The sequence below is a fragment of the Burkholderia reimsis genome (assembly GCF_003294055.1).
GTDB lineage: Bacteria > Pseudomonadota > Gammaproteobacteria > Burkholderiales > Burkholderiaceae > Burkholderia > Burkholderia cepacia.
In genome coordinates, this window is the sequence record NZ_QMFZ01000025.1 from 1 (window position 1) to 57,442 (window position 57,442).

At 67.7% G+C, this 57,442-nt stretch carries 47 protein-coding genes (1 of these 47 cut by a window edge); 22 read left to right on the forward strand and 25 right to left on the reverse strand.

Annotation, left to right across the window (positions count from 1 at the left end):
- Nucleotides 1-43 precede the first annotated feature (43 nt).
- Both DPV79_RS25770 and DPV79_RS25775 read right to left on the reverse strand, forming a co-directional pair.
- On the reverse strand, nucleotides 44-964 hold the full coding sequence (locus DPV79_RS25770) for a bestrophin family protein (protein WP_059622714.1): 921 nt from the start codon (nucleotides 962-964) through the stop codon (nucleotides 44-46).
- A gap of 12 nt (nucleotides 965-976) precedes the next feature.
- Nucleotides 977-3,301 carry an FdhF/YdeP family oxidoreductase gene (locus DPV79_RS25775; protein ID WP_113046791.1) on the reverse strand — a complete coding sequence of 775 codons (2,325 nt, stop codon included), beginning with the start codon at nucleotides 3,299-3,301 and terminating at the stop codon, nucleotides 977-979.
- Between the two features lie 155 nt (nucleotides 3,302-3,456).
- On the opposite strand from DPV79_RS25775, the gene DPV79_RS25785 reads away from it, so the two are divergent.
- Nucleotides 3,457-4,878 carry an aminotransferase-like domain-containing protein gene (locus DPV79_RS25785; protein WP_113046792.1) on the forward strand — a complete coding sequence of 474 codons (1,422 nt, stop codon included), beginning with the start codon at nucleotides 3,457-3,459 and terminating at the stop codon, nucleotides 4,876-4,878.
- A 52-nt stretch (nucleotides 4,879-4,930) separates the two neighbouring features.
- Here DPV79_RS25785 and DPV79_RS25790 read toward each other — a convergent pair whose 3' ends face one another.
- Nucleotides 4,931-6,181, reverse strand: coding sequence for a mechanosensitive ion channel family protein (locus DPV79_RS25790; RefSeq protein ID WP_113046793.1), 1,251 nt, complete (start codon nucleotides 6,179-6,181; stop codon nucleotides 4,931-4,933).
- Nucleotides 6,182-6,674: 493 nt separating this feature from the next.
- Here DPV79_RS25790 and DPV79_RS25795 point away from each other — a divergent pair, with 493 nt between their 5' ends.
- Nucleotides 6,675-8,393: a SulP family inorganic anion transporter gene (locus tag DPV79_RS25795; protein ID WP_113046794.1), complete on the forward strand. Its 1,719-nt coding sequence runs from the start codon at nucleotides 6,675-6,677 to the stop codon at nucleotides 8,391-8,393.
- Nucleotides 8,394-8,405: 12 nt separating this feature from the next.
- Here DPV79_RS25795 and DPV79_RS25800 read toward each other — a convergent pair whose 3' ends face one another.
- A complete protein-coding gene (locus DPV79_RS25800; RefSeq protein ID WP_060341207.1) occupies nucleotides 8,406-9,281 on the reverse strand; it encodes a LysR substrate-binding domain-containing protein in 876 nt (291 codons plus the stop codon).
- A 95-nt stretch (nucleotides 9,282-9,376) separates the two neighbouring features.
- On the opposite strand from DPV79_RS25800, the gene DPV79_RS25805 reads away from it, so the two are divergent.
- Nucleotides 9,377-9,976: a LysE family translocator gene (locus tag DPV79_RS25805; RefSeq protein ID WP_113046795.1), complete on the forward strand. Its 600-nt coding sequence runs from the start codon at nucleotides 9,377-9,379 to the stop codon at nucleotides 9,974-9,976.
- Nucleotides 9,977-10,013: 37 nt separating this feature from the next.
- On the opposite strand, the gene DPV79_RS25810 is transcribed toward DPV79_RS25805, so the two are convergent.
- The 7 genes from DPV79_RS25810 to DPV79_RS43445 form a co-directional block, all read right to left on the reverse strand.
- On the reverse strand, nucleotides 10,014-11,468 hold the full coding sequence (locus tag DPV79_RS25810) for a DHA2 family efflux MFS transporter permease subunit (protein ID WP_113046796.1): 1,455 nt from the start codon (nucleotides 11,466-11,468) through the stop codon (nucleotides 10,014-10,016).
- Nucleotides 11,465-12,028 (reverse strand): isochorismatase family protein, encoded by a 564-nt coding sequence (locus tag DPV79_RS25815; RefSeq protein ID WP_048022483.1) that lies wholly within the window; start codon nucleotides 12,026-12,028, stop codon nucleotides 11,465-11,467. The genes DPV79_RS25810 and DPV79_RS25815 overlap by 4 nt, the downstream gene beginning before the upstream one ends.
- A gap of 68 nt (nucleotides 12,029-12,096) precedes the next feature.
- A complete protein-coding gene (locus DPV79_RS25820) occupies nucleotides 12,097-12,552 on the reverse strand; it encodes a MarR family winged helix-turn-helix transcriptional regulator (RefSeq protein ID WP_113046797.1) in 456 nt (151 codons plus the stop codon).
- Between the two features lie 73 nt (nucleotides 12,553-12,625).
- Nucleotides 12,626-12,859, reverse strand: coding sequence for a DUF7661 family protein (locus tag DPV79_RS25825; protein WP_021162054.1), 234 nt, complete (start codon nucleotides 12,857-12,859; stop codon nucleotides 12,626-12,628).
- A 41-nt stretch (nucleotides 12,860-12,900) separates the two neighbouring features.
- Complete coding sequence (locus DPV79_RS25830) at nucleotides 12,901-13,983, reverse strand: serine hydrolase (protein WP_113046798.1); 1,083 nt, start codon at nucleotides 13,981-13,983, stop codon at nucleotides 12,901-12,903.
- Nucleotides 13,984-14,216: 233 nt separating this feature from the next.
- Nucleotides 14,217-14,486: a hypothetical protein gene (locus tag DPV79_RS43440; protein WP_133295722.1), complete on the reverse strand. Its 270-nt coding sequence runs from the start codon at nucleotides 14,484-14,486 to the stop codon at nucleotides 14,217-14,219.
- Between the two features lie 50 nt (nucleotides 14,487-14,536).
- Complete coding sequence (locus DPV79_RS43445) at nucleotides 14,537-14,815, reverse strand: hypothetical protein (protein ID WP_059488082.1); 279 nt, start codon at nucleotides 14,813-14,815, stop codon at nucleotides 14,537-14,539.
- Nucleotides 14,816-14,866: 51 nt separating this feature from the next.
- On the opposite strand from DPV79_RS43445, the gene DPV79_RS25840 reads away from it, so the two are divergent.
- Entirely contained in the window at nucleotides 14,867-15,742 is an 876-nt protein-coding gene (locus DPV79_RS25840) for a LysR family transcriptional regulator (RefSeq protein WP_021162050.1), read from the forward strand.
- Nucleotides 15,743-15,816: 74 nt separating this feature from the next.
- On the forward strand, nucleotides 15,817-16,101 hold the full coding sequence (locus tag DPV79_RS25845; RefSeq protein ID WP_113046845.1) for a transcriptional regulator: 285 nt from the start codon (nucleotides 15,817-15,819) through the stop codon (nucleotides 16,099-16,101).
- Nucleotides 16,102-16,171: 70 nt separating this feature from the next.
- On the opposite strand, the gene DPV79_RS25850 is transcribed toward DPV79_RS25845, so the two are convergent.
- From DPV79_RS25850 to DPV79_RS25870, 3 genes are all read right to left on the reverse strand, one after another.
- Nucleotides 16,172-16,915 carry a transporter gene (locus DPV79_RS25850; RefSeq protein ID WP_060277567.1) on the reverse strand — a complete coding sequence of 248 codons (744 nt, stop codon included), beginning with the start codon at nucleotides 16,913-16,915 and terminating at the stop codon, nucleotides 16,172-16,174.
- A gap of 76 nt (nucleotides 16,916-16,991) precedes the next feature.
- Entirely contained in the window at nucleotides 16,992-19,757 is a 2,766-nt protein-coding gene (mgtA, locus tag DPV79_RS25855) for a magnesium-translocating P-type ATPase (protein WP_081052774.1), read from the reverse strand.
- A gap of 715 nt (nucleotides 19,758-20,472) precedes the next feature.
- On the reverse strand, nucleotides 20,473-22,128 hold the full coding sequence (locus tag DPV79_RS25870; protein ID WP_048028247.1) for a S8 family peptidase: 1,656 nt from the start codon (nucleotides 22,126-22,128) through the stop codon (nucleotides 20,473-20,475).
- Nucleotides 22,129-22,549: 421 nt separating this feature from the next.
- Here DPV79_RS25870 and DPV79_RS25875 point away from each other — a divergent pair, with 421 nt between their 5' ends.
- Nucleotides 22,550-23,446, forward strand: a complete 897-nt coding sequence (locus DPV79_RS25875) for a glutamate/aspartate ABC transporter substrate-binding protein (RefSeq protein ID WP_113046799.1) — start codon at nucleotides 22,550-22,552, stop codon at nucleotides 23,444-23,446.
- Nucleotides 23,447-23,546: 100 nt separating this feature from the next.
- On the opposite strand, the gene DPV79_RS25880 is transcribed toward DPV79_RS25875, so the two are convergent.
- Entirely contained in the window at nucleotides 23,547-24,092 is a 546-nt protein-coding gene (locus tag DPV79_RS25880) for a hypothetical protein (protein ID WP_113046800.1), read from the reverse strand.
- A 297-nt stretch (nucleotides 24,093-24,389) separates the two neighbouring features.
- On the opposite strand from DPV79_RS25880, the gene DPV79_RS25885 reads away from it, so the two are divergent.
- The gene (locus DPV79_RS25885) at nucleotides 24,390-25,643 is read left to right on the forward strand and encodes a multidrug effflux MFS transporter (protein WP_021162042.1); all 1,254 of its coding nucleotides are present in this window, start codon (nucleotides 24,390-24,392) and stop codon (nucleotides 25,641-25,643) included.
- A 21-nt stretch (nucleotides 25,644-25,664) separates the two neighbouring features.
- Complete coding sequence (locus tag DPV79_RS25890; RefSeq protein WP_113046801.1) at nucleotides 25,665-26,186, forward strand: GNAT family N-acetyltransferase; 522 nt, start codon at nucleotides 25,665-25,667, stop codon at nucleotides 26,184-26,186.
- A gap of 52 nt (nucleotides 26,187-26,238) precedes the next feature.
- Here the strand turns inward: DPV79_RS25890 and DPV79_RS25895 are convergent, their stop codons facing one another.
- A complete protein-coding gene (locus DPV79_RS25895) occupies nucleotides 26,239-26,931 on the reverse strand; it encodes a hypothetical protein (RefSeq protein WP_113046802.1) in 693 nt (230 codons plus the stop codon).
- Between the two features lie 290 nt (nucleotides 26,932-27,221).
- Between DPV79_RS25895 and DPV79_RS25900 the strand changes: the two genes are divergently transcribed.
- Entirely contained in the window at nucleotides 27,222-28,649 is a 1,428-nt protein-coding gene (locus tag DPV79_RS25900) for a TPM domain-containing protein (protein WP_133295723.1), read from the forward strand.
- Between the two features lie 81 nt (nucleotides 28,650-28,730).
- Nucleotides 28,731-29,357 carry a LemA family protein gene (locus tag DPV79_RS25905; protein WP_113046804.1) on the forward strand — a complete coding sequence of 209 codons (627 nt, stop codon included), beginning with the start codon at nucleotides 28,731-28,733 and terminating at the stop codon, nucleotides 29,355-29,357.
- 67 nt (nucleotides 29,358-29,424) lie between these two features.
- On the opposite strand, the gene pbpC is transcribed toward DPV79_RS25905, so the two are convergent.
- Nucleotides 29,425-31,674, reverse strand: coding sequence for a penicillin-binding protein 1C (gene pbpC / locus DPV79_RS25910; protein ID WP_113046805.1), 2,250 nt, complete (start codon nucleotides 31,672-31,674; stop codon nucleotides 29,425-29,427).
- A 10-nt stretch (nucleotides 31,675-31,684) separates the two neighbouring features.
- Complete coding sequence (locus tag DPV79_RS25915; RefSeq protein ID WP_113046806.1) at nucleotides 31,685-37,741, reverse strand: alpha-2-macroglobulin family protein; 6,057 nt, start codon at nucleotides 37,739-37,741, stop codon at nucleotides 31,685-31,687.
- Nucleotides 37,742-38,051: 310 nt separating this feature from the next.
- Between DPV79_RS25915 and DPV79_RS25925 the strand changes: the two genes are divergently transcribed.
- The 5 genes from DPV79_RS25925 (at nucleotide 38,052) to DPV79_RS25945 (ending at nucleotide 43,232) form a co-directional block, all read left to right on the forward strand.
- Nucleotides 38,052-38,558: a sugar dehydrogenase complex small subunit gene (locus DPV79_RS25925; protein WP_113046807.1), complete on the forward strand. Its 507-nt coding sequence runs from the start codon at nucleotides 38,052-38,054 to the stop codon at nucleotides 38,556-38,558.
- A complete protein-coding gene (locus tag DPV79_RS25930) occupies nucleotides 38,558-40,177 on the forward strand; it encodes a GMC family oxidoreductase (RefSeq protein WP_021162033.1) in 1,620 nt (539 codons plus the stop codon). The genes DPV79_RS25925 and DPV79_RS25930 overlap by 1 nt, the downstream gene beginning before the upstream one ends.
- Before the next feature lie 2 nt (nucleotides 40,178-40,179).
- Entirely contained in the window at nucleotides 40,180-41,457 is a 1,278-nt protein-coding gene (locus DPV79_RS25935; RefSeq protein ID WP_113046808.1) for a cytochrome c, read from the forward strand.
- A 185-nt stretch (nucleotides 41,458-41,642) separates the two neighbouring features.
- A complete protein-coding gene (locus tag DPV79_RS25940; RefSeq protein ID WP_060052951.1) occupies nucleotides 41,643-42,062 on the forward strand; it encodes a DoxX family protein in 420 nt (139 codons plus the stop codon).
- A gap of 63 nt (nucleotides 42,063-42,125) precedes the next feature.
- Nucleotides 42,126-43,232, forward strand: a complete 1,107-nt coding sequence (locus DPV79_RS25945) for a porin (RefSeq protein WP_021162030.1) — start codon at nucleotides 42,126-42,128, stop codon at nucleotides 43,230-43,232.
- Between the two features lie 88 nt (nucleotides 43,233-43,320).
- Here DPV79_RS25945 and DPV79_RS25950 read toward each other — a convergent pair whose 3' ends face one another.
- The 3 genes from DPV79_RS25950 to DPV79_RS25960 form a co-directional block, all read right to left on the reverse strand.
- Nucleotides 43,321-43,833: a cysteine hydrolase family protein gene (locus DPV79_RS25950; protein ID WP_279636596.1), complete on the reverse strand. Its 513-nt coding sequence runs from the start codon at nucleotides 43,831-43,833 to the stop codon at nucleotides 43,321-43,323.
- Between the two features lie 262 nt (nucleotides 43,834-44,095).
- On the reverse strand, nucleotides 44,096-45,415 hold the full coding sequence (locus DPV79_RS25955; RefSeq protein ID WP_059589001.1) for an MFS transporter: 1,320 nt from the start codon (nucleotides 45,413-45,415) through the stop codon (nucleotides 44,096-44,098).
- A gap of 44 nt (nucleotides 45,416-45,459) precedes the next feature.
- Complete coding sequence (locus tag DPV79_RS25960; RefSeq protein ID WP_113046810.1) at nucleotides 45,460-46,644, reverse strand: M20 aminoacylase family protein; 1,185 nt, start codon at nucleotides 46,642-46,644, stop codon at nucleotides 45,460-45,462.
- Between the two features lie 182 nt (nucleotides 46,645-46,826).
- Here DPV79_RS25960 and DPV79_RS25965 point away from each other — a divergent pair, with 182 nt between their 5' ends.
- On the forward strand, nucleotides 46,827-47,729 hold the full coding sequence (locus tag DPV79_RS25965) for a LysR substrate-binding domain-containing protein (RefSeq protein ID WP_027791844.1): 903 nt from the start codon (nucleotides 46,827-46,829) through the stop codon (nucleotides 47,727-47,729).
- Between the two features lie 208 nt (nucleotides 47,730-47,937).
- On the forward strand, nucleotides 47,938-48,258 hold the full coding sequence (ppnP, locus tag DPV79_RS25970) for a pyrimidine/purine nucleoside phosphorylase (protein ID WP_021162026.1): 321 nt from the start codon (nucleotides 47,938-47,940) through the stop codon (nucleotides 48,256-48,258).
- Between the two features lie 84 nt (nucleotides 48,259-48,342).
- On the opposite strand, the gene DPV79_RS25975 is transcribed toward ppnP, so the two are convergent.
- The 4 genes from DPV79_RS25975 to DPV79_RS25990 all read right to left on the reverse strand — a co-directional run bounded on the left by DPV79_RS25975 (nucleotide 48,343) and on the right by DPV79_RS25990 (nucleotide 52,690).
- Nucleotides 48,343-48,678 carry a hypothetical protein gene (locus DPV79_RS25975; protein ID WP_021162025.1) on the reverse strand — a complete coding sequence of 112 codons (336 nt, stop codon included), beginning with the start codon at nucleotides 48,676-48,678 and terminating at the stop codon, nucleotides 48,343-48,345.
- Nucleotides 48,679-49,160: 482 nt separating this feature from the next.
- On the reverse strand, nucleotides 49,161-50,948 hold the full coding sequence (locus DPV79_RS25980; RefSeq protein ID WP_113046811.1) for a chloride channel protein: 1,788 nt from the start codon (nucleotides 50,946-50,948) through the stop codon (nucleotides 49,161-49,163).
- A 20-nt stretch (nucleotides 50,949-50,968) separates the two neighbouring features.
- The gene (locus tag DPV79_RS25985) at nucleotides 50,969-51,382 is read right to left on the reverse strand and encodes a MarR family winged helix-turn-helix transcriptional regulator (protein WP_021162022.1); all 414 of its coding nucleotides are present in this window, start codon (nucleotides 51,380-51,382) and stop codon (nucleotides 50,969-50,971) included.
- A gap of 132 nt (nucleotides 51,383-51,514) precedes the next feature.
- Nucleotides 51,515-52,690, reverse strand: a complete 1,176-nt coding sequence (locus DPV79_RS25990) for an HPP family protein (protein ID WP_059488050.1) — start codon at nucleotides 52,688-52,690, stop codon at nucleotides 51,515-51,517.
- 364 nt (nucleotides 52,691-53,054) lie between these two features.
- Between DPV79_RS25990 and DPV79_RS25995 the strand changes: the two genes are divergently transcribed.
- The 5 genes from DPV79_RS25995 to DPV79_RS26010 form a co-directional block, all read left to right on the forward strand.
- Nucleotides 53,055-54,023 (forward strand): LysR family transcriptional regulator, encoded by a 969-nt coding sequence (locus tag DPV79_RS25995; protein WP_021162020.1) that lies wholly within the window; start codon nucleotides 53,055-53,057, stop codon nucleotides 54,021-54,023.
- A gap of 101 nt (nucleotides 54,024-54,124) precedes the next feature.
- Entirely contained in the window at nucleotides 54,125-55,033 is a 909-nt protein-coding gene (locus DPV79_RS26000) for a LysR family transcriptional regulator (RefSeq protein ID WP_113046812.1), read from the forward strand.
- A gap of 286 nt (nucleotides 55,034-55,319) precedes the next feature.
- The gene (locus DPV79_RS42785) at nucleotides 55,320-55,565 is read left to right on the forward strand and encodes a hypothetical protein (protein ID WP_155638216.1); all 246 of its coding nucleotides are present in this window, start codon (nucleotides 55,320-55,322) and stop codon (nucleotides 55,563-55,565) included.
- A gap of 136 nt (nucleotides 55,566-55,701) precedes the next feature.
- The gene (locus DPV79_RS26005) at nucleotides 55,702-56,475 is read left to right on the forward strand and encodes a hypothetical protein (RefSeq protein WP_059496838.1); all 774 of its coding nucleotides are present in this window, start codon (nucleotides 55,702-55,704) and stop codon (nucleotides 56,473-56,475) included.
- A 20-nt stretch (nucleotides 56,476-56,495) separates the two neighbouring features.
- Nucleotides 56,496-57,442 carry the 5' portion of a transporter substrate-binding and LysM peptidoglycan-binding domain-containing protein gene (locus DPV79_RS26010; protein WP_113046813.1) on the forward strand. The gene runs 187 nt beyond the window's last position, so 947 of the gene's 1,134 nt are visible here — the first part of the coding sequence; its start codon is at nucleotides 56,496-56,498; its stop codon lies beyond the right edge, outside the window.

The window sequence follows — 57,442 nt, forward strand, 5'->3', positions numbered from 1 at the left end:
GGAGGGCGGAGGGCGGAGGGGCGCGCGAGCGGCGGCCCGCGCGTCAACTGAGGCGATAGGCCTTGCCGGGCGTCACTTCCGCCGGTAGCGGCTCGCGGTTCAGTTCGAGCAGCGTGCGCTCGATCGTCCGCGTCATTGCATCGAGCGCGAGATGGTTCGGCCCGTCGCCGAACGGTTCGGCGATCGCATGCGCGATCGCGTCGAGCGCGATCAGCGTATAGGCGACGAACACGGTGACGAACGGCGTTGCCGCGCCGATCGAATCGACGAGGCCGAACGGCAGCAGCACGCAGTACGCATAGATCGTCCGGTGCAGCAGCACGTCGTACGAGAACGGGATCGGCGTCGACGCGATGCGCTCGCAGCCGCTCACCATCGCGACGAGATCGTCGAGGCGTGCGTCGAGCATCCACAGTCGCGTATCGGCGAGATGCCCGGCGTCGGCGCGCGCGGCGAATGCTTCGCGCAGTTCGTGAACGATCGCGACCGGCGCATACCGGGCGGCGGCGATGCGCGTACAGGTGGCGCCGTCGAGCAGCGTGCGCAGGTCGGCCGACGGATCGGTGCCGCGCAGTTGATGCTTCAGCGCATAGACGAACGCGACGACCTTGCGCACGAACGCCTGCCGTGACGCGTCGTCGTCGTCGATCGCGCCGTAGCAGAGCGCCTGCGACACCAGCGTGCGCGTGGCGGTCAGCACGCCGCCCCACAGCTGACGGCCCTCGCGGTAGCGTTCGTAGCTCGCATTGTTGCGAAACCCCGCGAAGATCGCGAGCGTGAGGCCGATCAGCGTGAACGGCGTCGGGTTCAGCGGCACCTTTTCGCCGAGCACGCGGCCGCCGCCCCACACCGCGACGACGCTGATCGCGAGCGTCAGCACGAGTTGCGGCAGGATGGTCGGCAGCACCGACCCGTTCCAGACGAGCAGCATCCGCAGCCAGTGCTCGCGCGGACGAACGATCATCGGCGTGCTCCGTCAGGCGGCGATCGCTGCCGGCGCGGCCGCGCGATGCAGCAGCACGGGTACCGACTTCGACGTCGGCGTGTTGCACACGTCGCCGACGCTGTCGAGCGGCACCAGCGGGTTGGTTTCCGGGTAGTACGCGCCGATGCAGCCGCGCGGGATGTCGTATTCGACGAGCAGGAAACCGTCCGCGCGCCGCTCGATGCCGTCGTGCCACACGGTTTCCATGTCGACCCATTCGCCGGCCTTCAGGCCGAGCATCGCGAGATCGTCGCGGTTGGCGAACACCACGCGGCGCTGGCCGAACACGCCGCGATAACGGTCGTCGAGCCCGTAGACGGTCGTGTTGTACTGGTCGTGCGAGCGCGTCGTCATCAGCGTCATCAGGCGCTCGCCGTGCAGCGCGCGGGCGCGCTGGATCGGCGTGTCGGCGGGCAGCGGGTGCGCGATGAAGTTCGCCTTGCCCGTCGGCGTGAGCCATTCGCGGTCGCGCGACGCGACGCGCAGGTGGAAGCCGCCCGGCCGCGCGATGCGCGTGTTGTAGTCGTAGAAGCCGTCGAGGGTGGCCTCGATCGCGTCGCGAATCTTCGCGTAATCGTCCTTGTAGGCGAGCCAGTCGACCTTGCCGCTGCCGAACAGCGCATGGCCGATGTGTGCGACGATCGCGGGCTCCGACATCAGGTTCGGCGAGGCCGGCTTGTTCATCCCGTACGACACGTGGACCATGCTCATCGAATCCTCGACCGTCACGCCTTGCGCGACGTTGTCCTGCAGGTCGATCTCGGTGCGGCCGAGCGTCGGCAGGATCAGCGCGTCGCGGCCGTGGATCAGGTGGCTGCGGTTCAGCTTCGTCGTGATGTGCACGGAAAGATCGCAGCGGCGCATGCCTTCCCACGTGCGCGGCGTGTCGGGCGTCGCCATCGCGAAGTTGCCGCCGAGGCCGATCAGCACCTTCACGTGGCCTTCGAGCATGCCTTCGATCGTCTCGACGACGTCGTAGCCGTGGTGGCGCGGCGGTTCGAAATCGAACACGTGGCCGAGCCGGTCGAGGAACGCCTGCGACGGCTTTTCCTCGATCCCGACCGTGCGGTTGCCCTGCACGTTCGAGTGGCCGCGCACCGGGCACAGGCCGGCGCCGGGGCGGCCGATGTTGCCGCGCATCAGCATCAGGTTCGTCAGCATCTGCACGGTCGCGACCGAATGCTTGTGCTGCGTGATGCCCATTCCCCACGTCGCGATCACGCGTTCGCTGCGCGCGTAGAGCTGCGCGAGGCTGTCGATCTGTTCGTACGGCACGCCGCTTTCGGCGGTCAGCGCGGACCAGCTTTCGTTGCGAAGATCGTCGGCAAACGCGTCGAAGCCGGCCGTGTGCTCGCCGATGAACGCGGTGTCGAGCACGCGCGGCGCACCGGCGGCGCGCGCGGCGTCGTCGAGTTCGAGCACGCGCTTCGCCATCCCCTTGATCAGCGCGAAGTCACCGCCGATCGTCGGCTGGATGAACGTCGATGCGATCTTCGTGCCCGACATCGTCAGCATCTCGATCGGGCTTTGCGGATCGGCGAAACGTTCGAGGCCGCGCTCCTTCAGCGGGTTGATCGACACGATCGTCGCACCGCGCTTCGCGCATTCGCGCAGCTCGCCCATCATCCGCGGGTGGTTGGTGGCCGGGTTCTGGCCGAAGATCAGCAGCGTGTCGGCGTGCTCGAAATCGTCGAGCGTGACGGTGCCCTTGCCGACGCCGACCGACGGCGGCAGCCCGCGGCTCGTCGCCTCGTGGCACATGTTCGAGCAGTCGGGAAAGTTGTTCGTGCCGTACAGCCGCACGAGCAACTGGTACAGGAACGCCGCTTCGTTGCTCGCGCGCCCGGACGTGTAGAACGCGGCCTGGTTCGGATCGGGCAGCGCGCGCAGGTGGCGCGCGATCAGTTCGAATGCGTCGTCCCACGCGATCGGCACGTAGCGGTCGGTCTGCGCGTCGTACACCATCGGGTCGGTGAGCCGGCCGTGCTGCTCGAGTTCGAAGTCCGTCTGTTCGAGCAGCTCGGTGACCGTGTGCGCGGCGAAGAAATCGGGCGTCACGCGCTTGCTGGTCGCTTCGGCGGCCACGGCCTTCACGCCGTTTTCGCAGAATTCGAACGTCGATGCGTGCTGGCGGTCGGGCCATGCGCAGCCCGGGCAGTCGAAGCCGTCCGGCTGGTTCTGGCGCAGCAGCGTGCGGTAGTTGCCGCCGGCGACCTTTTCCTTGATCAGGTTGATCGTGACGGCCTTCAGCGCCCCCCAGCCGGCGGCCGGGTGAGTGTACGGTTCGATGCGCGCGGTAGCGGATTTCTTTTTCATGATGCAACGGGTGTCGGGGTCGATGGCCGCAGAGTACGCGCGGGCCCCGTCCGGCTGTGTGTACACCTGTTCGCTTCAAAAAAGAGTACAGTTGCGGCCATTCAGGCAGTGCGGATCGCAACTGTGTTGTTGAAGGGAAGTTGAAAGGGAGGCGCGTGAAGCGTTACGAACAACTGGCCGACGATCTCCAGGCGCAGATCGAGCGTGGCGTATACCGGCCCGGCGAGCGGATTCCGTCGGTGCGACAGGCGAGCCGGCAGCAGCAGCTCAGCGTCACGACCGTGCTGCGCGCGTACCTCGTGTTGGAAAGCCGCGGCCTGATCGAGAGCCGGCCGCAATCGGGCTACTTCGTCCGTGCGCGCGCGTCGGCGCCCGCCGAGGCCGAACTGCACATGTCGGCGCCGGCCGCGGAACCGTCGGCCGTGGACGTGAGCCGGCTCGTGCTGTCGACGCTGCGTTCGATCGCGCGCGACGACGCGGTGCCGCTCGGCTCGCCGTATCCCGATGCGTCGCAGTTTCCGGTGCAGCGTCTCGCGCGTTATGCGCAGACGATCGGCCGCCGCCGCACCCGCTGGGGCGTGATCGACGATCTGCCGCCCGGCAACCAGGAGCTGATCCGCCAGATCGCGCGGCGTTACGCGGAGCGCGGGATCGCGGTCGAACCCGGCGAGATCGTGGTGACGATCGGCGCGACGGAAGCGATCAACCTGTGCCTGCAGGCCGTCGCGCGGCCGGGCGACACGATCGCGGTGGAGTCGCCGACGTTCTACGCGATGCTGCACGCGATCGAGCGGATGGGCATGCGTGCGCTGGAAGTCGCGACGCATCCGGGAGACGGCATCGATCTCGACGCGCTCGAACGCATCCTCGAACGCGAGCGCATCGCCGCGTGCATGGTGATGCCGAATTTCCAGAATCCGCTCGGCTTCCAGATGCCCGACGCGCGCAAGCGCGCGCTCGTCGAGCTGCTGGCGAAGCACGACGTGCCGGCGATCGAGAGCGACGTCTATCACGAGCTGCACTTCGGCGACACGACACCGAGCGCACTGAAGTCGTTCGACCGCGACGGGCTCGTGCTGCATTGCGCGTCGTTCACGAAGAGCCTGTCGCCGCGCTACCGGATCGGCTGGGCGATGCCGGGCCGCTACCGCGACCAGGTCGAGAAGCTGAAATTCCTGAACACGCTCGCGACGCCCGCGATCGAGCAGCTCGCGATCGCCGAGTACCTGAAACACGACGGCTACGACTTTCACCTGCGGCGCATGCGCAAGCTGTATGCGCAGCAGGCGAACCTGATGAGCGCGATGGTGCGGCGCTTCTTTCCGGAGGGTACGCGGCTGTCGCAGCCGCAGGGCGGGTATGTGCTGTGGGTCGAGCTGCCGAAGCAGGTCGACGCGATGAAGCTGTATGCGCTGGCCCTCGCGGAGCGGATCACGGTCGGGCCCGGGCACATGTTCTCGGCCGGCACCGATTACCGGCATTTCATCCGGCTCAACTACAGCTATCCGTGGTCGCGGCAGATCGAGGATGCGCTGAAGGTGCTCGGGCGGCTCGCGTCGGAGTGCGCGGCGCGGTGAGCGCCGCCATGCCCGGCGGCAGGCGGCCGATGACCGGCCGCCGTGTCGCGCGTCATCCCGCGTGCGGCGCCTGCAGCCCGGCTTGCCGGGCTTGCACGACGCCGGCCATCTGCCGCATGTCGAAACCCGACGGGTGCTGGTACACGCGCAGCCCGAATTCCGGCAGCACCGCGATCAGGTGATCGAACAGGTCGGACTGGATGGCTTCATAGTCGACCCAGGTCGTCGTGTCGGTGAAGCAGTACAGTTCGAGCGGAATGCCTTCGGCCGTGAGCGGCAGTTGCCGCGCCATGCAGGTCATGTCGCGGCGGATGCGCGGATGGCCCTTCAGGTAGTTCGCGACATACGCGCGAAACGTGCCGAGATTCGTCAGCTGGCGGCGGTTCGCCGGGCAGTCGCCGGCCGCGCCGAGCGTGCCGTTCCATTGCTCGATCGCGTCGACCTTGTCCTCGAGATAGTCCTTCAGCAGCGTCAGGCGTTCGAGCCGTTCGATCTCGTCGTTCGACAGAAAACGCACGCTCGTCGCGTCGACGAACAGCGCGCGCTTGATGCGGCGCCCGCCTGCCTCGGTCATCCCGCGCCAGTTCTGGTAGCTCTCGGTGATCAGTTTCCACGTGGGCACCGTGATGATCGTGTGATCGAAGTTCGCGACCTTGACGGTATTCAGCGTGATGTCGATGACCGTGCCGTCCGCGCCGGCCGACGGCATCGTGATCCAGTCGCCGATCCGCAGCATGTCGTTCGACGACAGCTGCACGCCCGCGACGAGGCCGAGCAGCGTGTCCTTGAAGATCAGCATCAGCACCGCCGACATCGCACCGATGCCGGACAGCAGCAGGCCGATCTGCTTGCCGGTTGCGTCGCCGATCACGACGAGCGCGGCCGTGATGAACATCACGAGCTTGACGAGCTGCATCGCGCCTTTCAGCGACAGGCGCGGCTGGTCGCGCTGGTACGTGCGATGCGTGTGTTCGAGCGCCGAAAGCGTCGCGCTCACGGTCATCGTCACGAGGAACACGATCAGCGCGAACAGCGCCTTGTCGGCGACCTGCGCGGCCGTATCGGGAATGCCGGGCACCGCGCCGAGCCCGAGCTTGATCACGACGAACGGGACGATGCGGTTCAGCCACTTGAATGCGCCGAACTCGAACAGCGCGTCGTCGACGCGCGTGGCGGAAAGCCGCGCGAGCCGCGCGACCACGCGGAACAGCAGGAAATGGACGACGGCGGTGATCGCGCCGGCGGCGGCGAGCAGGATGAGGATGCCGACGAGCGGCTCAAACCAGGATTCGTTCAGGGTCATAGGGGCAAACAGGGGCCTTCTCGTGCGTTGAATCGGCGCCGCGACGCGACGCGCGCCCGGTGAAGGGCACATGAAAGGGACCGTGATTGTGCCATCGGGTTCCAGGCACGTCGCCGTGAATGCGTGGTGAGCGGCTCCCGGATCGGCTCACCATTGCGCAGGTCTCCTCTGCAATCGGGTGACGGCGGATGACGAAAGCGCGTCACCGCAAGCCGGTGCGCGTGCGGGTTGCCGGATGCGCCGACGGTTCGTCCGGAATCGGCGCGACGCCGCCGCGGCGGGCCTGTGCGCTTCAGTGCGCGTGCACGGCGATCCATGCAATCATGCGGGCGTCGCAAGGTTGTCGACGTGCCGTCCGCCTTGGCGCGCGGGCCCTCCGTCGACGGTGAGCGACACGTGCCGTTTTCGCGCACTTGCCATGCGATGCCTGCCGGGGGCACGATGCGCGAACGACTTCGCGAACCACGTCACCCCGTATTCACGCACTTCACGCATGCAAGATTCCAACGAAAGCCGCCCGTCAGGCGTGCGGCTGCTGAAAGGCATCCTCCCGATCCGCCGTGCCGGGGCCATCCGCGACATTCTCGCGGGCATTTCGCTCGCGTCGATGGACATCCCGCAGGTGCTCGGCTACGCGCGCATCGCCGGCATGCCGGCCGTCACGGGCCTCTACACGGTGTTCCTGCCGCTCGTCGCGTTCGCGATCTTCGGCGCGTCGCGGCATCTGGTGGTGGCCGCCGATTCCGCGACCGCGACGATCTTCGCGAGCCGGCTGTCGTCGATGGCGCCGGCCGGCAGCGCCGAATACGTGGCGCTGGCCGGCATGGTCGCGCTGCTGACCGCCGCGATGCTGCTGCTCGCGCGCATCTTCAAGCTCGGTTTTCTCGCCGATTTCCTGTCGCGCACGGTGCTGGTCGGCTTTCTCGCCGGCGTCGGCGTGCAAGTGTCGATCGCGATGCTCGGCGACATGCTCGGGCTGGCCGTACCGTACCCGGCGTCGCGCAGCCTCGCGCAGCTCGACTACGTCGTCACGCATCTCGTCCACACGAACCGGCCGACGTTCGCGCTCGCGGCGCTCGTCGTCGTCGCGATTCTCGCCGGCAAGCGGTTCCTGCCGCGCGTGCCGATGCCGATGATCGCGGTCGCGGGCAGCATCGCGGCGAGCAGCATGTTCGGATTCGCCGCGCACGGCATCGCGGTGCTCGGGCCGGTCGCGGGCGGGCTGCCGCCGTTGCGCTGGCCGTCCGTCACGTGGCAGCAGTTCCTCGATCTCGTGCCGGTCGCCGCGTCGTGTTTCGTGATGATCATTGCGCAGAGCGCGGCCGCCGCGCGCGTGTTCGCGCAGCGGTATCGCGAGGACGTCGATACCAATGCCGACATCCTCGGCCTCGCGGCCGCGAACGCCGCGGCGGCGGTGGGCGGCGCGTTCGTCGTCAACGGCAGCCCGACGCAGACAGCGATGGCCGACGGCGCGGGCGTGCGCAGCCAGATCGGGCATCTCGCGTTTGCTGCGGTCGTCGCCGTCGTGCTGCTGTTCTTCAGCACCTACCTGCAGTATCTGCCGCATGCGGTGCTGGCCGGCATCGTGTTCACGATCGCGCTCGGGTTGATCAACGTGCGCAGCCTCGCCGCGATCCGCAAGGAAAGCCCCGGCGAGTTCACGCTTGCGCTGGTCACGGCCGTGGCCGTCGTGACGGTCGGCGTCGAGCACGGCATCCTGCTGGCCGTCGCGCTGTCGCTGATGCGGCACGTGCGCCACAGCTACCAGCCGCACACGATGGTGCTCGAACCGGTCGAAGGGAACGGAAGATGGCAGCCGGTGCCCACGCGGCGGGGGGCGATGACGGCGCCGGGGCTGATCGTCTACCGGTTCGGCTCCGACCTGTTTTTCGCGAACGATCACCTGTTCGCCGCCGAAGTGACCGAGCTCGTCGATGCGGCGCCGGTGCCGGCGCGCTGGTTCGTCGTCGATGCGGGGGCCGTCACCGACATCGATTATTCGGCCGCACGCACGCTGACCGATCTCGTCAGGATGCTGCACGCGCGCGGGATCGGCGTGCTGTTCGGGCGTGTCAACCGCTACCTGCGCGCGGACATGGATCGCCACCGGATCACGGAGATCGTCGGCGCGTCGTGCATCTTCCCGACGCTGCACCAGGCGCTCGAGGCCGCCGGCACGACGCCGGCGCCGCAGGAGCCGGGCACCGTGTAGCGTCGGCCCGCGCTAGGCGGCCGCGCGCAAGCGCGCGAAGCCGTTGCGCAGGTGGCGTGCGAGTTCCGTCGCGGCCGGCGTGTGCTGGCCGCGCGGCAGATGAAGGTTGATCGCGAAGTTCGGCAGCGCGGGCAGGCCGCTGCCGGCCGGCAGGATGTCGAGGTCGGCCGGCACGGTCGACGCGAGCCACGCGGTCACGGCGAGGTCGGAGCGCACGGTCGCGGTGGTGGCGTCGATGCTGCCGTTCTCGAACACGGTGCGCCACGCGCGATCGCAGCCGCGCAGCGCGTCGAGCACCGTCGGGCGGAACGCGCAGGTCGGCGCGACCATCGATACGGGCAGCGGCGTGTTCCGGTACGCGGTGCCGCCTTTCGCACCGACCCAGACCAGGCGGTCGACGGCGATGCACTCGCCGCGTGACGGCCCGACCGGCGCCTCGATCAGCGCGACGTCGAGTTCGCCCTGCGCGAGCCCCCGGTGCAGCTCCGGCGACGCCTCGCACACGAGCGTGAGCGCGACCTGCGGATGCGCCTGCGCATAACCCTTCAGGATCGGCGCGAGACAGGTGCCGACGAGATCCTGCGGTGCGCCGAGGCGCACGGTGCCGTCGACCGCGCCGGCCGTCATGTCGGCCAGCAGCGCATCGTGCACGGCGAGCAGCCGGCGCGCCTGCCCGAGCAACCGCTCGCCGTCCGCCGTGAGCAGCAGGTTGCGGTGCTCGCGGACGAACAGCGGGCCGGCCAGCGCTTCGAGCCGCGCAACCTGCTGGCTGATCGCGCCTTGCGTCAGGTGCAGCGCGCGGCTGGCCGCCGTCATGCTGCGATGATCGGCGACCGTGACGAAGGCGCGCAGCAGCGCGAGGTCGAGATGACGTGCCATGCGACGCATTATGAGCGCTAATGACAGGCATAAAAAGCTTTCGCTGTCGTAATGGCGGGATCGCGCGTAAAACAGGGCTTCGACGACGCCAACCGGGAGCTGCCGTGCCGTTCCGAGACTACCTGCCGCTGATGCTGTTCGTGACCGTGTCCACCGTGACGCCGGGCGGCGCGACGACGCTCGCCACTGCGTCGGGCGCGCATTTCGGCTACCGGCGTTCGCTGCCGATGATGGCGGGCATCGCGGCCGGCCTGGCGTCGATGGCCGCTGCTGCGGCGGCCGGGCTCGGCGGCGTGCTGCTCGCGCTGCCCGCGTTGCAACTCGTGATGAAGGCGGTCGGTTCGGTGTACCTCGTGTGGCTGGCCGTGCGCATCGGGCGCGGCGGCAAGCCGCGACTCGATGCGGAGGTGCACCGGCCGCAGGGATTCCTCAGCGGCGTCTGGATGCTCTGGCACAACCCGAAAGGCTGGGCGATGACGCTCGGTGCGGCCGCGTCGTTTGCCGCGCTCGCGTCCGGCCCGGCCCGCCTCGGCATATTGCTCGGGCTGGCGTTCGGCGTGGCCGCGATGGCGTCGCTGTCGCTCTGGTGTTTCGCCGGGCTGCTGTTCGCGCGGGTGCTGCGCACGGAGCGGCAGTGGCACTGCCTGAATGCGGCGCTCGGCATGCTGCTCGTGATCTCGATCGTGCCGATGTGGCTGCCGTAGCGGGGCGGCACGAACGTGTCGTGTGGCCGCCCGAAGGTCAGCGCGAACCGGCGCGCGCGGTGCCGGCCGGCTGCCCGCTCGCACCGGCCGACCACAGAGGCAGGCGCAGCGTCGTGACGACGCTTGCCGCGTGCAGCACGCAAAGCAGGCCGAACGCCCACGCATACGCGTTCGCCGGCGTGCCGCCGCCCGCCGCCGATTCGACTTGCAGCCGCCATGCGAGGAACAGCGTGCACACGGTGGTGAACGTCGGGCCGCCGAGACGCTGCACGATATTGAGCGAGGTCGTCGCCATCGGCAGGTTGCGGCGCTCGACCGATGCGTACGCGGCGGCGATCGACGGCGCGCCGATCGCGCTCTGGCCCATGCCGCGCAGGAACAGCGCCGGCACGAGCAGGTAAGGATCGTAGCCGGTCAGCGCGAGGAACACGAACGGCAGCGTCGCGGCGAGTGCGAGCAACGCGCCGGCGGAGGCCAGCCGGCGCACGCCGAACCGGCTCGTCAGCGCGCCCATCGACGGATACGTGACGAGCATGCCGAGGCCCATCGGCGCGAGCAGCCAGCCCATTTCGCCGGGCGTGCGCCCGCACGCCTGGATCAGGAACACCGGAATCAGCATCTGGCCCGCGAACAGCGCGCCGTTCGACAGGAACTGCGTCGACGCGGCCGCGCCGAACACCTTGCCGCGAAACAGCGCAAGGTCGATCAGCGCATCGTCGCCGTTGCGCGTCTCGACCCGCAGAAAGGCGGCGAGCAACAGCGCCGACACGACGATCGCCGCGACGCCGGGCGCTTCGTTGATCCGCTCGATGCCGTACAGGAACAGCACGAGCCCCGGCGACAGCAACGCGAGGCCGACCCAGTCGAGCGTGCGCCGTGGCGCGTCGTTACGGTCGGCGGGCAGGAACCGCGCGGCCAGCGCGAGCGCCAGCACGCCGACGGGCAGGTTCACGAGAAACAGCCAGCGCCACGACGCATGTTGCAGGATCGCGCCGGCCACGACCGGGCCGAGGATCGGCGCGAGCAGCACGGGCACGGCCGCGTAGCCGATCACGCGCGCCATCTGCTGGCCGGCGACACGCGCGATCATCATCTGCGCCATCGGCGCGAGCAGCCCGCCGCTGACCCCTTGCAGCACGCGGAAGGCGATCAGTGACGGCGCGGACCACGCGAGCCCGCACAGGGCCGACGTGAGCGTGAACGCCGAGAAGCACCACAGATACAGCGCCTTCGCGCCGATGCGGTCGACGAGCCAGCCGCTCAGCGGCAACACCAGCGTCAGCGCGAGCAGGTAGCCGCTCGTCACCCACTGGATCGTCGACAGGCTCGCATGCAGGTCGGTCGCGAGGCTCGACAGCGACACGTTGACGATCGTCGCATCGAGCTGAGACAGCAGCGAGCCGAGCGTCGCGACCGTGCTGACTTTCCAGATCGACGGATCGAGCCGGCCGGCCGCGTGGCCCGGCGCCGGCTGGATGCGTGGGTCGCTCACGCGCCGCGCCGGTCGAGCAGCGCGACGATGTCCTGCGTCGTGCCCGTTTCGCCGAGGCGCGGGAACAGCCGCTCGACGCTGTTGACGTGAGCGTCCGCCTTGAGGTCGGTCATCGCGTCGATGGCGAGCGTCACGTTGTAGCCGAGCTCGTGCGCCTGTCGCGCGGTCGATTCGACGCCGATGCTCGTCGCGACGCCCGCCAGCACGATCTGCGTGACGCCGGCTGCCTTCAGGTGCGCGTCGAGACCGGTGCCGGTGAAGGCGCCCCAGGTCCGCTTCGTCACGACGTGGTCGCTCGGCTGGCGGTTCAGTTCGGGCACGAGTTCGGTCCAGTCGGCGGGGAGCTGCGCCACGGGCGGCGATTGCTCGGTGCGGCCCGGTGCGCCGCCCGCGACGTTGACCAGCACGACCGGCAGGCCGCGGCTGCGGAAGGCGTCGAGCAGTTCGCGGGCGTGGGCGATCACCGGCGCGACCGGGTGCGCGGTGGGGAGGGCGACGATGCCTTTCTGCAGGTCGATGACGACGAGTGCCGTGTTCGTGTCGAGACGGGTTGCGCTCATGATGGGGGCTCCGTGGAAGGGACGAGGAAAGCCGTGCGCGCGAATGCCGCGGGGCGCGCGGGCCGGGTTCACTGCTCGCCGATGCGGCGGATCAGCGGGATTGCGGCGGCGAGCGTGTCGATGTCTGCGGGGTCGAGCTGCTCGATCGCGGCACCGAGCCACTTGTGCTTGGCGGCGTTGCGCTTGAGCCGCGCGTCGAGGCCGGCCGCGGTCAGCCGGAACAGGATCTGGCGGCCGTCGGTCGGATGCGGTTCGCGCTCGACGAGACCGTCTTCCTCGAGGCTCGCGAGAATCGCCTTCATCGATTGAGGCTTCATCGCTTCGGCGCGCGCGAGATCGGCGGTCGTCATCGGCCCGTGCCGCTGGAGTCGCGCGAGCGCGCTCGTCTGGGACATGCCGAGCCCGTCGGATTCGATCGCGGAGCGGAGCCGGCGGATCAGCTGGCCGACCGCGAGGGTCAGGTCGGCAGCGACGATATGGGCGGAAACGCCGGATTTGCGTGGAGGGTTCATGCGGCGGATCATAGAACACGACAGTTAAACTTGCAAGTTTAACTGTCGAATTGACCGCCGGGTCGAGGTACGGCCGGGTGTGCGGTTACGCGCCGCGGAGCGGGACCGGTACGACCTCGTTGTATCTCGGGGTCGCGTTTTCGTGCAGCAGGTCGCCGAGGTATTGCGCGAGTTCGTCGGCGGCGAGCGCGGACGGAATGTGCAGGTTGGCCGCGCGTCGCTTGCCTTCGGTGCCGAGATCGAACACGGCCCAGCGGCCGTCCTTGCGCACGACGGCGAGTAGACGGCCGAAGGCGTTGAAGCGGTATTCGTCCTGCATGGCTGCGCTCCCGTAGGTGAATGCGCCGGCCGCCCGCGCGCTCACCGGATCGAGCAGGACAGCCAGCGATGGATCTTGATGGCATCGCTCGAGACGCCCGCACGCGTCGGTGCGCCGAGCAGCACGACCGTTTCGCGGCGGCCCTTCACACGCATGCGCATCACGACGCCGTGCCCGGACTCGTTGATGAAGCCGGTTTTCTGCAGCCGGATCGGCAGGCGGCGGTAGCGGACGAGCGGGTCGGAATTCACGTACACCAGCTCGCCGTCGCCCGGGCGCACGGTGGTCGACGTATCCGTCGAGAAATAGCGGATCAGCGGGTCCTGCGCCGCCGCGCCGACGAGCTTCGCGAGATCCTCGGCCGTCGACACGTTGTGCGGCGACAGGCCGGTCGGCTCGCGGAAGTGCGTATGGCGCATGCCGAGCCGGCGCGCTTCGCGATTCATCGCGTTGACGAACGCGGCGCGCCCGCCCGGATAGTCGCGGCTCAGCGCAGCGGCCGCGCGGTTTTCCGACGACATCAGCGCGATATGGAACATTTCGCGGCGCGACAGTTCCGAGCCCACCTGCAGGCGCGACCCGGTGAACTTGATCGTGTCGCGGTCGCGCGCGGTGACGCGCAGCACGCCGTTCAGCGGACGGTCGGCGTCGCGCGCGACGACGGCCGTCATCAGCTTCGATATCGACGCGATCGGCCGCACCGTGCGTGCGTTGCGCGCCAGCAGCGGCGTGCCGGAGTCGACGTCGAGCACGTAGGCCGCACGTGAATGCAAGGTATTGAGCGCGCGCGGGGAGTAGCCGCAGCTTGCCATCAGGCGCGGTTTCGCGGCGGCCGGGCGCGGGCGGACGGCGTTCGTGCGCTTCGCGCGGCGATGCGGGGCCGGGGCGGCGTGACGCTTGATCGTCTGATGCTTCGCACTCGGGCGACGATGCTTGACCGCCTTGTGCTTGCGGTGGGGTTTCTTCTTGACGGCTTTCTTGTGCGGATGCGCGTGGGCCTGCGCGGTGCGATGCGGCTGCACGCGCTGCGCGGACACGTTCGCGGCGAACGCGAGCAGCAGGAACGAGAGGGCGAGGATCAGCGTGGTCCGGGCGCGAGGCACGCGCGCGATGAGGCCGGTCAAGCGAAAGTCTCCTTTCCACGCGCGAGGTGGCGGCGCGGAATGCATGGGCGGTCAGCGGGTGCGGGAAATTATAAGGTCGTTCGCGAGAGGATGACGATAGCGGCCGGCCGTCGGCGCGCTGTTTTGCCGGCGGCCGCCGCGGTGTGCCGCGTTTTGCGTCGATATGTCGCGCCGGCGTGACAAACGATGGTACGGCCGGCAAGATGGCGAGCTCATCGTCAGGAGAACCCATGTCACGCCAACCGCATGCGTTGCCCGTGCTGCCGCTTGCATCGATCGACAGCCTGTCCGCGACAGGTGAACTCGTTGCCTTCAACGTCGGCGCGGACGATGCGTTGTACGCGGCATTTGCACTGGAACCGCTCGATGACCGGACACGCTCCGACGGCGCTTCGTTCGCGATCACGACACCCTCGGATGCGCAGCGCCATCGCTTGATTGCGTGGCGGGACGGCGACACGCTGCTCGATCTCGTCGTCGACAACGAACCGTTCGATATTCACGAGATCCAGCCGGTGGGAGACGATCTGCTGGTGGTTTGCTGTCGATCCTCTTATCGCGGCCAGTTCCGCCGCGACACGACCGCGAAACTGATCGCGATCGCCCCCGTTACCACGCGCGGCGGCGGGTCGTCGAGCGCATCGCCGAAGCGAAAACGGCGGCTGCGTCCGTCGCTGCGTTCGGCACGACGTTTCGGCGCACGCGTATCGGCCGCGGCGGTGCGTTCGTTCGCGACGGCCGTATCGCACGGCTGGTCGGCCACGCAGTCGGCGGCATGATCGAGGGGCATGACAGTCGGTTCCGGGAAGGGCATGCCCGTATTGAACGTCATTGCATTCAATCGGTAAAATGAATGTTTCAATCGTTACGATTCCTTTTAAGAATGGAATTGAAACTGCTGCGTACGTTCCTGACCGTCACCGAGCTGTGCCATTTCAGCCGCGCGGCCGATGCGCTGCACATGAGCCAGCCGGCACTGAGCAAGCAGATCGGTGCGCTGGAGGCGAGCCTCGGCGGCAAGCTGTTCGAGCGCGGGCGGCACGGCGCGGAGCTGACGCCGTTCGGCGAGCGTTTCCTGCCCGACGCGCAGGCGCTCGTGCGCGATGCCGACGAGATCCTCGCGCGCGCACGGGAGGCGACCAGCGGGCAGCGCGGGCATCTGCGGCTCGGCATTTGCCTGTCGGTGCTGACGATCGTGCCGAAGCGGGTCGCGGAGTTTCGTCGCCGCAATCCGGGCATTGCGGTCACGTTGAGCGACCTGTCGTCGTCCGAGCAGACACGCCGGCTGCGCGCGGGCAAGCTCGATGCCGGGTTTCTGCGCCTGCCGTCCGACGAAGGTTTGTCGTCGTTCAAGGTGATCGACGAGGGGCTCGCGCTGGCGGTGCCGCCGCATCTCGGCTTCAAGCGCGTGCCGGCCGATCTCGACGTGCTCAACGAGATCGGCTTCATCGCGCTGCAGCGTGCGCGGGGCCCGGGGCTCGCCGCGCAGATCGATCGATGGTGCGTCGAGCGCCGCTTCGTGCCGCACGTGACGCAGCAGGCCGAGGACGTGCAGTCGGTGCTGACGTCGGTCGCGGCCGGTGTCGGCGTCGCGTTCATTCCGTCGCGCGCACAGTACCTGCTGCGCGATGCGACAGTGCTGCCGCTCGATGGCCGGGACGCAAAGTGGCGCGTCGGGCTCGCGTGGCGGTCGGATCGCGACGATCCCGTGACCACGCGCTTCGTGTCGTTCATGCGTGCCGCGATCAAGGACGCCTGACGGGCGAAGCGATATAGTCTCCGCAATCGGCGCTGAATGCGCGAATGAATACCTGTCTGCTACGGACCGAACCGATGACCTCAGAATCCGACGAATCCCCGCTCGATCCCGCACTCGTCGCGACGCTCGCAACGCTGAACGACGCCGCGAGCGATCCGGCCGGCAAGACCTGGTCGCTGCCGAAGATCGCGAAACGCACGCAACTGCCGATGAGCACGCTGCGCCGCGTGCTGACGCAGCTCGACGCCGCGGGCCTGAGTGCGACGACGCTGAACGAAGACGGCACCGGCAGCGCCGCGCTGACCGACGAAGGGCGCGCCGTGTGCGCGCAATTGTTCGGCGCGAACGACACGCAATGAAAAACGGGCCGCTGGAAGCGGCCCGTCGTCTGGCGGTTCGGTATGCGGTTCGATGCCGCATACCTGCCTGTCACCAGCGCGCCGTCACGCCGCCCATCACCGAATGACGATAGGTCTGGTCGTTCAGCCCGCGCCGGTAGCCGATGTCGAGATCGAGCCACGGCTTCGGCGAATAGATCGCGCCCGCGATCGCGAATGCGGGATTCGCGCCGGCGCCGCGCTCCGTGTTGCGCGACGTGCCGATGTCGGCCACGATCTGCAGCTTGTCGGTCGCCTTGTAGATCGCCGCGCCCGACACGGCCCAGATCGACGTCAGGTCGCCCTGGCGATTCGGCTGGTAAGTGAGGCCCGCATTCGCAAGCAGCGAGAAGCGAGCGATGTCGGCCTGCGCGAGCAGCGTCGCGCCGGTGCCGACGCGGCCGGTGCCGAGCCCGCGGCCGTCGTTGCCGGTCGGCATCGTCACCTTCGGTTTCAGCGCGAGCGACAGCGGCCCGCGTTCGACGAAGCGCCATTTCATGCCGATCTCGACATCGCCGATTCCCGCGCCGTTCTCGTCGGTCCGTGTTTGCAGATGCGTATAAGGCGCGTTGACGTAGAGGTCGACGTGTTCGCCGAACCCGCGCGTGAGCGTCGCGTTCCATAGCTGGTGGCGGCCGTTGTCGTCCTGTTTCGAGGTTTCCTCGGCGTTGAACTCGAACTGCCAGTTCGCATTGCCCTGCGTGCCCGTATCGTCGCTGACGAGCGGGTGAGCCGGATAGGCGTCGAACGGTGCGAGGAGTGCGCTCGCGGCGGCGAGCGGAAGGATTCTTTTCATCACATTACCGATAGAGCGTCGTGAAAGGCCGGCCCGCGCGCGTTGCGCGGGCCGGTACATCGTCATCCGAACGGAATCAGAACCACTGCTTGTAGCGGCGCACGTAGATCGTCTTGACGATCTGCGCGAGCAGGATATAGCCGACCATCGTCGCGGCGAGCCACAGCCAGAAGGTGCCCGGCAGGTGCATGAAGCCGAGCGACTCCGCGAACGGCGAGAACGGCAGCCAGCAGCCGATCGCGATCGCGGTGAACGTCGACAGCAGCACCGGCAGCGCGGCCGTGCTCTGCAGGAACGGAATCTTCTGCGTGCGCAGCAGGTGCACGACGAGCGTCTGCGACACGAGGCTCTCGATGAACCAGCCGGAGTTCATCACGATCTGGCCGCCCGAACCGCCGTTCAGGTGATACATCGCACCCGCGCCGAATACCGTCCACATCAGGATGTACGTCGTGATGTCGAACACCGACGACGTCGGCCCGACCCACAGCATGAAGCGGCTGATGTTGCCGGCTTCCCACTTGCGCGGCTTCTTCAGGAACTCGGGGTCCATCTTGTCCCACGGCAGCAGCATCTGCGACGTGTCGTAGATCAGGTTCAGCACGAGCAGCTGCGTCGCGAGCATCGGCTCCCACGGCAGGAACGCGCTGGCGACGAGCACCGAGAACACGTTGCCGAAGTTCGAGCTCGCGGTCATGTTCAGATACTTCAGGATGTTGCCGAACGTCTCGCGGCCCTTGATCACGCCTTCCTCGAGCACCATCAGGCTCTTTTCGAGCAGGATGATGTCGGCGGTTTCCTTCGCGATGTCGGCGCCGCTGTCGACCGAGATGCCGACGTCGGCGTCGCGCAGCGCGGGGGCGTCGTTGATGCCGTCGCCGAGGAAGCCGACCGTGTGGCCGTTCGCCTGCAGCGCCTTGACGATGCGAGCCTTCTGCAGCGGCGTCAGTTTCGCGAACACCGTCGTGCGTTCGACGACCTGCGCGAGCGTCGCGTCGTCGAGCGCTTCGATCTCCGTGCCGAGAATCGGCTTGCCGGGTTCGAGGCCGACCTGGCGGCATACCTTCATCGTGACGATCGGGTTGTCGCCCGTCAGCACCTTCACCGCGACACCGTTTTCGCGCAGCGCGGCGAGTGCGGGCGCAGCCGATTCCTTCGGCGGGTCGAGGAAGGTCAGGAAGCCGCGCACGACGAGGTCGTGTTCGTCGGCGGTGCGGTACTGCTCGCGCTCGTCGCCGCGCGGGATCGTGCGCGTCGCGAGCACGAGCACGCGGAAGCCGTCCTCGTTGTATGCGCTGGCCTGTTCGAGCAGCCGCTTGCGCGCGACGAAGTCGAGCGGACGCACGCCGTCCTCATCCTGCACGTGGGTGGAGACGGCCAGCATCTCCTCGACCGCGCCCTTGCAGATCAGCAGGTGCGTGCCGCGCGTATCCTCGACGACGACCGACAGGCGACGCCGGACGAAGTCGAACGGCAGTTCGTCGATCTTCTTGTAGCCCTGCGGCTTCACGCGCTCGCCGATCTCGTCGGCACGTGCGACGACCGCGATGTCGATCAGGTTCTTCTGGCCGCTCTGGTGGAAGCTGTTCAGCCAGCCGAGCCGCAGGATGTCCTCGTTCTTGTGGCCCGACAGGTCGAGGTGATGCTCGAGGATGATCTTGTCCTGCGTGAGCGTGCCGGTCTTGTCGGTGCACAGCACGTCCATCGCGCCGAAGTTCTGCACCGAGTTCAGGCGTTTCACGACGACCTTGCGGCGCGCCATCGCGACCGCGCCGCGCGCGAGGTTCGCGCTGACGATCATCGGCAGCATCTCGGGCGTGAGGCCCACGGCCACCGCGAGCGCGAACGTGAGCGCGCTCAGCCAGTCGCCCTTGGTCAGCCCATTGATCATGAACACGATCGGCACCATCACGAACATGAACTTGATCAGCAGCCAGCTCACGCTTGCGACGCCGCGGTCGAAGCTCGTCTCGATGCGCTTGTGGCTCACGACGTTGCGCGCGAGCGAGCCGAAGTACGTATCTTCGCCGGTCGCGACGACGACGGCCGTCGCCGTGCCGCTGACGACGTTGGTGCCCATGAAGCAGACGTTCTCGAGATCGAGCAGCGATGCCGATGCATCGTTCGCCGCACCGTCCGCGGGCGAGCTCGCGGATTTGCCGGCCACCGCGCCGAGCGTGTCGTATTTCTCGACGGGCAGCGCTTCGCCGGTCAGCACGGCCTGGCTGATGAACAGGTCGCGCGATGCGAGCAGGCGCACGTCCGCCGGGATCATGTCGCCGGCCGACAGGTGCACGATGTCGCCGGTCACGACTTCGCGCATCGGCACTTCGCGGCGCGCCGGCTCGGACGTGTCGGTCACGGAACGCTGCACGGTGGCCGTCGTGCGGACCATCGCCTTCAGCTTCTCGGCCGCGCGCAGCGAGCGGAATTCCTGCACGAAGCGCAGCAGCGCGCTGATCGTGACCATCGTCAGCAGGATCGTCATGCCGACGTAGTCGCGATCGTCGGGTGCGGCGAACCAGACGTCGGTGAAGAAGCTGATGGCGGCCAGCACCAGCAGCACGTAGACGAACGGGTTGTGGAAGGAAAGCAGCAGCTGGCGCGTCCAGTGCGGCGGCTTGTCGTGCGCGATTTCGTTCGGGCCGTAGTGCTGCAGGCGATCGGCGGCCTGGTCGTAGGTGAGGCCGCGCGTGCTGGTATGCAGCGCCTTCAGCGTGTCTTCGAGCGGACGGGCCGCTTCCTGCGCGACGCGCATGATGCGCGGTTCGTTCTGCTGGCCGGCGCCGGTCTTGATGAAGCCGCGCTGTTTCTTCTGCGAGGTGTTGTGTCGTGTCGTCATGAGTCGCTCCTTGCGCACGAGGCGGCGGGCGGGGAGCGACCGTGACGTTATCGACGCACGAGCGCTCCCCGCCGCGTCGCGTCAGGCGCGATCGGCTGTGGATCGGTGATGGATGGAACGCTCGCCGGCGCGTGCGGTGCAGCCGGAGGGGCGATGCGCAGCGTCGCACCGGCGAGCGGTAATCGACTACTGTCGTCTGAGTTCATCTGCACTCCTGTCGGTTGCGGATAGGCGGCACGGGCGATCGGCAGCCGCGCACGCAAGAGGGCGCGCGGCCGGACGGCACGCGAACGGAGGGCGCACGCGGCTGGCGCCGCGCGCAACGCGAACGCACACGCGCGACGGCGCGTCGCGTGCATTCGACAACATCGAAAATTCGGCGGGAGATCCGGCCCGTGGTCAGGCTGGAAAGACGCCGCATCCTGCTTCCCGGGATGCGGCAGAAGACGAGGCTCTGCGCGTTTTCCTCAGGCAGCAGTCAAGTTGGTCAAGCACCAACTACAACTCGCATCGGTGTTCACAGAACACTCCATGTAATTTGACGGGAGCGATGGTAATGGCTCGCTGTGCGAAGCGTCAACCCTTTTGTCAGGTGTTATTTCGAGATGCGTAATCGGGGTGACGTGTGCGCGGCGCGGCCCCGGATTGCCGCGAATGAAACGGCCGCGCGCATGCGTGATCGGCATGCGCGCGGCCGCGTGGAAGCAGGGGCGGGTTACTGGCCCGCTGCCGCGATGGCGGCCCCTGCGTCGACGATGCCCGAGCCAGCCGGCATCGCGGTGCACGACGTGCCGGCCGCGAGCTTGGTCGTGCGCGCGCCGCCTTGCAGCTTCTGCTGGATCTGCGCGGGCGTGAGGTTGCCGTTCACCGACAGCATCAGCGCGGCGACGCCCGACACCTGCGGCGTCGCGAGGCTGGTGCCGTTCGCGAGGCCGTAGGTGTCCGAGCCCGGCGTCGTGGTGCCGGTGTTCGACGTCGACAGGATGTTGACGCCCGGCGCGCTCAGCGAGACATCGGCGCCGAAGTTGCTGAACGACGCCCGGCGGCCCGTCGCGTCGGTGGCGCCGACGCTGATCACGCCGCGGCAGTTCGCGGGCTGGTCGAGCCCGGTCGACAGGCCGTCGTTGCCGGCCGCGACGACGACGGTCACGCCCTTCGCGGTCACGTCGTCGATCGCCTGCTGGAACGTCGTGCTGCATGCGCCGACGCCGCCGAGGCTCAGGTTGATGACCTTCGCGGGGCGCGGGTTCGTCGGCACGCCGTTCACCGGGATGCCGGCTGCCCAGCGCATCCCGTCGGCGATGTCGCTCGTCACGCCGCCGCACTTGCCGAGCACGCGCACCGGCAGGATCTGGCCGAGCCACGACACGCCGGCGATGCCGGTGCCGTTGTTGGCGGTCGCGCCGATCACGCCCATCACGCGCGTGCCGTGCCAGCTGCTGTCGCTCGGCTGGCTCGCGCAGTGATAGTACGGGCCGTTTGCGTTGTCGAGTTCCTGTTGCGTGACCCAGTCGCCCGGATCGGTCGCGTCAGGGTTGCGGGTCAGGCCGTTGTTGCTGGTGTTGACGTTGCTGATGAAGCTGTAACCGGACAGCAGGTTGCCCATGAGGTCGGCATGCGGCCGGTAGCCGGTGTCGAGCACGGCCGTGACGACGGTCGGCGAACCCTTGGTCACGTTCCAGGCGGGCGGCAGGTCGATGCCGGCGGTCGGGTCGGACAGGTACCACTGCTGGTTGTAGAGCGGATCGCTCGGCGTGTCGCGGATCTGCATCGGGTGATCCGGTTCCGCGTAGTCGACGTCCGAATCGGCCGCGAATGCCTGCGCGAGCGCGGCTGCGTCGGTGGCGGCCATGCGCTGGCCGAGCGACAGCACGGCCGCGCCGTTCGAGATCGTCCGTTCGACCTGCACGTTCACCGGGGCTTGCCCGACCGTGCTCGCATAGGCACGTGCACTGCCGGCGACCGGTGCCGTCCAGCGCGTCATCGAGCGCTGGATGACCGCGTCGAGCCGCGTCCCGTTGTCGATGGCCGCCATCGCACGCGTGGCCGTCAGCGTCTTCAGCTTGACGATCAGGTGATCGATCGGCGCTTCTGCCGGTGCGGCCTGCGCCGCCATCTGCACGGCGGCCTGCTGCGTCGCGCATGCATTGCTGCCGGCCGAGGCGGGCGGGGTCGTCGGTGTGCCGGGAGCGGGCGTCGGGGCGGGGGCAGGTGCCGGTGCCGCGTTGGAAGAAGACGGGTTGCTGCCGTCGCCGCCGCCTCCGCCGCCGCAACCGGCGAGGGGCAGGAGGGCGGCGGCAGACAGCATGCCGGCGAGCATGCGCGCATGTGCGGAGCGCGCCAGCGCAAGATTGAAACGCTTGGTTCTCATGTTGAAACTCGATCCTCGTAGATAACCGTCGTGCCGGCGGTGGCGCTGGTCCGGCTGACCCGGACCTTGTCGTTTTTGTCTGGCGGCCGCGGCAAGCTTGCTGCGACGCGCCATGCACTGGGTAACGGCTGGCGCGGCGGCTTCTTGAGTGCGTTTCACGAGAAAAACCGGGGCTGGCGCAAACGATTACGTTGCCGCGTCGCAGCATGAACACGTGTTTGGAACGTGTGGCACAGAAGGCGGGGCGAGCCCGCGTGCGGCCGGTCGGGCGAAATGTGCGGCATGGGCCGGTTTGCGCGGCACGGCAAACGTCTTTCAATGCGCGGCCACGGTGGAAGGTTGCTTACGCTTTCCCTGATGCGACGCGAATTTTGTCGGGCGTAGGATCGCGATTCGATCAACGTTTCGTCAGGAGAAAAGCATGGATCGCCGCTTAGGCTGGCTGGCCGTCGCGCTGTCCTGTGCGCTCGCGGGTACCGCGCACGCGCAGGCCCTCACCGGCACGCTGAAGAAGATCAAGGACACGGGCGTCGTGTCGCTCGGCATTCGCGAATCGTCGGTGCCGTTCTCGTATTCGGACAACCAGCAGAAGAACATCGGCTATTCACGCGACATTGCATCGCGCATCGTCGACCAGCTGAAGGCGGAATTGAACCTGCCGAATCTCTCGGTGAAGGAGATCCCGATCACGTCGCAGAACCGGATTCCGCTGCTGCAGAACGGGACGATCGATTTCGAATGCGGATCGACGACGAACACGCTCGAACGGCAGAAGCAGGCTGCGTTCTCGAACAGCATCTTTCTTTATGGGATTCGCTTCAGCACGCGCAAGGATTCAGGCGTGAAGGATTTCGCGGACCTGGCCGGCAAGACGGTCGCGACGACGGCCGGCACGTCGGACGAGCGCCTGCTGCGCAAGCTCAACGAAGAGAAGGCGATGAACATGACGATCATCAGCGCCAAGGATCACGCCGAGGCGTTCATGAACGTCACGACCGGGCGCGCGGTGGCGTTCGTGATGGACGAGCCGTTGCTGTACGGCGAGATCGCGAAGGACCGCAACCCGGGCGCGTACACGGTGACGGGCACGCCGCTGGTTCACGAGAATTACGCGTGCATGATGCGCAGGGACGATCCGGCGTTCAAGCGCGTGGTCGACGGCGTGATCGCGAAGATGCAGACGTCGGGCGCGGCCGAGAAGCTCTACGACCAATGGTTCATGCAGCCGATCCCGCCGAAAGGCGTGAGCCTCAACTATCCGCTGTCGGCGGAGATGAAGCAGCTGTTCAGGAATCCGACGGATCAGGCGCAGTATTGATCGCCGCGTCATGGTGGTATCGCACCACAAATGAAAAACCGCCGGCACATGCCGGCGGTTTCGCTTTGCAGCCCGGTCGCTCGTGCGCCGGAAGTGCGCGTCAGGCCTTGATTTCAGGCCCGCGCGCGGCCGGCCGTGCCGGCGCCGCCGGGGCAGGTGCGATCGAACGCGCCGAAGGTTGCGCCGGCACGATCACGACGACCGGTTCCGGCATCGCCCACGCCGGTATCGCGAACCCGACGGGCTGCGGCATCGGCATCGGCATCGCGAACGCGTTGGCGAGCGCGATGTGCTGTAGCGCCATCATCTGTTGCTGCATCGCGACCATCTGCGCCTGCGCCGCCTGCATCCGGTACTGCGCGGCCTGTATTTGCCGCACCGCCGCCGCGAGCGGCATGCCGCCCGACGACGACGTCTGCATCTCGAAGCTCGCGCCGCCTTGCGGGCTATGCCAGCTCCACGTGCTGACCTTCATCGGGCCGACCGCGGTCTGGACGACGCGCGTTTCGGCTTTCACGGGCACGGCCTGCCCGTCGACATTGACGAACATCGGTTGGGCGGCGGCCGCCGCGCCGTCCTGCCCGGCCAGGGCGAACAGAGGCACCAGCGCCAGCGCGCCCGCCGCCATATACGAACGGAATCGCATCTTCGTATCTCCATCAAACGAGACTGATCGAGTCAACAATGACGTGCGGCTCACGGAGTGAGCCATCCGAGACAATGCGGCCCTCGGCTTAAATCAATATTAAAACCGCGTCCGGCTGGGCCGGCTAACGCATTTCAGGACGAGCCGCAATCGGCATTCAACCTCGTCCACGCCAGGGGAATCCGGCGGCACGACGCGACAACGGGCACAATACGGCATTCGCCACGACCGCACGCATGTTCGACGTTCGAACATTGACGGTGCGGCACTGCCGCCCCGATCTCTTTCCCAGTCGTCATGAACGCCACGCCCATTCCCGCGCGCGAGTCGAACTCGCCGCGTTTCCTGTTGTTCCTGATCTGCCTGTTCGCGTCCGCCGGCCAGCTCGCGATCGACATCTACGTGCCCGCGCTGCCCGACATGGCACGTTCGTTCGCGACCACGCCGCAGGCGATCCAGTCGAGCGTGTCCGGCTACATGGCCGCCTATGCGCTCGGCCAGCTCATCTTCGGGCCGGTCGCCGACGCATACGGGCGCAAGCGCGTGCTGGCGTTCGGGCTCGTGATCTACACGATCGGCTGCCTGCTGTCGCTCGGCGCGCAGAACCTGGAGACGTTCGTGCTGGCGCGCTGCCTGCAGGGTTTCGGGATCGCGACCACCAACCTGCTCGCGAAGGCGATCATCACCGATTCGTTCTCCGGCCAGGCGCTGATGCACGCGTTCACGTACATGTCGATCGCGTGGGGGCTCGCGCCGATCATCGCGCCGGTGATCGGCGCGCACCTGCAGGAATGGTTCGGCTGGCGCGCGTGCCTCGTGTTCCTGCTGGTGTACTCGCTGGTGATGTGGGCGCTGCTGTGGCGATACCGCGAAACCTTGCCGAAGCCGGTGCATCTCGAGCCGCGCACGCTGATGACGAACGCGGGCAAGGTGCTGGCGAGCCCGGTGTTCCAGAGCTGCTTCCTCGCCCAGGGGCTGTGCTACAGCATCCTGCTGGTGTTCAACATCGTCGGGCCGTTCATGGTGCAGACCACGCTGCACAAGCCGCCGACCTTCTTCGGTTATCTCGCGCTCGGCATCGGGCTCATGTATTTCCTCGGCGGGCTGTCGAACCGCATTCACGGGCGCGGGCTGCCGAGTGCCGAGCAACGGCTGCGTATCGGCGCGCGCGTGATGGCGGGGGCGTCGGTCGCGATGCTGGTGCTGGCGCTGACCGTCGGGCTGCGCGTGTGGACGCTCGCGACGCCGGTGCTCGTGATGGGTTTCTGCGCGGGCGCGATGTACCCGACGCTGATGGCCAAGGGCAATTCGCTGTTTCCGCATATCGCCGGCCTGACGAGCGCGATCCTCGGATGCGCGCTGCTGCTCGTGTCGTCCGCGATGATGGGGCTGGCCGGTTTCGTGTCGATCCATGTCCTGACGCCGCTCGCGGTCTTCTTCGTCGCGCTGTCCTGCATCGTCGTGTGGATGGTCACCAAGCTGCTGCGGTACCTGTCGCAGCAGCAGGCCCAGGCCGCGCCTGTCGCGTGCGGGCGTGGGGAGGCCGCGTAAATGCCGCCTGTCGACTGCCCCATGAACCCGATCCTGCTGAACCGCGTCGCCCGAACCGACGCCGCCGACCTGATCGCCGCCAATCGCGCGAGCCGGAACCATCATCTGCCGTGGGTCGACTCGTTCACCGACCAGGCGGGATTCGACCAGTGGTTCGGGCGCTGCCTGACGGGGCCGAACGTCGGCTTCGTCGCGCGCGAGCGCACGTCCGGGGTGGTGGTCGGCGTGGTGAACCTCAACGAGATCGTCGGCGGCGTGTTCCAGAGCGCGTATCTCGGGTACTACGGGATGGTGGCGTTCAGCCGCAAGGGGCTGATGACCGACGCCATGCGCGCGGCGATCGGTGTCGCGTTCGGCGAACTCGGGCTGCATCGGCTCGAAGCGAACATCCAGCCGGGCAACCATGCGTCGATTGCGCTGGTTCGGCGGCTCGGCTTCACGAAAGAGGGTTTTTCTCCGCGTTATCTGCGCATCGACGGCGCATGGCGCGACCACGAACGGTGGGCGCTGCTGGCCGACGACGCGCCCGAAGCGCGCGCCTGACGCGCGATACCAGGCAGTAACGGGCGACCTTCTTCCCGCCGCCGGCCGCTTGTCAAAGCGGATGCGCCGCGCCGGCCTGCGTGAGCAGCGTAACCGCAGCCGGATCCGGCATCCCGTTCGCGTCGATCGCGCCGGCTTTCGCGAGCGCGACGAGATCGCTGTCGACACCCGGTTGCCCGACCGTGAACGACGTGGTCAGGAACGCCGGCGCCGTGAGCGTGACCGAATAGCGCTGCTGCAGGCTCGTCACCACGGCCGATTGCGCGGCCTGTACGGTGTTCGGGCTGTTCATCGCCTGCTGGTAGCGCGGATTGCCCTGGAAATTGCCGATCAATGCGGCGGTGTTCGTGCCGAGCTGGGCGGCGAGGTAGACCAGCATCAGCTCGGTCTCGGGCGTCGTATTGAACGTACCGCCCGCGTACGCGAGCGAATGCAGGCTCGTGCCGCCCGACGTCACGGTGACGACGCACGGCAGCGCGGCATTGACCGTCACGCGGTAGTTGCCGCCGCCGTCCGTCAGCGTCGTCGCCGAGCCCGTCACGCAACTGACCGTCACCTGCGCGCTCGCGAGCGCGTCGCCCGTCGCGGCCGTGCCCGACAGCGCGACGGTTTGCGTGTTGTTGTTGTTGAAGCAGACATCGACACCGAAGCAGGCATCGCCGTTGCATGCCTGAAGCGCTGCGAGGGTGGCGACGCAGAGCGTGCCCAGCGCGGGGCGGATGAAACGCCTGGGGTGCAGGTTCATGGTCGCTGGCCTTGAGGAGAGTGGGGCAACCGGTAGGCGCCGACAGTGCGGCGCCGTTCACATTCTATGTCCCGAAGTGGGGCGCTGCTTGCCCGTTTCGTTCGCCTGGCCGGCCTGCGGCCGGACGCGGCCTGGCGACGAGCGCGTCGTGCAGCGGCACGCTGGAATGACGAGATCCGGAAGTCGGCCGGAAACCTTTCAGTTCCTTTCACAATTGGTTATGCTGCGGGACGATTAAAAACGACGAGAGAACGTGCCGTTCCCGATGGAGCCGGCGCGCCGTTTCCGACATGAATTCGAAACGACAGACGGGCCGGCCGTGCGCGCCGGGCGGCGAGGGTGATCCGGCATCGCGGGCAGGCACGGCCCGAACCGGCATTCGGCACACACGCGGCACCAAGGGCGTGACCGGCAGGTCCGGCTTCCGGAAGGCCACTGCCTTGCTCGCGGGCGCGATCCTGCTGTTCGGCGGCACGGCCATCGCGGCGCCGGCCGAAGAGGGCAGCGTCGCCGTCGCGGTGTCCATGGCCACCACGTTTCCCACCACGGCCCGGTCGGCCTGCACACACGTGGCCGCCGCGGCAGCCTATCCGGTCGCCCCGAAGCCGGAAGCCGCGCCGCCGTTGCAAGGCCGCGTGACGGACACGACGGGCGTGCTGAGCGCGGCCTGCGCCTCCGAGCTGACCGACCGCCTCGCCGCCCTCGAACAACGGCTCGGCGTACAGGTCGCGATCCTGCTGGTCGGGTCGACCGGGCAATCGACGATCGAACAGTTTGCGACCACCGTGTTCGACCAATGGAAACTCGGCAAGGCCGAGGTCAACAACGGCCTGCTGCTCGTCGCCGCGCTCAACGACCATACCGTGCGGATCGAAGTCGGCTACGGGCTCGAAGGCACGATTCCGGACATCGTCGCGGGCCGGATCATTCGCGAGCGGATCGTGCCGGCATTCCGCGAGAACCGCATTGAAGCCGGCATCAGCGATGCGCTGGACGCGCTGACGCACGAAATGATGCCGGCCGACGTCGCCGCGCCGGAGCCGCCCACACCCGCCACGGCGCTCGACGGGCGCGACGAAGCATACGAAACGGCCGCGGCGACCGCGACGGATGCCGCGAACCCGCCGCCCCGCGACGCGCGAGCCGGCGGCGAAAAATACCAGTCGAACGGCCTGCCCGAGCGGAAACGCCCGAACACGGGCGGCGTGCGGTTCTGGTTCCTGCTCGGGGTTGCCAATGTCGTGCTCGGCGTGGTCGCGCAATGGCGCAAGCTGCGCCGCAGGGTGGCGCTCCTGGCCGCCTGGCTCGTGGCGGCCGTCGTGCCGGTCGTGATGCTGCCGGTCGGCGCGATCTTCAACGGCAATCTCGAAGCCATGCTGGGCGCCGCGGCGTTCGTTCCGGCGGCCGCCGGTGTCGGGCCGTGCCTGCTCGGCATCAACCTGTTCCGGTCGGCGCGCGTGCGCAAAATCACCGCGATCGTGGGCGGGACGCTGTTCATGATCGTCGCGATCGGGCGCGAGATGGACTATTCGGTCGGGGAAGTGCTGTCCGGCATCTTCGGCGTGCTGTGCGTACTCGCCGTGATCTGGGCGAAGCTGACGGGCAGCGGCTCGTCTTCGTCGTCATCCTCGTCCGGCTCCCGGTCGCCATCGAGTTCCGATTCGTTCCGCGGCGGCGGCGGGTCGAGCGGCGGTGGCGGCGCATCGGGCCGCTGGTAGCGTCCGCGCGCAGCCTGCCTGCGCACCTGATTCCTTTCACCTGCCGCTCCGCCCGGAGCATTCAACCGGAAACAACCCACGATGAAATGGTTTCGAATCCTGCTCGTGTGCTGCGTGCTGGCCCCGCTCGCGGGGTGCGGCTACAACGCGATCCAGTCGTCCGACGAGGACATCAATGCCGCATGGTCCGAAGTGCTGAACCAGTATCAGCGCCGCGCGGACCTTGTGCCGAATCTCGCCGCGTCGGTGAAGGGCTACGCGTCGCACGAGGCGCGCGTGCTGACCGAGGTGGCATCGGCCCGTGCGCGCGTGGGCAGCGTGCAGATGACGCCGGAGATGGCGAAGGACCCGGCCGCGCTTGCGGCGTTCGACCAGCGGCAGGGCGAGCTGTCCGGGGCGCTGAGCCGGCTGATGGTGGTGTCCGAGCGTTATCCGGAGCTGAAGGCGAACGAAGCGTTCCGCGACCTGCAGACCCAGCTCGAAGGCACGGAAAACCGCATCGCGGTCGCGCGCGGCCGTTACATCAAGACGGTGCAGCACTACAACGTGCAGATCCGCCAGTTCCCGGGCGTCGTGATCGCGAAGATCTTCGGCTACCAGCCGCGCCCGAATTTCAGCGTCGCGAATGAAGCGGCGGTTTCGACCGCGCCGACACTCGATTTCTCCGCGCAGTCGCAGCCGGCGAAGGCAAACGCGGCCGGCGAGTAAGGTCTGAGCGTCAGGTCGGAGCGTCAGATCTGAACGTCAGGTCGAAAAGCCCGACCGAAGCGCGCATTCACGGCTTGCGCGCGGCCGCCTTCGCGAACGCGCCGCGCACCTCGAAGCCGATCGCGTCGGCAACATTGCCGCGCGCATCGACGAGTTCGAGCCGGTGCCGGCCCGGCCACGGCATCCACGCGATGCGGTCGGCATGCCCGATCACCTTGTCGTCGAGCCGCCACGCGAACTTCGCGGCGCGCCCGGCCGAGCGCTCGAACCAGATCCGCTGATTCTTCGGCGGAATGTCCGGGTCGATCGCGAAGATCGTGCCGTCGGTCGGCGTGCCGATCGTCAGCGGCGCGCGCGCGCCGTCCTTGCCCGGCGTGACGGGGGCGGCGAGCCGGATCGTGTCGACCGCCGTGCCCGCGACGAACCACTCGTTGCGTGACGGTTCGATGTCGCGCTCGAAGGTGATGCGGCGCGTCTCGACGCCGGCCGGCGCGCGCGGCGCGCGGCTCGGCACGTCGCGGTGCAGGTAGCCGACGACGGCCGACCACACCGGCGACGCGCCCGTGACACCCGACACGTCCCACATCGGCGAGCCGTCCGCGTTGCCGACCCACACGCCGACCGTATAGCGCGACGTGAATCCGACGGTCCAGTTGTCGCGCATGTCCTTGCTCGTGCCGGTCTTGACTGCCGAGAAGAAGCGCGTCGCGAGCGGATTGTCGAAGCCGAACGTGCGCACGCGCGCGTTGTTGTCGGACAGGATGTCGGTCACGACGAAGCTGGCTGCCTCGCTGAACACGCGCGTGCCGTCGGCCGCGCGGGCGGGCGAGGCGGCCGATGCGCCGGATGCCGGTGCCGGCGTTGGCGCTGGCCGGTCGACGACCTGGCGGGCGATGCCGCCGTTCGCGAGCGCGCGGTACGCGTTGGTCAGCGACAGCAGCGTGACGTCCGCACTGCCGAGCGCGAGGCTGAAGCCGTAGTAGTCGCCTTCCTGCGCGAGCGGCAGGCCGAGCGCGGTCAGCGTGCGCGCGAAGCGGTGCGGCGTGACGAGCACGAGCGTGCGCACGGCCGGCACGTTCAACGAGCCGCCGAGCGCGCTGCGCACGCTCACCCAGCCCTTGAAATCCTTGTCGTAGTTCTGCGGGATGTACAGGCCGCCGCCGGCGGCGAGGTTGATCGGCGCGTCGTCGAGCAGCGACGCGGCCGTCAGCCGTTTCTCGTCGATCGCCTGCGCGTACAGGAACGGCTTGAGTGTCGAGCCGGCCTGGCGCGGCGCGAGCACGGCGTCGACGTCGCGCGCGCTCGACAGCGCGCCGGACGAGCCGACCCACGCACGAATCTCGCCGGTCGCGTTGTCGATCACGACGACCGCACCGTCCTGCACGTTGCGCCGGTGCGCGGGCGCGTTGAGTTCGGTCAGCGCGCGCATCAGCGTGTCGCGCGCGAAGCGCTGCAGCGGCGCATCGAGCGTCGTGCGCACCTGCGCGCCGGCCGCCGGCCGGACCTCGGCCGCGATGCGTCGCGCGAAGTGCGGGGCGAGGGCGGCGCCGTCGTCGCGCGCGGCGCTGGCCGGCCGCGCGGTGACCAGCTGCACGTAGCCGTCGAGCGAAGCACAGGCCTGCTCCGCATGCATGTCGCGCAGGATCCGGCACGCACGCTCGGCGACTTTCGCGGGCGTGGCGTTGGGCGCACGCACGAGTGCGGCCGCGATCGCGGCCTCGCGCGCGTCGAGGCCCGACGGCGCCTTGCCGAACAGCACCTGCGACAGCGCGGCGAGGCCGATCGTCTCGCCGCGGAACGGCACCAGGTTCAGGTATGCCTCGAGCACCTGGTCCTTGCGCCAGCCGCGTTCGAGCAGCAGCGCGTTGACGGCCTGCGAGGCCTTCTGCGGCAGCGAGCGCTGGCCCGACCGGCGCGGCGAATCGCTGAGCAGCCCGGCGAGCTGCATCGTGACGGTCGACGCGCCGCGCGTGCGTTCGTTCCACAGGTTGCCCCACGCGGCGCCGGCGATGCCGCGCCAGTCGACCCCGCTGTGTTCGTAAAAGCGCTTGTCTTCCGACACGACGATCGCCTCGCGAAACGCGGGCGACACGTCCGCGAGCGACACCCAGTCGCCGCGCCGTTCGGTGAGGTCGACGCGCGTGCGCTGCAGCGGCGTGCCGTCGCGCGCGAGCAGCACCCAGTCGGAGCTGCGCCAGTTGCGGCGCACTTCGTCGTAGCCCGGCAGCGCATGCGCGACGAGCGGTGCGGCCAGCACGACGGCGACGAATACGCGGCCGGCGAAACGCGCCGGCCGCGGCAATACCTGATCGATCATCGCGTACTCGTTACTTGCCCGCTTCGGCCGGCTTCACGGTCATCGGCGGGTTCGGCCACAGGCCGTACACGGACGGTGCGTACAGTGCCTCGACACGCGTCGGCGGCAGCCCGAACGTGCCGACGTTGTTCAGCCGCACCGTGTACTCGACCGAGAATTTGCCCTTCGGCAGATAGTCGTAGTACGCACGGTAGCCGTCGAAGTCGCGCTCGATGAACGCCGGCCAGGCGCCGTCCGGCGTCTTCTCGCCCTGCGTCGCGGCTTCGGAGTCGCGGCCGAGGCCCGAACCGAGGATCGTCGAACCGGCCGGAACCGGATCGTTGACGACGACCCACGTCATGTCGCTCTGCGCATCGATGTCGAGATGCACGCGCACGACGTCGCCGCGCGTCAGCACGCCCTTGACGGCGGGCGACACGGGCGTGACGGTCTTCGTGATCCGGTAGCCGGCCGCGAACGGCGAACGCAGCGGCACGGCCGCGAGGCTTTCGATCGTGGCCCACGGGCGGCCGGTGCCGTCTTGCGTGACGGACAGCGTGGCCGGTGCCCGCGACGCGCGCGGCCACGGCAGCATCACGCTGCGGGCCGCGGCGGCGCGGGTGGCCGGGGTGGCGGGGGCGGCCGAGGCAGCCGGGTCGGCGGGCGCGGGTGCCGGCGCCTGCGACCACGAGATCGTGCGTTCGTCGCCGCCGAGCGCGACCTTCGTCGCGCCGGCAACCGGCGTGCTCTCGTAGGTGCGCGAGAAGCGCTCGACCGCGAGCAGGCCGAGCGCGTTCGACGTGGTCGTCTGCCATGCGCCCTGGCGCTGCAGGGCGAGCAGGCCGGCCGTCACGCGCGGCATCTCGTCCTTCCACGCCGGATCGCCGGCGAATTCCAGCGCGAGGCGGGCCGCGTTGGTCTCGTTGCTGGTCATCAGCCACCACAGGTCGTCGTCGCGCGCGGTCGAGAACACGAGCTGCGTGCCCTGGTACGTGAGGCGTGCCCGCAGGATCTGCTCGACCTGCGCGCGTTTCTCGTCGCGTTGCGGGATGTCCTTCACGCGCGTGAGGATCGCGTGATAGTCGATCACCGCCGACGTCGGCCACTGGTTCGGCGCGATCTCGATCGAGCCGAGCATGCGGCCCTGCGCGGCACCGTAGCGCGACAGCGCCTCGATCGCGGCGAGCTTGCGGAGGTCGCGATCCTGGCGCGGCGCCCACGTGTTGCGCTCGAGGCGGCCGTCGACGAAGCGCGTGAGCCCGGCTTCGAGCTGCGTGCGGAGGTCTTCCGGCAGCGCGAAGCGCGGGTCGAGACGGCTCGCCTCGTCGGACACCACGAGCAGGTACGACGACAGCGTCGCGCTGCCGGCGTGCGAATCGTCGGACGACGGCGGGAAGTAGCTCGCGAGCCCGTCGCTGTCGAGATAGACGGGCATGCGGGCGATCAGCGCCTGCCATTGCGCGGGATCGCGCAGGCCGATCGCGCGCGACGTCTGCTGTTCGAGGCAGCGGTACGGATAGCGCTCGAACCAGCGCTTCACGCCGGGCAGCCCGTCGGCGAGCTTCGACTGCAGCGACACGGCGATGCCGCCGCGCGGCAAGCCTTGCGCGTTGTTCGCGGCGCCGGCCGGGGAGGCCACCGGCACCGTCAGCGTGCCGTCGACCTGCGCGAGCGTCGCCTGCTGAACCGTGACCGGCAGTGCGGGCACGACCTTCTGCGCGACCGCCAGCGCGTCGGACGCGCGCTTGCCGCCTTGCTCGGCCGCTTCGATGCGCCAGTTCAGCGCACCGGCCGCGTCGAGCGCCTGCTCGGGCACGGTGATCGTCCAGGCGACTTCGGTTGCCGTATTGGCCGCGAGCGATACGGTTTGCGGTGCGACATCGAGGCCCGTCACGCGCGGCGTCACGACGACCTGCATCGCGCGGTCGGTCGTGTTGCGCAGCGTGACTTGCGCGCGGAACGCGTCGCCTTCGCGCACGAGCGGCGGCAGGCCGGAGATCAGCTGCAGATCCTGCGTACTGCGGATCGACGTGCTGCCGGTGCCGAAGCGGTCGGGGCCGACCGCCGCGATCGCGACGATCCGGAAGCGCGTGAGCGCGTCGTTCAGCGGCACCTCGACGGTCGCGCTGCCGTTGGCGTCCAGCGTCACGCGCGGATTCCACAGCAGCAGCGTGTCGAACAGTTCGCGCGTCGGCGCGCTGCCGCCGCCGCCGCCGGCCGGCACGGCCTTGCGGCCGAAGTGGCGGCGACCGACGATTTCCATCTGCGCGGTGGCCGTCTCGACGCCGTACGCGCGCCGCCGCAGCATCGCGTCGAGCAGGTCCCAGCTGTTGTTCGGCATCAGTTCGAGCAGCGCCTCGTCGACGGCCGCGACCGCGATCTGCGTGCCGGCCGGCGCGGGCTGGCCGTTCGGCAGCGTGACCTTCACGTGCGCCTGAGCCTTGCTGCGCACGGTGTAGCGCGTCGCGTCGGTCGTCACGGTCACGCCGAGACGATGCACGCCGGTGCCGACCTTGATCTCGCCGAGGCCGTAGCGGAACGCGGGTTTCGACAGGTCGACGAACGCGGTCGGCGCTTCATAGTGACGGCCCTCGCGCCAGAATGCGCGTGCCCATTCGACCGGTGCCTTCCAGCCCCACGTGAAGAACGAGTACCACGGCACCTCGCGAATCCGGCCGCGCAGCGCGAGCACCGACACATAGACGTTCGGCCCCCACGTGTCGCCGACCTTCAGGTCGACCGTCGGGTTCTTGCCGTTCAGTTCGACGATGTGCGTTTCCATCACGCCGCCGCGCTCGACCGCCACCAGCGCGGTCGCGTAGCGGAACGGCATGCGCACCTGGAAGCGGGCGGTTTCGCCCGGCTCGTACGAGGTTTTCTCGGGGATCACGTCGATCCGGTCGGTGTTGTCGCCGCCGAACCAGAGTTCGTCTTCGCGCGTGACCCATACCGAGGTCGACGCGTTCGACGTCCGGCCGTCGCCGTCCTTCGCCACCGCGATCAGCTGCACGTTGCCGGCCTGTTCGAGCGTCGCGTCGCAGGCCATGCGGCCCTTGTCGTCGGTCTTGCCCGAGCACAGCACGCCGAGGTCGCGGGTGTCGCTCTTGTTGTCGTACGCATAGAAGCCGCCGACCATCCGCTTGCGCGACGACGTCGTGATGCGCGCGACGCCCTTGATCTCGATCGGCACCGACGCGCGCGGCTTGCCTTGCAGGTCGACCGCCAGCGCCTGCACGGGCACGCGCTGGCCGACCGAGACCCAGCGGCCCGCCTTGATGCCGGCCACCACCGCGGCCGGCCACAGGATCGTGTCGCCGCGAATCGTCTGCACTTCGCCGTTCGGGTCCGCGAACGTCGCTTCGAGCGCGATGCGCTTCGGTGCGTCGACGTCGGGCAGGCCCTTCAGCGTGACCGAGCCCGCACCGTTGCGGTCGAGCGTCAGCGGCAGCTTGTCGGCGATCAGCTTCGTCGCGTCGGGATCGTTGTTCGACGACGATGCGTTGTCGCCGTCCTGCGCATCGTCGTCGGCATTGCCGTCGCTCGTGTCGGGGCGATACGGCGTGAAGCTGAAATCCTCGAAGCGATCGGCGAACGGCGGCGATGCCCACTTCATCAGCGCCGACACCTGCACGGGCAGGTTCGATGCGCCACCGCCCGACACGTAGTCGATCTGCACCGCGAGCGGCGCTTCCTTAACGGCGACGAGCGGGCTCTTCTGCGCGTCGCGCGCACCGATCGATCCTTTCAGCACCGGCAGGCGGAACGCCTCGACGCGGAAGCTGCCGCTGTAGTAGGTGGACGTGGGCGAGTCTTCCGGGCCGCCTTCGAGCTCGACGCTGTATTCACCGAGCTTCGCGGCGGCCGGCAGCGTGAACTGCGAGTCCGCGCTGTGGTCGGCCGCCCACGTGAGCGGCAGCTTGTAGGTCTGGCCCGTGCCGAGATGGCGGATCGTCACGCGCGTCGGGTATTGCGACGGGAACGCGAGGCTCTGCAGCGTCTCGGACCGGATGAAGTGCTTCATCGACACGGTTTCGCCCGCGCGCAGCAGCGTGCGGTCGAACACCGTATGCGCGCGTACGGTCCGTGCGCTGTCGGTATCGGTCGGCACGTTGAAGCGCCACGATTCGATCCCGCGGTTCCAGCCCGAGCTGACGAACGCCATGTCGGGGCCCGTCTTCGGATCGTTCACGCGGGCCGACACGAAGTAGTCGTCGAAGCGTTGCTCCGAGTCGGACGAACTGCATGCTCGCTTCGATTCGAACGCGCCGTCGATCTTCAGCAGCCCCTGCGCGTCGGTCGTGCCCGATGCGATTTCGTCGCCGTTGCAGTCCGACACGCGGATCTGCGCGTTCGGCACGGGCTTGCCCTTGTCGAGCGTCGTGACCCACACGAGGTTGTTTTCGCGGCCCTGCTTCAGGTGCACGCCGAGGTTGGTGACGAGCACCGTGGTGCGCACGTACATGCTCGACGGCTTCGCGAGCAGCGAGCGGCCGAGCGCGGGCGACGCGAGTTCGAGCACGTAGAAGCCGGGCTTGTCGATCGGCACGCCGACGACTTCGAACGGGCGCAGTGCCTTCGGGTCCGCCTTCGGCAGCGTCAGCGCCTGCACGCCGGGCTGGCCCTTGAGCAGGGTCAGCGAGCGCACGTCGATGCGGCGATCCTTCGGTGCGGGCGCCTTCTCGCCGGCCTCGCGCGGCACGTAGACGGGGTGCTGGCCCTTGCGTTCGAGCAGCCCGGGAATCTGGCTGTCGATCGAGCCGGCCGTCATCGACCAGTTGTCGAAGCGGTCGACGGTGCGCATCCACTGACGAATCGCGGTGTCGTCGTCGACCTTCAGGTTCGAGAACTGCGCGCCCTGGGTGTTGAGGCCGTCGATATGCAGGTCGGCCTCGACGTTGCGCAGCGTGACGGGCACGAGCGCGGGCGTATCGGGTTCGGCGAAGCGCTCGACGATCCCGAAGGTGCCCGACGAGAACTTCGCGAGCGGCGGCATCGGCGCGGTGCGCGTCGCGAGCGGGAACAGGTCGGCGTTCGACAGCGGTCGGTCGGTCACGTCGCGCAGGCCCGACGGCAATTCGATCGTCAGGCCGGCCTGCTCGGGCAGCGGCGGGTTGAACGTGACGGTGGTGACTTCCTCGCTCTTGTCGTCGGCCGCGAAGGTCGGCGACAGCGAACCGTCAGGGCCGCGCAGCTTGATCGCCTCGGCGCTCTTGCGCGAGATCGGCGCGTTGAACGACAGCGTGAGCGGGCGCAGCGGCGTGCAGGGCGCTTTCGCGTTCTCGCGCTCGCACGAGAAGCTCGCGGCGAACGGTGCGCGCACGGTGAAATCGAAGCGCCGTTCCGTTTCGTTCGGAATCCCGCTCGGGCTCGTGACGCCCTTGCCGTACACGAGCTGCATCTTCGCGCTCGCGGGCAGCGCCTGCGCGCACGACAGCGTCAGCACGCGCGCGGCATCCTTCTTCAGCCCGAAGTGATCGAGCAGCGCGTTGCGCGCATCGTCGTCGGCGGCCGTGACGGGAATGCGGTTGCCGATGCCGGCCGCTTCGCACCAGATGTTCGCGAGCGCCGAGCGCGGTTCGGCCGGGCCGTTCAGCTTGAGCACGAATACCTGGTGTTCCTCGATCTCGCGCGAGCCGGGGCGGACGTTCACCGGGAACGGGCCGCCCGTCTGGAACGTGAAGCGGCGCGGGCCGCTGGCCGCATTGCCGGCGACCGAACGCAACGTGTCGTTGAGCGCGACCGAGCAGCGCACGCCGGGCGGCAGGTCGTTTTCGAAATCGTAAACCCAGGTCTTGTCGTCGAGCCAGTGACCCTGGCCGCGCGCGGCCGCGGAATCGTTGCAGGTGACGCGCGCGGGATTCGGCGCGGACGCCGAGCCGAACGCGACCATCGGTTCGTCGAACTTGACGACGCTCTGCCGGACTTCGGTGACGGTGCCTTGCGGCGAGACGCTCACCGTGCGGGCCGCGCCGGCATGCAGCGACAGTGCCGTGGCGCCCCCGAGCGCCGCGACGGCGCCAAGGCGCCAGAGCAGCCGCGTGGTGTGGTGGATGCGTTCCGTTTTGTTCTGTTTGTCGTGCTGCTTCATCGCTCGATTGCCCTCGGAGGGAAGCTTTCTGTTTGATTGCACGCGATTCTAACCGACCGACATGCGCATGCATTGTCGCGTGCAGTCAGTGTGTCGCCGGTGTACGACATGGGTGCGTCGGCCGCAACTTTGTCGCGCCGACGATACAAAAAAGCATCGAAATGTCGATTGTCTCGGATTGCGGAACATTTAATGGACTATAAAAAGATTGTTCGATCCGATTTGTGCGCGTACATTTCAGGTCCGCGCCAATGTTTGAGAAATATCAAGCGTGGTTTTCCCGAATCCGGTGTTCGAGAGAAAAGGAAACATGCACAACGACAACACTCCCCACTCGCGTCGCACTGGCGACGCAGCCGTAACAGGCATCACTCGGCGTCAATGGCTGCAGGGCGCACTGGCGCTGACGGCGGCGGGCCTCACGGGCTCGCTGGCGTTGCGGGCCCTGGCCGACGATCCCGGCACCGCGCCGCTCGATACGTTCATGACGCTCTCCGAAGCATTGACAGGCAAGAAGGGGCTGAGCCGCGTGCTCGGCCAGCGCTTCCTGCAGGCCTTGCAGAAGGGTTCGTTCAAGACGGCCGACGGCCTGCCGCAACTCGCCGGCGCACTCGCGTCCGGTTCGCTGAATCCCGATCAGGAAACACTCGCGCTGAAGATTCTTGAAGCGTGGTATCTCGGCATCGTCGACAACGTCGTGATTACCTACGAAGAAGCATTAATGTTCAGCGTCGTGTCCGATACGCTCGTGATCCCGTCGTATTGCCCCAACAAACCCGGCTTCTGGGCCGACAAACCGATCGAGAGGCAAGCCTGATGGCCGATACCGATACGCAAAAGGCCGACGTCGTCGTCGTCGGCTCGGGTGTCGCAGGCGCGATCGTCGCACACCAGCTCGCGATGGCGGGCAAGTCCGTGATCCTGCTGGAAGCCGGCCCGCGCATGCCGCGCTGGGAAATCGTCGAGCGCTTCCGCAACCAGGTCGACAAGACCGATTTCATGGCGCCGTATCCGTCGAGCGCATGGGCGCCGCACCCGGAATACGGCCCGCCGAACGACTACCTGATCCTGAAGGGCGAGCACAAGTTCAACTCGCAGTACATCCGCGCGGTGGGCGGCACGACGTGGCACTGGGCCGCGTCGGCGTGGCGCTTCATCCCGAACGACTTCAAGATGAAGACCGTGTACGGTGTCGGCCGCGACTGGCCGATCCAGTACGACGACATCGAGCATTACTACCAGCGCGCCGAGGAAGAGCTCGGCGTATGGGGCCCGGGCCCCGAGGAAGACCTGTACTCGCCGCGCAAGGAGCCGTACCCGATGCCGCCGCTGCCGTTGTCGTTCAACGAGCAGACGATCAAGAGCGCGCTCAACGGCTACGACCCGAAGTTCCACGTGGTGACCGAGCCGGTCGCGCGCAACAGCCGCCCGTACGACGGCCGGCCCACTTGTTGCGGGAACAACAACTGCATGCCGATCTGCCCGATCGGCGCGATGTACAACGGCATCGTGCACGTCGAGAAGGCCGAGCAGGCCGGCGCGAAGCTGATCGACAGCGCGGTCGTCTACAAGCTCGAGACCGGGCCGGACAAGCGCATCACCGCCGCGGTCTACAAGGACAAGACGGGTGCCGACCATCGCGTCGAAGGCAAGTATTTCGTGATTGCCGCGAACGGTATCGAGACGCCGAAGATCCTGCTGATGTCCGCGAACCGCGATTTCCCGAACGGTGTCGCGAACAGCTCGGACATGGTCGGCCGCAACCTGATGGACCACCCGGGCACCGGCGTGTCGTTCTATGCGAACGAGAAGCTGTGGCCGGGCCGCGGCCCGCAGGAGATGACGTCGCTGATCGGCTTCCGCGACGGCCCGTTCCGCGCGACCGAAGCCGCGAAGAAGATCCACCTGTCGAACATGTCGCGCATCAACCAGGAGACGCAGAAGATCTTCAAGGCCGGCAAGCTGATGAAGCCCGAGGAGCTCGACGCGCAGATCCGCGATCGTTCCGCGCGCTACGTGCAGTTCGACTGTTTCCACGAAATCCTGCCGCAGCCCGAGAACCGCATCGTGCCGAGCAAGACGGCCACCGACGCGATCGGCATCCCGCGCCCGGAGATCACCTATGCGATCGACGACTACGTGAAGCGCGGCGCCGTGCACACGCGCGAGGTCTACGCGACGGCGGCGAAGGTGCTGGGCGGTACCGAAGTCGTCTTCAACGACGAGTTCGCGCCGAACAACCACATCACGGGCGCGACGATCATGGGCGCGGATGCACGCGACTCGGTCGTCGACAAGGACTGCCGCACGTTCGACCATCCGAACCTGTTCATCTCGAGCAGCTCGACGATGCCGACCGTCGGTACGGTGAACGTGACGCTGACGATCGCGGCGCTCGCGCTGCGGATGTCGGACACGCTGAAGAAGGAAGTCTGACCGTGCGGAAATCTACTCTCACCTTCCTCCTCGCCGGCTGCCTCGCGCTGCCGGGCCTCGCACGCGCGGCCGATGCGGCCGATCCGGCGCTGGTCAAGCGCGGCGAATACCTCGCGGTCGCGGGCGACTGCATGGCCTGCCACACCGCGAAGGGCGGCAAGCCGTTCGCGGGCGGTCTCGGCATGCCGATCCCGATGCTCGGCAAGATCTATACGAGCAACATCACGCCCGATCCCGAGACGGGCATCGGCAACTGGTCGGCCGAGGACTTCGAGCGCGCGGTGCGCCACGGGGTGTCGAAGAACGGCGACAACCTGTATCCGGCGATGCCGTATGTGTCGTACGCGAAGATCAACGACGACGACGTGCAGGCGCTGTACGCGTACTTCATGCACGGCGTCGAACCGGTCAAGCAGGCGCCGCCGAAGAACGAGATCCCCGCGCTGCTGAGCATGCGCTGGCCGCTGAAGATCTGGAACTGGCTGTTCCTGAAGGACGGCGTCTACCAGCCGAAGCCGGCGCAGAGCGCCGAGTGGAACCGCGGCGCGTATCTCGTGCAGGGCCTCGCGCACTGCAGCACGTGCCACACGCCGCGCGGCATCGCGATGCAGGAGAAGTCGCTCGACGAGACGGGCGGCAGCTTCCTGTCGGGTTCGGTGCTCGCGGGCTGGGACGGCTACAACATCACGTCCGACGCCAACGCGGGGATCGGCGGCTGGACGCAGCAGCAGCTCGTCCAGTACCTGCGCACCGGCACCGTGCCGGGTCTCGCGCAGGCGGCCGGGCCGATGGCCGAGGCGATCGAGCACAGCTTCTCGAAGATGACCGAAGCCGACATCGGCGCGATCTCGACGTACATTCGCACGGTGCCGGCAGTTGCCAGCGGCGACGCGAAGCAGTCGCGCTCGTCGTGGGGCAAGCCGGCCGAGGACGGCCTGACGCTGCGCGGTGCCGCGCTCGCGTCGTCGGGCATCGATCCGGCACGGCTGTATCTCGGCAACTGCGCGACCTGCCACCAGATGCAGGGCAAGGGCACGCCGGACGGTTATTACCCGCCGCTGTTCCACAACTCGACGGTGGGCGCACCGAATCCGACCAACCTCGTGCAGGTGATCCTGAACGGCGTGCAGCGCAAGGCCGGCAGCGAGGACGTCGGGATGCCGGCGTTCCGCCACGAGCTGTCGGATGCGCAGATCGCCGCGCTGACGAACTACCTGACCGGGCAGTTCGGCAATCCGGCCGCGAAGGTGACCGAGCAGGACGTCGCGAAGCTGCGTTGATGCGGCGCGCGACGAAGCCGGGCGATAACTGACAAGAGGAGGAGCACAGCACATCGGGTTGTTGCCCGATGCCGGTTGTTGCAGAGCGGGACGGGCGGCGCAGGCGGCCGCCCGTCCTGGTTCATTCGCAATCCGGTGCGCCGCGCGTATTTGCGCCATGCGCATCGCTTTCGTTGATCGACACCATGACACCGAATCAACCGTTTCTCGCGTCCCAGCGCGATGTGCTGCTGCTGCTTTCCCGGATCCTGCTCGTGATCCTGTTCGTGATGTTCGGCTGGAAGAAGATCGTCGACTTCCCCGGTACCATCGCGTTCATGGGTTCGGAAGGCGCGCCCGCGCCGATCATTTCCGCCGCGATCTCGGTCGTGATGGAACTGTTCGTCGGGGTCGCGATCCTGGTCGGCTTCCAGACGCGCGCGCTCGCGCTGCTGCTGGCGCTCTATACGATCGGCACCGGCATCATCGGCCACCATTACTGGACGATGACGGGCGGCGAGCAGATCAACAACATGATTCATTTCTACAAGAACATCGCGATCTCCGGCGGCCTGCTCGCGCTTTGCGCGGCGGGCCCCGGGCGTTTCTCGATCGATCGCGGATAAGCAGACCCGGGGCGCGCGCATGGGGCGCGCGCGGGAAGGTCGAGACTCCGAGGGGGCATCATTTTGCGACTCAAACATTTCGCATGGCTGATCGCGGCCGCCACACCGGCGGCTGCCTTTGCACAGACGAGCGTGACGCTGTACGGCCGGATCGACGGCGGCATCGAATACCTGAACCACATCGCGCAGCCGAACGGCGGCAGTGCGACCCGCTGGAGTGCCGAAGGCGGCGACTGGGGCACCAGCATGTTCGGCTTGAAGGGCTTCGAGGATCTCGGCGGCGGGCTGTCGACGGTCTTCAACCTGGAGACCGCGTTCCAGGTGATGAACGGCACGACGGGCGGCGGGCGCATGTGGTCGCGGCGCGCATATGTCGGGCTCAAGAGCGACACGTGGGGCCAGCTGCAGGCCGGCCGAAACCTGTTCATCGACAGCGACGGGGTGTGGGAATTCGACCCGTTCGTCCAGCAGGCGTTTTCGTCGGCATCGCTCGTGCGCGGCCGCAACTGGCAGCAGACCAGCAACAACATCGAATATCACAGCCCCGTGATCGGCGGCTTCGACGTGCAGGCGCAATATGCGTTCGGCAACCAGTCGCGCGGCTTCAACTACGGCGCGGCCGACGATTTCGGCCGCTCGGACGGGATCATGATCTCGTACCACTCACCGTTGCTCGACGTACGCGGCATCTATGATGAGCTGCGCGACAACAACGGCAAGTTCAGCAACATCTTTACCGCATCGCGCGAGTATTTCGTCGGTGCGAACGTCAAGGTGTCGAAGTTCAAGATCCAGGGCGCGTATACGCACTACCAGGCGCCGGACAGCCCGGCCGGGGTGGCCGATCGCGCCGATCACTATTGGCTCGGTGCGACCTACACCGCGACGCCGCAATGGGCCGTGACGGGCGGCGGTTACTACGTGAAGGTGGGTGACGGCGGTGGAGACGCGTCGCACGATCCGTCGGGGCACGCGATGATGTACGTGCTCGGCACCACGTACAACCTGTCGAAGCGCACGTTCCTGTACGGCACGGTCGCGTATGTGCGCAACGGCGGGAATTCGAACTTCTCGCTGCTCGCGACGCCGCGTGATGCGACGTCGGGGACGAGCCCCATGACGGGCGAGTCGCAGACGGGGGCGTATGTGGGGATGATGCATACGTTTTGAGCGGCGAAGGTATACGCCTTGCACGCAACAACGCACGAACGGTTGCCGCCCGTGCGTTGTTGCTTCGACGGCGCGTGCCCGTTGCCGGTCAGAACACGCATGCGTCGGTCGTGGTAAGCGTCGCGAACGGCCCCCCAAGCGTCGCATTGTGATGCGCGACGATCCGCTCGGCCGGCAGTTCGGGCGTATCCATGCAGGTATGCGCGTCGGTCACGAGCACCGCACGAAAACCATGATCGGCGGCCGCACGGCACGCCGTGTCGACGCAGTACTGCGTCTTCACCCCCGCGATCACGATCTCGCCGATGCCGGCCGCCTGCAGCCATGCGGCGAGCGGCGTGCCGGTGAAGCAGCTTGACTGCGTTTTGGCGAACACGGTATCGCGTGCGGCATCGATTGCGAGTTCGGGCAACAGTGCGGTCAGCGGCGAGTCGGGTGCGATCGGCGAACCGGCGGGGCCGGTGTGCCGCACCGCAAATACCGGTGCGCCGGCTTCATGCGCGCGGCCGATCAACCGGTTGATGTTCGCGAGCACGCGTTCGCCGTCGTAGGGCCGCTCGGGGCCGTGATACAGGCCGACCTGCATGTCGACGACGAGCAGTGCGCGTTTCGGGGAAGAGGTTTAGGGCATGGCGTTTCTCCTGAGTGACCGATACGGACGGAGAAACGACAAGACCCCGTCCGGAACCGGCGGGGCCTGTGAGGAATCGTGGCGCTACGACCTCGCGCGCACTCGCCGCACGAGCCCGCCGAAGGCGGTCGTGCGCGTCGTGGTCGAGGAGGCGGTCGTGGTGTGGCGCATGGAGCGATCATGCCGGATGCGCACGTACTGCGTCAATCGCGCATCCGGCATCGCCCACCGGTCAGTCGAGTGCCTTCCCGGCTTTTTCGTCCATGCAGCGGATGGCGAGCAGCGTGAACGCGCCGCACCCAATCGCATACCACGCCGGCGCATTCGGGTTGCCGGTTGCCGCGATCAGCCACGTGACGAAGAACTGCGCGAAGCCGCCGAAGATCGCAACGCCCACGCTGTACACGAGTGCGCCGCCCGTCGCGCGCACCGCACGCGGGAACAGCTCGCCGAGCATCGCACCCGTCGCACCGACGTTGATCGCGTGCACGATCGACAGCGCGGCGATGATCGACAGCAGCGACACCGCGCCCGGCCAGCGGTTCAGCGCGATGAATGCCGGATAGATCGCGACCATCAGCACGATGCGCGTCCACCAGACGATCCGGTTGCGCCCGTACACGTCCGACAGGTGGCCGCCGATCGGCGTCACGAGCATCAGGATTGCGCCCGCGACGCAGCCGGCCGTCATCGACAGCCAGGTCGGCAGATGCAACACCTGCACGCCGTAGATCGCCATGTAGAACACGATGATGTAGTGGATCGACGTGCCGCCGATCGTCACGCCGAGGCCCGCGAACACGGCCTTGCCGTGATGGCGCAGCACGTCGGCGAGCGGCAGCGATGCGACCGGCTCGTCGTGCGTGGCGGCGGGCGCGGCGGCCGGCACTTCCTCGACGGTGCGGCGCAGCCAGTAGCCGAGCGGCACGAACAGCGTGCCGATGATGAACGGGACGCGCCAGCCCCAGCTTTCGAGCTGCGCGGCATTGAGCGTCGACGTCAGCGCGACGCCGGTCAGCGCACCGGCGAGCGCGGCGAGTCCCTGGCTCGAGAACTGGAACGATGCGTAGAAGCCGCGACGATGCTGCGGCGCCTGTTCGAGCAGCAGCGTGGTCGACGCGCCGACTTCGCCGCCCGACGCGAACCCTTGCAGCAGGCGCGCGAGCACGAGCAGGAGCGGGGCGGCGAGGCCGATCTGCGCGTAGGTCGGCGCGACGGCGATCGTCGCGGTGCCGAGCGCCATCAGCAACAGCGTGAGGATCATCGCCTTCTTGCGGCCGGCACGGTCGGCATACATGCCGATCACGAGCCCGCCGAGCGGGCGCGTGACGAAGCCGACACCGAAGCTCGCGACCGCGAGCATCAATTGCCCGAACGACGAATGCACGGGAAAGAACAGCTTGCCGATCAGGATCGCGAAGAAGCTGTAGACCGTGAAGTCGTAGAACTCGAGCGCGTTGCCGACGGCGGCGGCCGCGATCAGCCGGCGTTTCTTCGCGGCGGCGCGAGCATCGACCGGCGTGCCGGCGAGCGAAAGGGCGGACGTTTCCATGTGGGGTTCCCCCGGTTGGCGCGAAACGATGGGATGAAGGGCCGTCAGGCCGCGAGCCAGGCTTCGGCGATGCGAACCCAGTAGCTCGCGCCGATCGCGAGGATGTCGTCGTTGAAGTCGTAGCCGGGGTTGTGCACCATGCAGCCGCCCTTGCTGCCGATCCCGTTGCCGATGAATGCGTAGCAGCCGGGGCGCGCTTCGAGCATGAACGCGAAATCCTCGCTGCCCATCAGCGGCGCTGTGTCGGTTTCGACACGCTCGGCGCCGAGCATCCGGCGCGCGATGTCGGCCGCGAATGCAGTCGGCTCGGCGTGATTGACGAGCACCGGGTAGCCGTAGTCGTAGTCGACTTCCGCCGTGACGCCGAAGCTTTCCGCCTGGCCTTTCGCGAGCGCTTCGATGCGGCGCGCGAGCAGCGCGCGCACGTCGGCGTTCAGCGCGCGCACCGACAGCTTCATCACGACGGTTTCGGGAATGATGTTGAAGGTCTCGCCGGCCTGCACGCTGCCGACCGTGATCACGGCCGCATGCTGCGCATCGACCTCGCGCGCGACGATCGTCTGCAGCGCGACCATGATGCTGCCCGCGGCCGACATCGGATCGCGCGCGAAATGCGGCATCGCGCCGTGGCCGCCGACACCGCGCAGCGTGATCGTCACACGGTCGGCCGATGCCATCGCGGCGCCGGCGCGGAAGGCCATGTCGCCGGCCGCGCGGCCCGGCATGTTGTGGATCGCGAAGATCGCGTCGCACGGGAAACGGTCGAACAGGCCGTCGTCCATCATCGCCTTCGCGCCGCCGAAGTTTTCCTCGGCCGGCTGGAAGATCAGGTTCAGCGTGCCGGAGAACCGGCGCGTCGCCGCGAGGTGGCGCGCCGCGCACAGCAGCATCGCGGTGTGGCCGTCGTGGCCGCACGCATGCATCTTGTTCGCATGGCGGCTCGCGTACGGCAGGCCGGTGGCCTCCGCGAGCGGCAGTGCATCCATGTCGGCACGCAGCCCGACCGTGCGTGTGCCTTGCCCTTCGCGCAGCACGCCGACCACGCCCGTCTTGCCGATGCCGCGATGCACGTCGTAACCCCAGCCGGCGAGCAGCTCGGCGACGAGGTCGCTCGTGAGCGTTTCCTCGAATGCGAGTTCGGGGTGAGCGTGGATGCGGCGGCGCACCTCGACCAGCTCGGGCGCGATCGCGGCGATACCGGGGATGACGGGGTTCACGGCTTGCAGCATGGTCTCTCCTGTGGGGCGGCTGGGGCGTTTGACGCACATATGACGAGCAAGCATATAAATTTCTTTTGCGTACCAGAAGCTGATAAATTGCTTTGGTGCTCACCACCGGTTGCCGCTCGGGAATACCCTGAGCCGGTGTGTGCCGTGCAGCACAGGGTTTCCACGGATCACGCGTCGCCGCCATGAAATACCATCAGCTGAAAGCGTTCGTCACCGTCGCGGAAGAGGGGAGCATTCGCGCGGCCGCGCGGCGCCTGAACGTGTCGCCGGCGGCATTGACGAAGGCGGTCAAGGAACTGGAGATCGCGCTCGGCGTGTCGCTCGTCGTGCGCACCGCGCGCGGCGTCCAGCTCACCGCGTTCGGCCAGCAGTTGCAGGTGCGCGCGCGGCTGATCGTCGCCGAAATGCAGCGCGCCCGCGACGACATCGAGCAGGCGCAGGGGGCGATGACGGGCTCCGTCGCGGCGGCGGTCACGCCGGCCGCCGCGGTGACGATCCTGCCCGATGCGTTTCGCGCGTTCCGGCGGCGTTTTCCGGTGGCGCGCGTCAGTATCGTCGAAGGGTTTCCGGGCGTCGCGCTGCCGCGGCTGCACGACGGCTCGCTGGATTTCGCGGTGGCCGTCGTCGTGCCCGAACTGCTGGCCGCCGAGTTCGATCACGCCGAACTGTATTCGAGCCGTTCGCTGATCGTTGCGCGCAAGGGGCATCCGCTCGCATCGGCCACGTCGCTCGCCGATCTCGTCGAAGCCGACTGGCTGATGAATCCGTCGCCCGAAAGCTCGACGCAGGTGCTGTTCAATTCGTTCGTCGCCTACGGGTTGCCGGTGCCGGCGCGCGTCGTCGAATGCCCGAGCTTCGGGCTCGCGCGCAGCCTGATGATGGGTTGCGACCTGATTGCCTCGATGCCCGAGCAGCTGCTGCAGGGCGAGTGGGCGCGCGACCAGTTCGCGGTCCTGCCGATCCGCGAGCGGTTGCCGGCCGTATCGGTGCAGGTCATCACACGTCGCGACAGCCCGCTGACGCCGGCAGCGGCCATGCTGCTCGATTGCCTGCGCGATTCCGCGAGGCGCAAGGGGCTGCTGTGAACCTGCACCGGCGGCCAGCGACCATCATGTGTCGTTATCCTGACGATCTGGCGTGCGGCGTTGCGGTTGCCCGGCAGGCACGTGGCTTGCGCGGCGCACACGTCATCGCGGCGCCCGCCGCGCGAGCCGGTATCATAGCGGCCGGCCCGCCGCTCCGGCCGGCCTCCAACAACATCGCCATCCGGCATCCAGCAAGCAGAGGCATTTCATGACCAGTGCAACCCAATTCGACAACGTATCGATCGTCAAGCGCGCGAACGTCTATTTCGACGGCAAGTGCGTGTCGCATACCGTGCTCTTCCCGGACGGCACGCGCAAGACGCTCGGCGTGATCCTGCCGTGCGCGCTCAACTTCGGCACCGATGCGCCCGAATTGATGGAAGTGCAGGCCGGCAAGTGCCGCGTGAAGCTCGACGGCAGCAGCGAATGGCAGACCTACGGCGCCGGCGAATCGTTCTCGGTGCCGGGCAAGAGTCGCTTCGACATCGAAGTGCTCGAGACGCTCGATTACGTCTGCAGCTACCTGTAAGACGCGCGCAGCAAAAGAAAAGCCCCGCCGAAGCGGGGCTCGTCACAAGCGGATGGCGCAAGGCCATCCGGAGCGCCTGTTCTCTTACAGGCAGGCGTTGATGTCGCCGGCCGACGATGCGTCGCCGCCGCGGAAACCGACCCACGTCTTTGCATTCGCGGCGTTGGCCGGGCGCACGACGGCCGCGGCGCCGTTCGGCGGCTGCTGGCCCGGCGCATACACGGCCATGGCGAGGCCGTTCGCGAGTTCATACTGCGACGTCACTTGTTGCTGCGACTTGTCGGCCCAGGTCTTGGCGATGCATTGCGCGACCTGGTCGGCGGGCTTCTGGCTTTGTCCCACGTTTTGGAGGGCAGAATCGGCTGCATGAGCAGAAAATGCCACGGTCAATGCGATGAGCGGTAAGTATTTCGCGTTCACGTTATCTCCCTCGAGTCGTGATTGATTGAGTGGGATGCGCAGCAGGACTGCGTGCAAGTGAGATCGCATCGAACAAGCACGGTTCCGGCTATTCCGAAACAAGTTGTTAACGCGCTTGCCAAATGGCGACTCCGATGCTGTGCACTTTGCTGCGGCACGGCATGCATCGTGTGCGGCTCGACGTCATGCGCGGCGTGGTCGGCGCGCTGCCCGGTCGTGTGGTGAAGGGATGGTCGCGGCGAGCGGCATGCGTGTGCATGCCGTGCCGCAACTCTTTATTTGATTGTGCGCAGTGGAATGGCTGATGGTTGGCCCCGTCGCATGAGCACCATGATGACAAACTTTCGGCCGTCGAATTGTTAACCAACTTTAAACAGGGGAAGCGACGGAATGCGACGCGGCACGCGACGGGCGTGCCGCGTCGTGCGCAGAGGTGACGCGAGCGGCGCGTGCGCGGCGAGGGTGCCGCGCAGTGCAGTGGGTCAGCCGGCCTTGCGCGTGCCGATGTCGCGCAGGTTGGCCGGGACGATCGGGCGGAAGCGCTCGCGCTTCTGTTCGTCGTCGACGTGCTGCAACGCGGGCTTGATGAGGTCGCTGCGCGATACGATGCCCGTGATGCGCATCGAGTGCTCGTCGGCGACGACGGGCAGGCGCTCGAGCCCGAGCATCGCGAGTCGCGACGCGACGACGCGGCACGTTTCGTGCGCTTGGGCAATCGCAGGCGCACGATCGGCGAACGCGCGCGAGATCGGCGTGTCGGCTGCAGCCTGCGCGCGCTGCGCATCGAGCGTCGCGCGATCGACGAGACCGAGCAGGCGCCCGTTCTGCACGACCGGGTACGCACGGTGCGTCTGCTTCGCGCCGAAGTACCGCGACTCGACGGCATCGAGCGTCGCCGCGCCGTCGATCGTGACGAGCAGGTCGGCGGACGTCATCACTTCGCCGATGTCGTGCCGTTCGAGCGGATCGACGCCGTATTCGCGATAGATGTGATAGCCGCGGCGTGCGATCTTTTCCGTCATGATCGAGCGTTTCATCACGATGGTTGCGAAGCCGTGCGCGACGAGCGTCGCCGCGAGCAGCGGCAGCAGCGCGTTCGCGTCATGCGTGAGGCCGAACGCGAACACGATCGCGGTGAGCGGGGCGCCGAGCGTCGCGCCGAGGGTCGCGGCCATGCACACGAGCGGCCACAGTATCGGGTCGCCGCCGGGCAGCATCGGCGACAGCACGGTGCCGAGGCCGGCGCCGAGCATCAGCAGCGGAGCGAGCACGCCGCCCGACGTGCCCGAGCCGAGCGCGATCACCCACATCACGGCTTTCACGATCAGCAGCGCGAGCGCGATCTTCAAGGCGATGTGCTGGTGCAGCAGGTCGCCGATCACGTCGTAGCCGACGCCGAGCGCGCGCGGCTCGAGCCAGCCGCCGATGCCGATCACGATCGCGCCGAGCGCGGGCCACCACATCCAGTGCACCGGCAGCTTCGCGAAGGTGTCCTCGACGCGGTACAGCGCGGCCGACAGCCCGCATGCGAGCAGGCCCGACAGCAGGCCCGCGACGATGCACGACAGCAGCGCGACGGGTGTCGGCGCGGCCGTCGTCAGCGGAAACAGCGGATCGACGCCGAAGAACACGGCGCGGGCGAAACCCGCCACCGCGCATGCCAGGGCGACCGGCAGGAAACTGCGCGGACGCCATTCGAACAGCAGCAGTTCGACCGCGAGCAGCACGGCGGCGACCGGCGTGCCGAACACGGCCGTCATGCCGGCGGCCGCGCCGGCGACGAGCAGCGTCTTGCGCTCGGCGGCGGTCACGTGCACGCACTGCGCGATCAGCGAGCCGAGTGCGCCGCCCGTCATGATGATCGGGCCTTCGGCGCCGAACGGGCCGCCGCTGCCGATCACGACGCCGGACGACAGCGGCTTGAGGATCGCGACCTTCGGCGACATGCGGCTCTTGCCGAACAGGATCGCCTCGATCGCTTCCGGAATGCCGTGGCCGCGGATCTTTTCCGAACCGAAGCGCGCCATCAACCCCACGATCAGCCCGCCGATCACCGGCACCACGATCACCCACGCGCCCAGCGTGTTGTTAGCGGGCGAGCGTTCGACGAACGAGAACTGCTGGAAGAAGAACAGGTTCGTGAACAGATGGATCAGGCTCAACAGCACGAACGCGGCAAGCGTGCTGAGCAGGCCGATCCCGGCGGCAAGCAACGCGATCCTGGGCAGGCGTTCGTTGGTCGAGAAATCGCGTTTGTGTGGGGCGTTCATCGGCGCGGAAAAGGAAAGGGTCAGAAATCGATCTGCGGAACCTGGAACGCGCCCTTGAGCGACTTCAGCTCGGCGCGGTGCATGGCCGCGAGGCGGGCGAGCAGCGTCTCGCCGGCCGGCTCGAGGTGAACCTCGACCTGCCGGCGATCCGCTTCGCTGGTCTTGCGCTTCACGAGGCCGAGCGCTTCGCAGCGCGTGACCAGCGCGACGACTCCGTGATGCTGCGCCTGCAGGCGTTCCGCGAGTTCGCCGATGGTCGCCCATTCGCGATGCGGGTAGCCCTTGATGTGCAGCAACAGCAGGTATTGCAGCGGCGTCACGCCCTCGCTTTGCGCGGCGCGCTCGGAGAAGCGCTCGAAGCGGCGCATCTGGTAGCGGAACTCGGATAGTTGCTGGAAATCGCTTTTCGTCAGCGCGCGTCGGGTATCGTTCATCGAGGTCGGTCGGGCAGTCGGTTACGGTGACGTTGAATATATCACAACATGATATAAATAGCCGAATTCGTGCAGACAGGACGCGTTCCGCGTTGCACCGGCCGCTACATGGCGTTACGTGCGCGGCACACGTCAGGCGGCATCGAGCATTTGCGTCTGCCGATAGAGGCCCGTGACGAGATCCGTCTGGGTAATGATCCCGACGAGCCGGTGCGATTCATCGACGACCGGAATGTGGTGGTGGCCCGAATGCGTCAACAGCGGGACGAGCGCGGTGATCGGCATCGTTTCCGGCACGCACGCGACGTCGCGGGTCATCACGGAGGCGACGCTCGCCGGCTGGCCGCCGAACGATTGCGGCAGCCGCGCGGACAGGCGTTGCCACAGCGGGGTCGGGCGGCGCGGCTGGCGCGTCAGGTCGGCGCGCGTGACGATGCCGGTCAGGCGGCCTTCGCCGTCGACGACGGGCAGCGCCTTCACGCGATGACGGTCGAGCAGCGTGAGCGCGGCCATTACCGATGTCGACGGCGCGACTTCGATCGCGTTCTTCGTCATCAGGTCGGCGCACGAGAGTTGGCCGAACGTGCGTGAGTAGGCCTGCATCTCGGTTTCGCGCAGCAGTGCTTCCAGGTCGTCCGGATCGACGTCGAGCCATTCGCCGCGGCGCTCGAGCACCGCGTCGAGGTCGCCGCGTGTGAAGCGGCCGCGCGCCGGAGTGGCGCCGCCCGCCTGCGGTTTCGCTTCGGGGCGCATGCCGCCGTGCGGGTAGCGGTGCCCGGTCAGCGTGTGATAGGCGAGTGCGGCGGACAGCAGGATGGCCGATTGCAGCGCGATCGGCTCCAGCACGAAGCGGAACCCGAGCGAATGGATCGCAGGGCCGCCGACCACGGCCGTGAGCGCGACGGCGCCCGACGGCGGGTGCACGCAGCGCAGCGCGAACATGCCGCCGATCGCGCACGCGATCGCGACCGCGGCGGCCGTGATCGGATCGGCGATCCATTGCGCGCAGGCGACACCGACCGTCGCCGCGACGAGATTGCCGCCGATGATCGACCACGGCTGCGCGAGCGGACTCGCCGGCACCGCGAACAGCAGCACGGCCGACGCGCCCATCGGCGCGACGAGCAGCGGCACGAGGCCCGGTACGCCAGGCAGCACGCGCATGGTCACGCCGACTGTCGCGATGCCGACGAGCGCGCCCATGCACGAACGCAGGCGCTCGCGCCAGCCCAGCGACATCGGATGGGGAATGAAGCTGTGCAGCCATTGCCGCAACGTGCGGCGCGACGGAGGTGAGCCTGACGACATGGACGGTAAGCGGTAAAGATGACAGCGCGGGCGCGCGCAGCGACGAGCCGCGAATTATATCTCGTTGTGATATAAATTGTCGCGCCGCATCAAGACGTTGCATGTGCGTGGCATGCGTGTCTTGCAAAAACCTTTCATCCGATGAAAGGTTGCGGTCCTGGCAATAGCGCAAATTTGTCTGTAGCGGCGTACAATTCGGGCCACTGAATCCCCCCTTCATGCCAGAACCACGTACGCGATGCCCGCTCTCCCGCCTTTCTCCCGGCACGGTGATCGATTCGACGTGGTTCGCGGCCGCGTTCCGTTCCTCACCTGACGCGAGCGCTGCCGACGCCTCCCCACTGACTCTCCCCAAGCCAATTCAATGGACATGCTCGAAAACATGCGCCTGTTCGTGCGCGTTGTCGAAGCCGGCAGTTTTACTGCGGTCGCGAAGGAAATCGACGCGACCACCGCGCAGGTGTCGCGCGCGGTTTCGAACCTCGAAGCGCACGTACAGACGCGCCTGCTGCATCGCACGACGCGCCACCTCGGCCTCACCGAAAGCGGCGAACGCTATTTCGAGCGCGCGAAATCGATCCTCGCGGAAATCGACTACGCGAACGCGGAGGCGCGCAACGCACTGCTGCGGCCGAGCGGCAAGATGCGCATCCACGCGATGACGGGGCTCGGGCAGAGTCATGTCGTGTCGTCGATCGTTCGCTACCAGGAGGACAACCCCGACGTGTCGGTCGAGCTGACGCTTGCGCAGCGGATGCCGAATCTCGTCGAGGAGGGTTATGACGTCTCGATCGTGACGGCGTCGCAACTGCCCGATTCGGGCTACGTCGCGCAGACCTGCGGCACGAGCTGCAGCGTGCTCGTCGCGTCGCGCGAATACCTGGCGCGCCACGGCACGCCGCAGTCGCCCGACGAATTGCCGAACCACGTGTGCCTGCGCCTCGACACGCCCGCATCGCCGGCCGGCGAATGGCGGCTCGAGCGCAACGATGGCGAGGAGGCCGTCTACGAGCTGCAGCCCGCGCCGTTCCAGGTCAACGTGCCGGACGCGCTGTGTGTCGCGGTGCGCGCCGGGCGCGGGATCGCGTGCGTCGCACTGTATACGGTGCTCGACGACATCCGCGAAGGGCGGCTGATCCGCGTGTTGCCCGATTATCGGCTGCAGACGGTGAGCGTGTATGCCGTCTACGCGACGCGCCGTTATCTCGACGCGAAGATCCGCACGTTCCTCGACCACCTGCGCACGACGCTCACGCCCGCGCTGGAGGACGACCTGCGCGAACTCGACCGGCTGACCACCGAACAGTCGCCGGGCGGCCGCAAGCGCGCCTGACGTCCTGCGCGGCCCCGGCCGTGCATCGGGTGCAATCGAGTATGGAAATCGTATCGATATCGGTCTAACGTCCAGAGACGATCGATCGATTCAAGAATTGCATGATTGAACTGCACCAGCTTCGCTGCTTCGTCGCGGTCGCCGAGGAACTGCATTTCGGTCGCGCGGCCCGGCGGCTCTTCATGACCCAGCCGCCGCTCAGCCGGCAGATCCAGCTGCTCGAGCATGCGCTCGGCATCGCGCTGCTCGAACGCAGCAGCCGGCAGGTCAGCCTGACCGCGGCCGGCGAGCGGTTCCTGCGCGACGCGCGGCACATTCTCGAATTCTCCGCACGGGCCGAGCAGGCCGCGCAGCGCGTCGCGCATGGCGGCGCCGGCCGCATCACGCTCGGCTTCACGGCGGTCAGCGCGTACCGGATGATCCCGATGCTGCTGGCGCATGCCGCGCATGCGCTGCCGGACGTCGACGTCGAATTGCGCGAGATGGTGTCGACCGTGCAGATCGATGCGCTGGCGTCGCGGATGCTCGACGCGGGCTTCGTGCGCCAGCGGGCCGCCCGCCAGCCGCTCGAATACCGGCTCGTGCAGCGCGAACCGATGCTGGTCGCGGTCGCGGAGGGGGCGCCGCTCGCCGCGTGCGAGCGCATCGGCCCCGACGATCTCGACCGGCAGCCGTTCATCGCGTATTCGCCGAACGAGGGGAAATACTTCCACGACCTGATCTCGGGCCTGTTCGCGAACGCGGGGCGGCTGCCGAACTACCTGCATTACGTCGGGCAGACGCATACGATCCTGGGCCTCGTACGCGCGGGCCTGGGCGCCGCCCTCGTACCGGCGTCGGCGTGCGAACTGCATGTCGACGGCGTGGTGTTCCGGCCGCTGGCGGGCACCGACGTGGCGGCCGAGCTGTATCTCGCATGGCGCACGGACAACGACAATCCTGCGTTGCCGGTGTTCAATGCGATGGTCGAGCGGTTTCTCGCGCAGGAGCGGGGCGGCGCGGCGACGTGATGCGCCGGGGCATCCGCCCGGCGATGTGACAAGCTTTCAGTCCGGAAGGGGGGCGCATGCGATGACAAGCAATCCTGACCGAGCACGACGGGTCGCAGTCCTGCGAATCCTTACCGTACTGAAAGCCGTTTCGCTGCCGGTGTTCCAGCGGAGGAACGCAGCGCTTCGCTGCACTGCGACAACTGCTTGACGCTGCATGCCGGTCGGCGCAGGATACGCTCGTGCATTTGGAGCGGGACGCGCCGGCCGCGCGGTTCCTGCACCCGCGATACGCAGAAGAACAACGATGAGCCTTTACGCACTCGTACCGGAATACCGGCCCCGCGTCTGTCGGCCCGCCGGAACCACGCTTCTCCCGACGCCCGTCGCGTCACGTATCCGTCATCCCGTTTCGTACCGTGCCTCGGTACGCTTTCCCGTTCGCGCGCGAGCCGCGACGACGAACGGCGCCCGTCCGGCGCGCCGCATCGCGGCACCGTCCGCCATCCTTCATGACCGCATCCTGAACGGCGCCTACACCGGCGTCTCGTGACGCCCGTCGCGCCCGTCCTTGTATTGCGCCGCCGGTTTTGCCTGGCTGCCCGGCGGCACCGAAGTCCGAAGCATTTCGATTGAGCTTGAAAGAGCACACGCAAGCAGTTCGGTTCGAGGTTCAAGGAGAAAAACTCATGTCGCAGCTTTCGAATGAAGAAGCAAACGGCAGTTCGGGGAGTAGCAAGGTCAAGCTGGTCAAGTGGGCGATCATCATCGCCGGCGTCGCGATCGCGGCCCCGGCCGCGCTGTTCATCCTGAAGGGGGTGATCGCGCTGGTCACGGCGGGCGTGATCGGTCTCGGCGCGATCTACTTGGCGCCGGTCATCGCGATGAAGTTCGCGAACCAGAAGGTGAAGATGATCGTCGAGGAGGCGCAGGCGAATCCGATCGAGACGCTGATCAACCAGCTCGCGGAAAAGCGCCAGGCGGCACAGAAATTCGCGGACAGCATCACCGCGTTCCGTACCGAGGTGAAGAACTTCGAGAACAAGACGGAACTGTTCGAGAAGCAGTATCCGGACGACGCGCCGCGCTTCAGGCAGCAGCTCGACACGATGAAGCAACTGCTCTCGTTCCGCGAGGGGCGCTACAAGCAGGTGCAGGCCGAGCTGAAGAACTTTGCGTCGGCGATCGACCGCGCGAAGGCGATGTGGGACATGTCGCAGGCCGCGCAGCAGATGAACAAGCTCGCGGGCCGGCAGGCGTCCGACACGTTCGAGCAGATCAAGACCGACGTGGCCGTCGATTCGGTGATGCGCTCGGTCAACAAGGCGTTCTCCGAAATGGAGACGTCGCTGATGGATAACCCCGAGGTCAAGCAGGCGCAGCAGCAGGCGGTGGCGAACGCACCGCACGCGCCCGGGCTCGATGCGGCGAACCCCGCGCAGCTGCCGTCGAAACAACAATAACTTCCTGCAGGCACGCAACCATGAAAAAACTGCTTGGCGCCATCGCGTTTCTGGTAGTGCTCGTCGGCGTATGGATCGTTCATCAGGGCGGCCTGTCGACGCTGATTCCCGCGCATGACGCGGCCCCGGCCTCGACATCCGCGCAAAACGGCGACAGCGGCCAGTCGGCGCAGACGCCGCCGTCGGCCAGCGTGCTGCCGGCCGGCTTCACGCCGCAGGCCAGCACGCTGAAATCGATCGCCGAAAACGGCATCGTGCGGATCTCGGTGCAGAACCCGAGCGAACCGTTCTTCGGCGAGGACAAGGGCTCGCCGCACGGCTTCAACGTCGAGTTCGCGCGGCTGCTGTTCGCGGACCCGTCGTTCTCGCACGGCGGCAAGCCGGTCGTCGTCGATACGCGTCACGAGGTCGACACGTACCCCGGCGTGCCGAAGCAACTGCTCGATACCGACGCGAAGGGGAACCACGTGGTCGACGTGGCGATGGACGGGCTGACGTTCCCGGACAACACGCCGGCGGGCGTCGTCTATTCGGTGCCGTACGTCGACGATTTCGGCTATTCGCTGATCGTGCGGCAAGGCGCCGCGATCCGCTCGACCGACGATCTCACGGGCAAGACGGTCGGCATCCTGAAGGGCGACCCGGACGTGCGTGCGTTCGTCACGCGCCAGTACCCGAACGTGAAGTTCGTCGAAGTCGACGATTCCGATCCGGCGTTCATCGCGAAGAGCATCGACGGCCATGCGGTCGATGCGTTCATCTACGACTATCCGTTCGCGGTCAGCTCGATCAAGGGCACCGACCTGAAATTCGCGGTGACCAAGCTCGACGGCTCGAACATCGCGTACAAGATCGGCGTGCGCGCGGATGACCAGGATCTGCTGATTTACCTGAACGCCGCGATCGCGAAGCTCAAGCAGTCGCCGCAGTATCTCGAGCTGCTGCGCAAGTACTTCGTCAGCGACCA

Excerpts from the sequence above, each read along its gene's own strand:
- DPV79_RS25930 (WP_021162033.1), top strand. The coding sequence starts at position 38,558 with ATGGCCGATACCGATACGCAAAAGGCCGACGTCGTCGTCGTCGGCTCG.
- DPV79_RS25885 (WP_021162042.1), top strand. The coding sequence starts at position 24,390 with ATGAACGCCACGCCCATTCCCGCGCGCGAGTCGAACTCGCCGCGTTTC.
- DPV79_RS25800 (WP_060341207.1), bottom strand. The coding sequence starts at position 9,281 with ATGCGTCGCATGGCACGTCATCTCGACCTCGCGCTGCTGCGCGCCTTC.
- DPV79_RS25845 (WP_113046845.1), top strand. The coding sequence starts at position 15,817 with ATGACCTCAGAATCCGACGAATCCCCGCTCGATCCCGCACTCGTCGCG.
- DPV79_RS25825 (WP_021162054.1), bottom strand. The coding sequence starts at position 12,859 with ATGCAGGACGAATACCGCTTCAACGCCTTCGGCCGTCTACTCGCCGTC.
- DPV79_RS25815 (WP_048022483.1), bottom strand. The coding sequence starts at position 12,028 with ATGAGCGCAACCCGTCTCGACACGAACACGGCACTCGTCGTCATCGAC.
- DPV79_RS25980 (WP_113046811.1), bottom strand. The coding sequence starts at position 50,948 with ATGAACGCCCCACACAAACGCGATTTCTCGACCAACGAACGCCTGCCC.
- pbpC (WP_113046805.1), bottom strand. The coding sequence starts at position 31,674 with ATGATCGATCAGGTATTGCCGCGGCCGGCGCGTTTCGCCGGCCGCGTA.
- DPV79_RS25850 (WP_060277567.1), bottom strand. The coding sequence starts at position 16,915 with ATGAAAAGAATCCTTCCGCTCGCCGCCGCGAGCGCACTCCTCGCACCG.
- DPV79_RS25840 (WP_021162050.1), top strand. The coding sequence starts at position 14,867 with ATGGAATTGAAACTGCTGCGTACGTTCCTGACCGTCACCGAGCTGTGC.
- DPV79_RS25795 (WP_113046794.1), top strand. The coding sequence starts at position 6,675 with ATGCAAGATTCCAACGAAAGCCGCCCGTCAGGCGTGCGGCTGCTGAAA.
- DPV79_RS25965 (WP_027791844.1), top strand. The coding sequence starts at position 46,827 with ATGAAATACCATCAGCTGAAAGCGTTCGTCACCGTCGCGGAAGAGGGG.
- DPV79_RS25790 (WP_113046793.1), bottom strand. The coding sequence starts at position 6,181 with ATGACCCTGAACGAATCCTGGTTTGAGCCGCTCGTCGGCATCCTCATC.
- DPV79_RS25880 (WP_113046800.1), bottom strand. The coding sequence starts at position 24,092 with ATGCGATTCCGTTCGTATATGGCGGCGGGCGCGCTGGCGCTGGTGCCT.
- DPV79_RS42785 (WP_155638216.1), top strand. The coding sequence starts at position 55,320 with ATGAGCCTTTACGCACTCGTACCGGAATACCGGCCCCGCGTCTGTCGG.
- DPV79_RS25905 (WP_113046804.1), top strand. The coding sequence starts at position 28,731 with ATGAAATGGTTTCGAATCCTGCTCGTGTGCTGCGTGCTGGCCCCGCTC.
- DPV79_RS25960 (WP_113046810.1), bottom strand. The coding sequence starts at position 46,644 with ATGCTGCAAGCCGTGAACCCCGTCATCCCCGGTATCGCCGCGATCGCG.
- DPV79_RS25900 (WP_133295723.1), top strand. The coding sequence starts at position 27,222 with ATGAATTCGAAACGACAGACGGGCCGGCCGTGCGCGCCGGGCGGCGAG.
- DPV79_RS25820 (WP_113046797.1), bottom strand. The coding sequence starts at position 12,552 with ATGATCCGCCGCATGAACCCTCCACGCAAATCCGGCGTTTCCGCCCAT.
- DPV79_RS25895 (WP_113046802.1), bottom strand. The coding sequence starts at position 26,931 with ATGAACCTGCACCCCAGGCGTTTCATCCGCCCCGCGCTGGGCACGCTC.
- DPV79_RS25925 (WP_113046807.1), top strand. The coding sequence starts at position 38,052 with ATGCACAACGACAACACTCCCCACTCGCGTCGCACTGGCGACGCAGCC.
- DPV79_RS25875 (WP_113046799.1), top strand. The coding sequence starts at position 22,550 with ATGGATCGCCGCTTAGGCTGGCTGGCCGTCGCGCTGTCCTGTGCGCTC.
- DPV79_RS25915 (WP_113046806.1), bottom strand. The coding sequence starts at position 37,741 with ATGAAGCAGCACGACAAACAGAACAAAACGGAACGCATCCACCACACC.
- DPV79_RS26005 (WP_059496838.1), top strand. The coding sequence starts at position 55,702 with ATGTCGCAGCTTTCGAATGAAGAAGCAAACGGCAGTTCGGGGAGTAGC.
- DPV79_RS25770 (WP_059622714.1), bottom strand. The coding sequence starts at position 964 with ATGATCGTTCGTCCGCGCGAGCACTGGCTGCGGATGCTGCTCGTCTGG.
- ppnP (WP_021162026.1), top strand. The coding sequence starts at position 47,938 with ATGACCAGTGCAACCCAATTCGACAACGTATCGATCGTCAAGCGCGCG.
- DPV79_RS25955 (WP_059589001.1), bottom strand. The coding sequence starts at position 45,415 with ATGGAAACGTCCGCCCTTTCGCTCGCCGGCACGCCGGTCGATGCTCGC.
- DPV79_RS25990 (WP_059488050.1), bottom strand. The coding sequence starts at position 52,690 with ATGTCGTCAGGCTCACCTCCGTCGCGCCGCACGTTGCGGCAATGGCTG.
- DPV79_RS25985 (WP_021162022.1), bottom strand. The coding sequence starts at position 51,382 with ATGAACGATACCCGACGCGCGCTGACGAAAAGCGATTTCCAGCAACTA.
- mgtA (WP_081052774.1), bottom strand. The coding sequence starts at position 19,757 with ATGACGACACGACACAACACCTCGCAGAAGAAACAGCGCGGCTTCATC.
- DPV79_RS25890 (WP_113046801.1), top strand. The coding sequence starts at position 25,665 with ATGAACCCGATCCTGCTGAACCGCGTCGCCCGAACCGACGCCGCCGAC.
- DPV79_RS26000 (WP_113046812.1), top strand. The coding sequence starts at position 54,125 with ATGATTGAACTGCACCAGCTTCGCTGCTTCGTCGCGGTCGCCGAGGAA.
- DPV79_RS25995 (WP_021162020.1), top strand. The coding sequence starts at position 53,055 with ATGGACATGCTCGAAAACATGCGCCTGTTCGTGCGCGTTGTCGAAGCC.
- DPV79_RS25775 (WP_113046791.1), bottom strand. The coding sequence starts at position 3,301 with ATGAAAAAGAAATCCGCTACCGCGCGCATCGAACCGTACACTCACCCG.
- DPV79_RS25870 (WP_048028247.1), bottom strand. The coding sequence starts at position 22,128 with ATGAGAACCAAGCGTTTCAATCTTGCGCTGGCGCGCTCCGCACATGCG.
- DPV79_RS25940 (WP_060052951.1), top strand. The coding sequence starts at position 41,643 with ATGACACCGAATCAACCGTTTCTCGCGTCCCAGCGCGATGTGCTGCTG.
- DPV79_RS43445 (WP_059488082.1), bottom strand. The coding sequence starts at position 14,815 with ATGACGTTCAATACGGGCATGCCCTTCCCGGAACCGACTGTCATGCCC.